Origin of the sequence: Ruegeria lacuscaerulensis, from assembly GCF_013034745.1 — a bacterium.
GTDB classification, from domain to species: domain Bacteria; phylum Pseudomonadota; class Alphaproteobacteria; order Rhodobacterales; family Rhodobacteraceae; genus Ruegeria; species Ruegeria lacuscaerulensis_B.
The window spans coordinates 57,672-113,985 of record NZ_WQGP01000001.1 but is presented as its reverse complement, the minus strand read 5'-3'; the positions used below and the strand labels follow the sequence as shown (position 1 = coordinate 113,985).

General features: G+C 58.7%; 58 protein-coding genes (1 of these 58 running past the window's edge). 29 read left to right on the top strand and 29 right to left on the bottom strand.

Annotated features, from left to right (window positions below; all coding sequences use genetic code 11):
• Positions 1-148: 148 nt before the first annotated feature.
• Positions 149-3,493, top strand: a complete 3,345-nt coding sequence (gene carB / locus GOV79_RS00525; RefSeq protein ID WP_170788190.1) for a carbamoyl-phosphate synthase large subunit — start codon at positions 149-151, stop codon at positions 3,491-3,493.
• A gap of 60 nt (positions 3,494-3,553) precedes the next feature.
• Here the strand turns inward: carB and GOV79_RS00520 are convergent, their stop codons facing one another.
• The 3 genes from GOV79_RS00520 to GOV79_RS00510 are packed head-to-tail and all read right to left on the bottom strand — an operon-like array spanning position 3,554 to position 8,119.
• Positions 3,554-6,604 (bottom strand): efflux RND transporter permease subunit, encoded by a 3,051-nt coding sequence (locus GOV79_RS00520; RefSeq protein WP_170788189.1) that lies wholly within the window; start codon positions 6,602-6,604, stop codon positions 3,554-3,556.
• Between the two features lie 13 nt (positions 6,605-6,617).
• Entirely contained in the window at positions 6,618-7,655 is a 1,038-nt protein-coding gene (locus tag GOV79_RS00515; RefSeq protein WP_170783852.1) for an efflux RND transporter periplasmic adaptor subunit, read from the bottom strand.
• Positions 7,652-8,119 carry a MarR family winged helix-turn-helix transcriptional regulator gene (locus tag GOV79_RS00510; protein WP_170788188.1) on the bottom strand — a complete coding sequence of 156 codons (468 nt, stop codon included), beginning with the start codon at positions 8,117-8,119 and terminating at the stop codon, positions 7,652-7,654. The genes GOV79_RS00515 and GOV79_RS00510 overlap by 4 nt, the downstream gene beginning before the upstream one ends.
• Before the next feature lie 169 nt (positions 8,120-8,288).
• Between GOV79_RS00510 and GOV79_RS00505 the strand changes: the two genes are divergently transcribed.
• Both GOV79_RS00505 and GOV79_RS00500 read left to right on the top strand, forming a co-directional pair.
• Positions 8,289-9,413: a beta-ketoacyl-ACP synthase III gene (locus GOV79_RS00505; RefSeq protein WP_170788187.1), complete on the top strand. Its 1,125-nt coding sequence runs from the start codon at positions 8,289-8,291 to the stop codon at positions 9,411-9,413.
• 241 nt (positions 9,414-9,654) lie between these two features.
• The gene (locus GOV79_RS00500) at positions 9,655-10,185 is read left to right on the top strand and encodes an immunity protein Imm33 domain-containing protein (protein ID WP_269150115.1); all 531 of its coding nucleotides are present in this window, start codon (positions 9,655-9,657) and stop codon (positions 10,183-10,185) included.
• A gap of 70 nt (positions 10,186-10,255) precedes the next feature.
• Here GOV79_RS00500 and GOV79_RS00495 read toward each other — a convergent pair whose 3' ends face one another.
• Positions 10,256-10,717 carry a hypothetical protein gene (locus GOV79_RS00495; protein WP_170769047.1) on the bottom strand — a complete coding sequence of 154 codons (462 nt, stop codon included), beginning with the start codon at positions 10,715-10,717 and terminating at the stop codon, positions 10,256-10,258.
• Positions 10,718-11,074: 357 nt separating this feature from the next.
• On the opposite strand from GOV79_RS00495, the gene GOV79_RS00490 reads away from it, so the two are divergent.
• Complete coding sequence (locus tag GOV79_RS00490) at positions 11,075-11,653, top strand: thymidine kinase (RefSeq protein ID WP_170783844.1); 579 nt, start codon at positions 11,075-11,077, stop codon at positions 11,651-11,653.
• On the opposite strand, the gene GOV79_RS00485 is transcribed toward GOV79_RS00490, so the two are convergent.
• The 5 genes from GOV79_RS00485 to GOV79_RS00465 form a co-directional block, all read right to left on the bottom strand.
• Entirely contained in the window at positions 11,650-12,600 is a 951-nt protein-coding gene (locus tag GOV79_RS00485) for a 2-hydroxyacid dehydrogenase (protein WP_170788185.1), read from the bottom strand. The genes GOV79_RS00490 and GOV79_RS00485 overlap by 4 nt on opposite strands.
• On the bottom strand, positions 12,600-12,938 hold the full coding sequence (locus GOV79_RS00480; protein ID WP_170769045.1) for a tRNA-binding protein: 339 nt from the start codon (positions 12,936-12,938) through the stop codon (positions 12,600-12,602). The genes GOV79_RS00485 and GOV79_RS00480 overlap by 1 nt, the downstream gene beginning before the upstream one ends.
• Complete coding sequence (gene proC, locus GOV79_RS00475) at positions 12,931-13,746, bottom strand: pyrroline-5-carboxylate reductase (RefSeq protein ID WP_170788184.1); 816 nt, start codon at positions 13,744-13,746, stop codon at positions 12,931-12,933. Before proC ends, GOV79_RS00480 begins: the two co-directional genes overlap by 8 nt.
• Positions 13,747-13,783: 37 nt before the next feature.
• Positions 13,784-14,284, bottom strand: coding sequence for a type III secretion system chaperone family protein (locus tag GOV79_RS00470; protein ID WP_170352361.1), 501 nt, complete (start codon positions 14,282-14,284; stop codon positions 13,784-13,786).
• A gap of 311 nt (positions 14,285-14,595) precedes the next feature.
• Entirely contained in the window at positions 14,596-14,844 is a 249-nt protein-coding gene (locus GOV79_RS00465) for an accessory factor UbiK family protein (RefSeq protein ID WP_170352360.1), read from the bottom strand.
• 97 nt (positions 14,845-14,941) lie between these two features.
• Here GOV79_RS00465 and lgt point away from each other — a divergent pair, with 97 nt between their 5' ends.
• The 5 genes from lgt to GOV79_RS00445 all read left to right on the top strand — a co-directional run bounded on the left by lgt (position 14,942) and on the right by GOV79_RS00445 (position 19,162).
• A complete protein-coding gene (gene lgt, locus GOV79_RS00460) occupies positions 14,942-15,829 on the top strand; it encodes a prolipoprotein diacylglyceryl transferase (RefSeq protein ID WP_170788183.1) in 888 nt (295 codons plus the stop codon).
• On the top strand, positions 15,826-16,893 hold the full coding sequence (locus tag GOV79_RS00455) for a class I SAM-dependent methyltransferase (RefSeq protein ID WP_170788182.1): 1,068 nt from the start codon (positions 15,826-15,828) through the stop codon (positions 16,891-16,893). Before lgt ends, GOV79_RS00455 begins: the two co-directional genes overlap by 4 nt.
• Positions 16,890-17,654, top strand: a complete 765-nt coding sequence (gene pgeF / locus GOV79_RS00450) for a peptidoglycan editing factor PgeF (RefSeq protein ID WP_170788181.1) — start codon at positions 16,890-16,892, stop codon at positions 17,652-17,654. Before GOV79_RS00455 ends, pgeF begins: the two co-directional genes overlap by 4 nt.
• 263 nt (positions 17,655-17,917) lie before the next feature.
• Positions 17,918-18,046 carry a hypothetical protein gene (locus GOV79_RS22470; protein WP_269149749.1) on the top strand — a complete coding sequence of 43 codons (129 nt, stop codon included), beginning with the start codon at positions 17,918-17,920 and terminating at the stop codon, positions 18,044-18,046.
• Between the two features lie 333 nt (positions 18,047-18,379).
• Positions 18,380-19,162 (top strand): Hint domain-containing protein, encoded by a 783-nt coding sequence (locus GOV79_RS00445; RefSeq protein WP_170783829.1) that lies wholly within the window; start codon positions 18,380-18,382, stop codon positions 19,160-19,162.
• Between the two features lie 116 nt (positions 19,163-19,278).
• Here GOV79_RS00445 and GOV79_RS00440 read toward each other — a convergent pair whose 3' ends face one another.
• The gene (locus tag GOV79_RS00440) at positions 19,279-19,779 is read right to left on the bottom strand and encodes an Lrp/AsnC family transcriptional regulator (protein WP_170783827.1); all 501 of its coding nucleotides are present in this window, start codon (positions 19,777-19,779) and stop codon (positions 19,279-19,281) included.
• Positions 19,780-19,993: 214 nt separating this feature from the next.
• Here GOV79_RS00440 and trxB point away from each other — a divergent pair, with 214 nt between their 5' ends.
• The 4 genes from trxB (at position 19,994) to GOV79_RS00420 (ending at position 25,055) form a co-directional block, all read left to right on the top strand.
• Positions 19,994-20,935: a thioredoxin-disulfide reductase gene (trxB, locus tag GOV79_RS00435; protein ID WP_170788180.1), complete on the top strand. Its 942-nt coding sequence runs from the start codon at positions 19,994-19,996 to the stop codon at positions 20,933-20,935.
• Positions 20,936-20,939: 4 nt separating this feature from the next.
• Positions 20,940-21,389 (top strand): RES family NAD+ phosphorylase, encoded by a 450-nt coding sequence (locus GOV79_RS00430; RefSeq protein ID WP_170788179.1) that lies wholly within the window; start codon positions 20,940-20,942, stop codon positions 21,387-21,389.
• Between the two features lie 58 nt (positions 21,390-21,447).
• Complete coding sequence (locus GOV79_RS00425) at positions 21,448-23,118, top strand: adenylate/guanylate cyclase domain-containing protein (RefSeq protein ID WP_170788178.1); 1,671 nt, start codon at positions 21,448-21,450, stop codon at positions 23,116-23,118.
• Between the two features lie 218 nt (positions 23,119-23,336).
• On the top strand, positions 23,337-25,055 hold the full coding sequence (locus GOV79_RS00420) for a bifunctional sulfate adenylyltransferase/adenylylsulfate kinase (protein WP_170788177.1): 1,719 nt from the start codon (positions 23,337-23,339) through the stop codon (positions 25,053-25,055).
• Positions 25,056-25,107: 52 nt separating this feature from the next.
• On the opposite strand, the gene GOV79_RS00415 is transcribed toward GOV79_RS00420, so the two are convergent.
• The 4 genes from GOV79_RS00415 to GOV79_RS00400 all read right to left on the bottom strand — a co-directional run bounded on the left by GOV79_RS00415 (position 25,108) and on the right by GOV79_RS00400 (position 27,578).
• Positions 25,108-25,968, bottom strand: a complete 861-nt coding sequence (locus tag GOV79_RS00415) for a glycosyltransferase family 10 fucosyltransferase (RefSeq protein ID WP_170788176.1) — start codon at positions 25,966-25,968, stop codon at positions 25,108-25,110.
• Positions 25,968-26,852: a PhzF family phenazine biosynthesis protein gene (locus GOV79_RS00410; protein WP_170788175.1), complete on the bottom strand. Its 885-nt coding sequence runs from the start codon at positions 26,850-26,852 to the stop codon at positions 25,968-25,970. Before GOV79_RS00410 ends, GOV79_RS00415 begins: the two co-directional genes overlap by 1 nt.
• An 82-nt stretch (positions 26,853-26,934) precedes the next feature.
• Positions 26,935-27,159, bottom strand: coding sequence for a DUF1150 family protein (locus tag GOV79_RS00405; protein ID WP_170769032.1), 225 nt, complete (start codon positions 27,157-27,159; stop codon positions 26,935-26,937).
• Between the two features lie 5 nt (positions 27,160-27,164).
• Positions 27,165-27,578: an Hsp20 family protein gene (locus tag GOV79_RS00400; RefSeq protein WP_170769031.1), complete on the bottom strand. Its 414-nt coding sequence runs from the start codon at positions 27,576-27,578 to the stop codon at positions 27,165-27,167.
• A gap of 163 nt (positions 27,579-27,741) precedes the next feature.
• Between GOV79_RS00400 and GOV79_RS00395 the strand changes: the two genes are divergently transcribed.
• The 4 genes from GOV79_RS00395 (at position 27,742) to GOV79_RS00380 (ending at position 30,341) form a co-directional block, all read left to right on the top strand.
• Positions 27,742-27,966, top strand: coding sequence for a YdcH family protein (locus GOV79_RS00395; protein ID WP_170736696.1), 225 nt, complete (start codon positions 27,742-27,744; stop codon positions 27,964-27,966).
• 66 nt (positions 27,967-28,032) lie between these two features.
• Positions 28,033-28,518 (top strand): 5-(carboxyamino)imidazole ribonucleotide mutase, encoded by a 486-nt coding sequence (purE, locus tag GOV79_RS00390; protein WP_170788174.1) that lies wholly within the window; start codon positions 28,033-28,035, stop codon positions 28,516-28,518.
• Positions 28,515-29,270 carry an NAD(P)-binding domain-containing protein gene (locus GOV79_RS00385; protein ID WP_170788173.1) on the top strand — a complete coding sequence of 252 codons (756 nt, stop codon included), beginning with the start codon at positions 28,515-28,517 and terminating at the stop codon, positions 29,268-29,270. Before purE ends, GOV79_RS00385 begins: the two co-directional genes overlap by 4 nt.
• A 3-nt stretch (positions 29,271-29,273) precedes the next feature.
• Complete coding sequence (locus tag GOV79_RS00380) at positions 29,274-30,341, top strand: 5-(carboxyamino)imidazole ribonucleotide synthase (protein ID WP_170788172.1); 1,068 nt, start codon at positions 29,274-29,276, stop codon at positions 30,339-30,341.
• 62 nt (positions 30,342-30,403) lie between these two features.
• Here GOV79_RS00380 and GOV79_RS00375 read toward each other — a convergent pair whose 3' ends face one another.
• From GOV79_RS00375 to GOV79_RS00350, 6 genes are all read right to left on the bottom strand, one after another.
• Positions 30,404-31,555 (bottom strand): alpha-D-ribose 1-methylphosphonate 5-triphosphate diphosphatase, encoded by a 1,152-nt coding sequence (locus GOV79_RS00375; RefSeq protein ID WP_170769027.1) that lies wholly within the window; start codon positions 31,553-31,555, stop codon positions 30,404-30,406.
• Positions 31,552-32,325: an alpha/beta fold hydrolase gene (locus GOV79_RS00370; RefSeq protein WP_170769026.1), complete on the bottom strand. Its 774-nt coding sequence runs from the start codon at positions 32,323-32,325 to the stop codon at positions 31,552-31,554. Before GOV79_RS00370 ends, GOV79_RS00375 begins: the two co-directional genes overlap by 4 nt.
• A gap of 38 nt (positions 32,326-32,363) precedes the next feature.
• Positions 32,364-33,206, bottom strand: coding sequence for a DMT family transporter (locus GOV79_RS00365; RefSeq protein WP_170788171.1), 843 nt, complete (start codon positions 33,204-33,206; stop codon positions 32,364-32,366).
• Positions 33,207-33,384: 178 nt separating this feature from the next.
• The gene (groL, locus tag GOV79_RS00360) at positions 33,385-35,025 is read right to left on the bottom strand and encodes a chaperonin GroEL (protein ID WP_170440794.1); all 1,641 of its coding nucleotides are present in this window, start codon (positions 35,023-35,025) and stop codon (positions 33,385-33,387) included.
• Positions 35,026-35,080: 55 nt separating this feature from the next.
• The gene (gene groES, locus GOV79_RS00355; protein WP_170352338.1) at positions 35,081-35,368 is read right to left on the bottom strand and encodes a co-chaperone GroES; all 288 of its coding nucleotides are present in this window, start codon (positions 35,366-35,368) and stop codon (positions 35,081-35,083) included.
• A 152-nt stretch (positions 35,369-35,520) separates the two neighbouring features.
• Entirely contained in the window at positions 35,521-36,195 is a 675-nt protein-coding gene (locus tag GOV79_RS00350) for a DUF2161 domain-containing phosphodiesterase (protein WP_170788170.1), read from the bottom strand.
• Between the two features lie 139 nt (positions 36,196-36,334).
• Here GOV79_RS00350 and GOV79_RS00345 point away from each other — a divergent pair, with 139 nt between their 5' ends.
• The 8 genes from GOV79_RS00345 to GOV79_RS00310 all read left to right on the top strand — a co-directional run bounded on the left by GOV79_RS00345 (position 36,335) and on the right by GOV79_RS00310 (position 43,552).
• On the top strand, positions 36,335-37,315 hold the full coding sequence (locus tag GOV79_RS00345; protein WP_170788169.1) for a TraB/GumN family protein: 981 nt from the start codon (positions 36,335-36,337) through the stop codon (positions 37,313-37,315).
• A gap of 99 nt (positions 37,316-37,414) precedes the next feature.
• Complete coding sequence (locus tag GOV79_RS00340) at positions 37,415-38,335, top strand: manganese-dependent inorganic pyrophosphatase (RefSeq protein ID WP_170788168.1); 921 nt, start codon at positions 37,415-37,417, stop codon at positions 38,333-38,335.
• 130 nt (positions 38,336-38,465) lie between these two features.
• A complete protein-coding gene (locus GOV79_RS00335) occupies positions 38,466-39,542 on the top strand; it encodes a DUF389 domain-containing protein (protein ID WP_170788167.1) in 1,077 nt (358 codons plus the stop codon).
• Between the two features lie 106 nt (positions 39,543-39,648).
• A complete protein-coding gene (locus GOV79_RS00330; RefSeq protein WP_170788166.1) occupies positions 39,649-40,524 on the top strand; it encodes a TIGR01459 family HAD-type hydrolase in 876 nt (291 codons plus the stop codon).
• Positions 40,525-40,624: 100 nt separating this feature from the next.
• Positions 40,625-41,068: a MaoC family dehydratase gene (locus tag GOV79_RS00325; protein WP_170352332.1), complete on the top strand. Its 444-nt coding sequence runs from the start codon at positions 40,625-40,627 to the stop codon at positions 41,066-41,068.
• Between the two features lie 47 nt (positions 41,069-41,115).
• Positions 41,116-42,048: a bifunctional riboflavin kinase/FAD synthetase gene (locus GOV79_RS00320; protein ID WP_170788165.1), complete on the top strand. Its 933-nt coding sequence runs from the start codon at positions 41,116-41,118 to the stop codon at positions 42,046-42,048.
• Entirely contained in the window at positions 42,045-42,518 is a 474-nt protein-coding gene (locus GOV79_RS00315) for a YcgN family cysteine cluster protein (protein WP_170788164.1), read from the top strand. The genes GOV79_RS00320 and GOV79_RS00315 overlap by 4 nt, the downstream gene beginning before the upstream one ends.
• Positions 42,518-43,552 carry a threonine aldolase family protein gene (locus tag GOV79_RS00310; protein WP_170788163.1) on the top strand — a complete coding sequence of 345 codons (1,035 nt, stop codon included), beginning with the start codon at positions 42,518-42,520 and terminating at the stop codon, positions 43,550-43,552. The genes GOV79_RS00315 and GOV79_RS00310 overlap by 1 nt, the downstream gene beginning before the upstream one ends.
• Before the next feature lie 40 nt (positions 43,553-43,592).
• Here GOV79_RS00310 and GOV79_RS00305 read toward each other — a convergent pair whose 3' ends face one another.
• Positions 43,593-44,405, bottom strand: a complete 813-nt coding sequence (locus GOV79_RS00305; RefSeq protein WP_331252225.1) for an alpha/beta fold hydrolase — start codon at positions 44,403-44,405, stop codon at positions 43,593-43,595.
• Positions 44,406-44,413: 8 nt separating this feature from the next.
• Entirely contained in the window at positions 44,414-45,016 is a 603-nt protein-coding gene (locus GOV79_RS00300) for a 2-hydroxychromene-2-carboxylate isomerase (protein WP_170788161.1), read from the bottom strand.
• A gap of 108 nt (positions 45,017-45,124) precedes the next feature.
• Here GOV79_RS00300 and GOV79_RS00295 point away from each other — a divergent pair, with 108 nt between their 5' ends.
• A complete protein-coding gene (locus GOV79_RS00295; protein ID WP_170753405.1) occupies positions 45,125-46,144 on the top strand; it encodes a ribose-phosphate pyrophosphokinase in 1,020 nt (339 codons plus the stop codon).
• Positions 46,145-46,204: 60 nt separating this feature from the next.
• Complete coding sequence (gene rpiB, locus GOV79_RS00290; RefSeq protein WP_170769000.1) at positions 46,205-46,645, top strand: ribose 5-phosphate isomerase B; 441 nt, start codon at positions 46,205-46,207, stop codon at positions 46,643-46,645.
• Between the two features lie 12 nt (positions 46,646-46,657).
• On the opposite strand, the gene GOV79_RS00285 is transcribed toward rpiB, so the two are convergent.
• The 7 genes from GOV79_RS00285 to GOV79_RS00255 all read right to left on the bottom strand — a co-directional run bounded on the left by GOV79_RS00285 (position 46,658) and on the right by GOV79_RS00255 (position 53,030).
• The gene (locus GOV79_RS00285) at positions 46,658-47,008 is read right to left on the bottom strand and encodes an H-type lectin domain-containing protein (RefSeq protein ID WP_170788160.1); all 351 of its coding nucleotides are present in this window, start codon (positions 47,006-47,008) and stop codon (positions 46,658-46,660) included.
• 117 nt (positions 47,009-47,125) lie between these two features.
• A complete protein-coding gene (locus GOV79_RS00280; protein WP_170768998.1) occupies positions 47,126-47,536 on the bottom strand; it encodes a F0F1 ATP synthase subunit epsilon in 411 nt (136 codons plus the stop codon).
• A gap of 12 nt (positions 47,537-47,548) precedes the next feature.
• Positions 47,549-48,973 (bottom strand): F0F1 ATP synthase subunit beta, encoded by a 1,425-nt coding sequence (atpD, locus tag GOV79_RS00275; protein ID WP_170783779.1) that lies wholly within the window; start codon positions 48,971-48,973, stop codon positions 47,549-47,551.
• Between the two features lie 20 nt (positions 48,974-48,993).
• Complete coding sequence (locus tag GOV79_RS00270; RefSeq protein WP_170788159.1) at positions 48,994-49,872, bottom strand: F0F1 ATP synthase subunit gamma; 879 nt, start codon at positions 49,870-49,872, stop codon at positions 48,994-48,996.
• Between the two features lie 12 nt (positions 49,873-49,884).
• Entirely contained in the window at positions 49,885-51,423 is a 1,539-nt protein-coding gene (gene atpA, locus GOV79_RS00265) for a F0F1 ATP synthase subunit alpha (RefSeq protein WP_170788158.1), read from the bottom strand.
• The gene (locus GOV79_RS00260; RefSeq protein ID WP_170352320.1) at positions 51,424-51,984 is read right to left on the bottom strand and encodes a F0F1 ATP synthase subunit delta; all 561 of its coding nucleotides are present in this window, start codon (positions 51,982-51,984) and stop codon (positions 51,424-51,426) included.
• Positions 51,985-52,295: 311 nt separating this feature from the next.
• Positions 52,296-53,030, bottom strand: coding sequence for a class I SAM-dependent methyltransferase (locus GOV79_RS00255; RefSeq protein ID WP_170768995.1), 735 nt, complete (start codon positions 53,028-53,030; stop codon positions 52,296-52,298).
• A gap of 62 nt (positions 53,031-53,092) precedes the next feature.
• On the opposite strand from GOV79_RS00255, the gene gloB reads away from it, so the two are divergent.
• Positions 53,093-53,860 (top strand): hydroxyacylglutathione hydrolase, encoded by a 768-nt coding sequence (gene gloB, locus GOV79_RS00250; RefSeq protein ID WP_170768994.1) that lies wholly within the window; start codon positions 53,093-53,095, stop codon positions 53,858-53,860.
• A gap of 175 nt (positions 53,861-54,035) precedes the next feature.
• Positions 54,036-56,314, top strand: the 5' portion of a protein-coding gene (gene clpA, locus GOV79_RS00245; RefSeq protein ID WP_170783775.1) for an ATP-dependent Clp protease ATP-binding subunit ClpA. It continues 46 nt past the right edge of the window; only the first 2,279 of its 2,325 coding nucleotides appear in the window; the start codon lies at positions 54,036-54,038; its stop codon lies beyond the right edge, outside the window.

Genomic DNA, 56,314 nt, shown 5'->3' with positions numbered 1-56,314 from the left:
GAATACGGTGCCGAGGGAAAGAGGGGAAAGCGGCAATTTCACCCCTGTTTCCGATACCCCTTGAACCTTTTCGCGCTGTCCCTATAACGCAGGACAATTTGGGCGCTTGGGGGTGCCCTGACTCGCGAACAATTGAAGGAACGTGGCCATGCCGAGAAGAACCGACATCAAGTCGATCATGATCATCGGGGCGGGGCCCATTGTCATCGGTCAGGCATGCGAGTTCGACTATTCCGGCGCTCAGGCATGTAAAGCGCTGCGCGAAGAAGGCTACCGGGTCATTCTGGTGAACTCGAACCCTGCCACGATCATGACCGACCCCGGTCTGGCCGACGCTACCTATATCGAGCCGATCACCCCCGAAGTTGTTGCCAAGATCATCGAGAAAGAGCGCCCCGACGCCCTGCTTCCTACCATGGGCGGACAGACCGGGCTGAACACTTCGCTGGCGCTGGAAGAGATGGGCGTGCTGGACAAGTTCGGCGTCGAGATGATCGGTGCCAAGCGTGACGCCATCGAGATGGCCGAAGACCGCGCACTGTTCCGCGAGGCGATGGACAGGCTGGGCATCGAAAACCCCAAAGCCGAGATTGTAACCGCCCCCAAGGACGCGGACGGCAAAAAAGATCTGGACGCGGGCGTAGCGCTGGCGCTTGAGACACTGGAGACCGTCGGTCTGCCCGCCATCATCCGCCCCGCCTTTACATTGGGCGGCACCGGCGGCGGCGTGGCCTATAACCGCGAGGATTACATTCATATCTGCCGCACAGGCATGGATGCGTCCCCCGTGGGTCAGATCCTGATCGACGAAAGCCTGCTGGGCTGGAAAGAATATGAGATGGAGGTGGTGCGCGACACCGCCGACAATGCCATCATCGTCTGTTCCATCGAAAACGTCGATCCCATGGGCGTGCACACGGGCGACTCGATCACCGTGGCCCCGGCCCTGACGCTGACCGACAAAGAATACCAGATCATGCGCAACCACTCGATTGCCGTGCTGCGCGAGATCGGGGTCGAGACCGGCGGATCGAACGTGCAATGGGCGATCAACCCCGTCGATGGCCGCATGGTCGTGATCGAGATGAACCCGCGCGTGTCGCGCTCGTCTGCGCTGGCGTCCAAGGCGACCGGCTTCCCGATTGCGAAAATCGCCGCGAAACTGGCCGTGGGCTACACGCTGGACGAGCTGGACAACGACATCACCAAGGTCACGCCTGCGTCCTTCGAACCGACCATTGACTATGTGGTCACCAAGATCCCGAAATTCGCCTTCGAGAAATTCCCCGGCTCGGAACCCTACCTGACCACCGCGATGAAGTCGGTGGGTGAGGCCATGTCCATCGGCCGCACGATCCACGAATCGATGCAAAAGGCTCTAGCATCGATGGAATCGGGCCTGACCGGCTTTGATGAGATCGAAATCACCGGCCTGAATGTGGGTCTGTGGGATGAGGCCGACGACAAGGCCGCCGTGATCAAGGCCATCAGCCAGCAGACGCCGGATCGCCTGCGCACAATCGCGCAGGCCATGCGCCATGGTCTGACCGACGACGAGATTTTCGGCGTCACCAAGTTCGACCCGTGGTTCCTGGCCCGCATCCGCGAGATCATCGAAGCCGAGCGTCAGGTGCGCAAAGATGGCCTGCCCGTTACCGAGGACGGTATTCGCAAGCTGAAAATGCTGGGCTTCACCGATGCCCGTCTGGGCAGCCTGACCGGCCGAGATGAGAGCAATGTCCGCCGTGCCCGTCTCAACTTAGGCGTCACCGCCGTGTTTAAGCGTATCGACACCTGCGCCGCCGAGTTCGAAGCGCAGACACCCTACATGTACTCGACCTACGAAGCCCCGATGATGGGTGAGGTCGAGTGTGAGGCGCGCCCGAGCGACCGTAAAAAGGTTGTCATCCTCGGCGGTGGCCCCAACCGGATCGGTCAGGGGATCGAGTTCGACTATTGCTGCTGCCACGCTTGTTTCGCGCTGACCGAACAGGGCTATGAGACCATTATGGTCAACTGCAACCCCGAGACCGTCAGCACCGACTATGACACCTCGGACCGCCTGTACTTTGAGCCGCTGACCTTCGAACACGTCATGGAGATCCTGACGAAAGAGCAGGAAAACGGCACGCTGCACGGTGTGATCGTTCAGTTCGGCGGTCAGACCCCGCTGAAACTAGCCAACGCGCTTGAGGCAGAAGGCATTCCGATCCTCGGCACCACGCCCGACGCCATCGACCTTGCCGAAGACCGCGAACGCTTCCAGGCGCTGGTCAACGAACTAGGCCTGAAACAGCCCAAGAACGGCATCGCCTCGACCGACGAACAGGCGCTTGAGATTGCAGACGAGATCGGCTTCCCGCTGGTCATCCGCCCCTCATACGTTCTGGGCGGGCGCGCCATGGAAATCGTGCGCGATATGGATCAGCTGCGGCGCTATATCAACGAGGCCGTCGTCGTCTCGGGCGACAGCCCCGTTCTTCTGGACAGCTATCTGGCGGGCGCGGTTGAGTTGGACGTGGACGCGCTGTGCGACGGCACCGATGTGCACGTGGCAGGTATCATGCAGCATATCGAAGAGGCCGGCGTGCATTCGGGCGACTCGGCCTGTTCTCTGCCGCCCTACTCGCTGTCCAAGGAGATCCTCGATCAGATCAAGGATCAGGCGTTCAAATTGGCTAAGGCTCTGAACGTGGTCGGTCTGATGAATGTTCAGTTCGCGATCAAAGACGATGAGATCTACCTGATCGAAGTGAACCCGCGCGCCTCACGCACCGTTCCCTTCGTCGCCAAGGCGACCGACAGCGCGATTGCGTCCATCGCAGCGCGTATCATGGCTGGTGAGAAGCTCTCAACCTTCCCGATGCGCCCCGCGTACAAGGAAGGTCAGGACACCAAGATTGCCGACCAGATGACGTTGGCCGACCCGGACATGCCGTGGTTCTCGGTGAAAGAGGCCGTGCTGCCCTTCGCCCGCTTCCCCGGCGTTGATACCATTCTGGGCCCCGAAATGCGCTCGACCGGCGAGGTCATGGGCTGGGACCGCGACTTCCCGCGCGCCTTCCTCAAGGCGCAGATGGGCGCTGGTATGGTGCTGCCGTCCGAGGGCCGCGCATTTATCTCGATCAAGGATGCCGACAAGACACCCGCAATGCTTGAGGCGGCGCAGGTGCTGACCGAACAGGGTTTCTCACTGGTTGCAACGCGCGGCACGCAAGCCTGGCTGGCAGAGCAAGGCGTCGACTGCGACGTGGTAAACAAGGTCTATGAAGGCCGACCCGACGTGGCCGATATGCTCAAGGACGGTCAGGTGCAGCTGCTAATGAACACCACCGAAGGCGCGCAGGCGGTCGAAGACAGCAAGTCCATCCGCTCCATCGCGCTGTATGACAAGATCCCCTATTTCACCACTGCGGCCGCCAGCCATGCCGCAGCTTTGGCGATTAAGGCGCAGGCCGAGGGCGATGTCGAGGTCAAATCCCTGCAGGGTTAACCCCACCGCCCGGTTACAGAAAAAAGCAAAGCCCCCGGTCTCTGACCGGGGGTTTTTCATTTAAACAACAGGTTGCGGCGCTGATTTGCGCCGGTATTCCGGCAGGAAGAACACCATGTAGAACACGGGCGCGGCCACCATGGTCAGGATCGTGGCAAAGGCCAACCCCCCCATGATCGTCACCGCCATCGATTTGAAGAACGCATCCGTCAACAGCGGTGCCATCCCCAGAATGGTCGTAATCGCCGCCAGCATCACCGGGCGCAAACGCGAGACCGAGGCTTCGACGATCGACTCGTGCAGTCCCTTACCGGTTGCGCGAACCAGGTCGATCTCTTCCACCAGAACGATGCCGTTTTTTATCAGCATCCCCGACAAGCTCAGCAGCCCAAGCAGCGCCGTAAAGGTAAATGGTAACCCGGTGCCCAGCAACCCGATGACTACCCCATTTACCGACATCGGCACCAGCAGCCAGATGATGATCGGCTGCCGGATCGCGTTGAAGATCAGCACCGAGATCAAGACCATGATCAGCAGGCTCAAGGGCAGTTGCCGTCCAAGGCTTTCATTGGCCTCACCGGCATTTTCAAATTCACCACCCCATTCCATCCGGTATCCGGCGGGCAAATCCATGTCTTCGATGGCCGCCCGGACTTCGGAATGGACCTGAGCCGCCGTGAACCCTGCCGGGATATCTGCACCAACAGTGATGGTCAGGACCCGATCCCGCCGATGTACCAGCGTGTTCAAGGCCTTGTATTCGAACCCGTCCACCATCTGCTCGATCGGAACAAAGCGTTCGGACTGATCGGAATACACCACCTGATCCACGATCGAGTAATCGCCATTCGCAGCGCGGCGCAGGATGATTGGGATCAGGCGATCGCGTTCACGAAACACCCCGCCGGTGATGCCATCGGTTGAAAACTGCAACGTGGCTGCGATGTCTTCGCGGCTGACACCTGCAGTTTGGGCGCGCTCGGTCGCGTAGATCGGTTGAACCGCCAGCTCTTTTTCACGCCAGTTGTGATGCACGTGCAGGGCATTATCGGACGCGGCGCGCATCCGCAGGACCGCCTCCTCTGCCAGTTGCCGTAAAACTACCGGATCGCTGCCCGAGAACCGCGCCTGGATCGGATCGCCGCCACCCGGACCAAAGATCAAACGGCGGGTGCGAAACTCACCCTCAGGGAACTGGGCCGAGCCGAATTCTTCCAGATCCGCGCGCAGTTGCGGGATGTCTTCTAGGGTTTCGGTTCGGATGATCAGGTGACCATAGCTGGGGTTCGGCTTTTCGGCCGAATAGGTCAGCAAAAACCGGGTCGCGCCCTGTCCGACAAAAGTTGCGACCGACACGACTTCATCCCTGTTGGTCAGCCATTCCTCAAACACGGCCATATCATCAGCGGTGCGGGAAATTGGAGTACCTTGCGGCAATTTATAATGCACAAGGAACAGTGGCGTGTTCGAATCCGGAAAGAATTGCTGCTTGACCAGACCGAACCCGGCGAAACAGGCCACCGTCACCCCCACCAAGGCGGCGATCACCAGCCAGCGGAACCGCAAAGCCCAGCGCAGGACGGTCCCGTAGATACGGAACATCAGTCCGCCATAAGCATCCACCGCGCCTTCTTTACCCTGTTTGAAGAAATAGTGCCCCAGCATGGGCGTCACCGTCAGTGCCAGAATCCAACTCAGCAGCAATGAGATCGCGATGACCGCAAACAGCGAGAACAGGAACTCACCCGATGCGTCCGGGCTGAGACCGATACCAGCAAACGCCATGATACCGATGATCGTCGCACCCAACAGCGGGATTTGTGTTTTGGACGCAGCCTCATCCGCCGCATCGCGCGCGTTTTTGCCGCGCAGCATGGCGATCTGCATCCCCTCGGCCACGACGATGGCATTGTCGACCAGCATCCCCATGGCGATGATCAACGCGCCTAGCGAAATCCGCTCCATCTCGATCGAGAAGATGGCCATGAACAGCAGCGTTCCCACCACGGTCAGCAGCAGGGTCGAGCCCACCACAATCGCGGCGCGCCAACCCATGAAGATGGCCAGAACCGTCACTACAATCGCCACCGACAAAGCCAGGTTCACCAGAAAATCGTTCGAGGCCTGCTCGACCACAACATGTTGCTGATAGATCGGCAGGATTTCGACACCATAGGGAATCTGCCCGTCCAGTTCGGCAAATTTCTCATCGGCGCGCTTGCCGACCTCGACAATGTTCTCGGTCGACAGGCCCGCGATGCCCAGCGTGAACGCCTCGGCGCCGTTAAAGCGGATGATGACCTCGGGGTCGGTTTGGCGCCCGCGATAGACATTGGACATATCAAACAGGTTGATCACCTGCCCTTGCGAGCCAACCGACAGCCCTGCGATGGCCGAAACCGTATCGGACCCTTCGGCAGTCAGGACCGTGGTACGGTCATTGTCTGACCGCAGCGAACCCGATGCATTCACCGAATCCGCATTGACGATGGCATCGTTGATCGCCTGCAACGGCACATTCTGATTGACCGAGATGGCTAGGTCGGGCTCCACGAAAATAGCTTCTTCCGGCAGGCCCATCACCTCGACATCCGCTACGCCCTCGACGGTCAGCAATTCGCGCCTCAGAAAGGTCGACAACTCGTGCTTTTCAGCATCCGAGAATCCATCCGCGGTGACCGCATAGAACAGCCCGAACACGTCACCAAACCCGTCATTCACCAGCGGCTGGCTGACACCTGACGGCAACGCGCGAGCCGCATCGCGGATCTTAGCGCGCAGCTTGGTCCAGATTTCGGGCAATTCGGTTCCGTCATAGGTAGACTTCACCTCAACTTCGATCAGCGAGAACCCCGGTTGGTTGACCGAAGTAATGGTTTTGACCTCTCCCATCTGCTGGATCGCCGATTCCAGAGGTTCCGAGACCTCAAGCGCCACTTGTTCGGCAGTGGCACCGGGATATTGCGTGGCGATGACCGCGTTCTTGATCGTAAAGGCCGGGTCTTCCAGCCGACCCAGCGACAGGAACCCCCAGATGCCGCCAAACAGAGCGATCAGAATGATCAGCCACGTATAGATCGGCCGATCAATGGATGCGCGCGCGATGTTCATGACCCTGCCCTCTTTAATTCGCAAAACCGGCAAAACGGCGCACGGTCTGCCCGTCGGTCAATGCTCCACCGCCTGCGACCACGACCTCATCGCCATTGTTAAGCCCGCTCAGAACGCGCACATCCCCACTTTCCGTGGGTTCGATCGTCACCGGTACTCGCGTGATCGTGCCTTCATCGGCCCCTGTCGGCGTGAAAACGAAAATGCCAAGCGTTCCTTCGGCATCCGCCACAATCGCGGTCGCCGGGACCACGATGCCTGTGCGTTGATCCTGTACCTGCACGTTCACCGTCACTGAAGACCCCGGCAGAATCTGCAGCCCTTCCGGCGGGGTCAGGCCGAACTGAATGCGGAAGGTTTGACCAACGCTCGAAGATTCAGCATCAAACTCGCGGATTTGCAGCGGGAACACCTCATCGCTGACAGGGAATTTGGCGGTGATGGTGATGTCATCCTGCTGGCCCGAGCGTTGAAACAGAATTTCGGGCACATCCACTTCGATCCGCAGCTCGGACATGTCGTGGATACGAACGATGGGGGTTCCGGCCGATACGGTTGTAAAGGATTCCACCGCGCGGCTTGAGACCAGCGCGTCAAAGGGCGCGGTCAGCGTCGCCTGTTCCAGATCATAAAGCGCATCGCGCACAGCGATATCGGCTAGTTGTGCCGCTGTTTCGGCGTCATCCACAGCAACCTGACTGGCCGCCGTACCGCGCAAACGGGACAAGCGTGCCAGCGTTCGATCGGCTTGTTCTTTTTGCAACACAGCCCGGTCATAGCGGCGCTGGAACGGCTCACGGTCTAGCTCGGCAATCAACTCGTCCTTGGGGATCACGAACCCCTCGGTCACGGGCATGTCCATGATCTGCCCAGCCACCTGAAACGCCAGATCGACCGTTTGGCGCGCAGCCACACGACCAAAGAACTGACGCGAAAACCCCGGTGTAGTTTCCTGCACAACCATCAGCTTGACTGGTTTGGCCGTCTCTTGCGCCGTGGCAGAGGTGGCCAGCAGGGCAAGGGCAATGCCCAAAACAGAGATCAATTTCATTTCTTCAACCCCTCGGGTATTCCCGTTTTCAATATGTTTTCCCGGATTTTCCGGGCCAGACGCGCAAATTCTGCCGTCTCATCAGCATCCAACCCCGACGCGCGGTGAAACAAAGCACCCGCTTCGGCCACCAGGGCCTGACGCATTTCAAGCCCCTTGTCGGTCAGCACCAACAACCAGGCGCGGCGATCTTCAGGGTCGCGTTGCCGCGATAGATACCCCGATGCTTCCAACGCGTCCGCCGTAGAGGTGATCGTGGAGGGCACCGTCAGCATATCCGTCGCCAGAACCCCCATGCGCTTGGGCTGGTCTAACTTGATCAACATGTGGCATTCCTGATGGGTCAGCTCGATTTCCAACGAGTTAAAGCTTTCTTCAAGCTTCCAGTACAAGGCATACACGCCCATCATGGCCTGCATTTCAGGACTGAGCCGTTTTACCAGCGCACTGTCATCGAATGTCATGGACCGAATCCCTTAGAGACCTCGCGACCGCATATACTTCAAAAAATGAACTATTCAAGAATTGAAGCGCATTTGGGCCCCAACTTTGGCATTCCCTTGGGTCAATCTCTCTTGAACTGACCGGGTATTGGCGGCATTTTGAGCAAATCCGAAAAACGCAGGTTCACATATGCACACGCCAGCAATCACAGGCACCGGTGTATTCACGCCAGAGAACATCATCACCAACGCAGAACTCGTCACCGCCTTCAACGCCTATGCCGACAAGGTCAATGCCGAGCATGCCGACGCGATTGCCGCAGGTGACATGGAACCGCTGCAACATTCCTCGGAAGAATTCATCGTCAAGGCCTCGGGCATCCACAACCGCTATGTGATGGACAAGACCGGCGTACTTGACCCCGACGTGATGCACCCGTTGCTGCGTCAGCGCAGTGACGATGAACCCGGCATCATGACCGAGATGGCCGTGGATGCTTGCAAAAAGGCAATGGCGCAAGCCGGGCGCGCACCCGAGGACGTGGATCTGGTAATCTGCGCCGCCTCGAACCACGAACGTGCCTATCCGGCGATTGCGATCGAAATTCAGCAGGCGCTGGGGATCAAGGGCTTTGGCTTTGATATGAATGTCGCCTGTTCCTCGGCCACGTTTGGCATTCAGGCGGCGGCGGATATGATCCGATCGGGATCGGTGAAATCCGCGCTGGTGGTGAACCCCGAGATCTGCTCTGGCCATCTGGAGTGGCGCGACCGCGATTGCCATTTCATTTTCGGAGACGTCGCCACCGCCACCCTGATCGAACGCGTCGAGGACGCAACCGGCCCCTATTTCGAAATCCTCTCCACCCGCTGCGCCACCGAATTTTCCAACAATATCCGCAACAATAATGGTTACTTGCGCCGCTCGCGCCCTGATGGCGTGGTCGATCGGCGTGACATGCAGTTCATGCAGAACGGCCGAAAAGTCTTCAAGGAAGTGCTACCGATGGTCAGCAAGCACATCGCCGACCATATGGACTCCGAAGGGCTGAGCAGTTCGGACCTGAAACGCCTGTGGTTGCATCAAGCCAACAAGACGATGAACGATTTCATCGGCAAAAAGGTTTTGGGCCGCGAGCCAGAACCGGGCGAACAACCCAACATCCTGCAAGACTATGCCAACACGTCTTCGGCCGGATCGATCATCGCGTTCTCCAAATACTCGGACGATTTCGCAGATGGAGAAATCGGTCTGATCTGCTCCTTCGGGGCGGGGTATTCCGTGGGTTCGGTGATCGTGAAGCGGTGCGGTTAAACATCATCTGTAACAGGCGACTTTCACAGCAGGGTATTCTTGCCTCCAACCCGCAGCTTGACCACTTTAGCGTTAAAAACAAACAAGAAGATGAACTGTAAAGCAGATCAAGGTTGCATTTGTGACAAGCCCTAGTTTTCGCCTTCACGACCCGCGCCCAACGCAAAAAGAAAACCCATACACGTTCCATTTACCAAGCGAAGAAGAGCTTGCTGAAGTCGGTATTGGAACAATCGTATAGCTGATTTTCAGCGCTGTTCCTGAATCCGAACAATACGATGCGGAGAGAATGTGGGTTATCGTAGAACGCCGCGACGGCTCAAATTTGCTAGGTAGGCTCGACAACACCCCAGAAGACATACCCGCATTGACACTCGGCGATCTGGTCGAGTTCAAAATCCACCACATAGTTGGAATAGATTGGGATGACCCGGAATTGCAAATGCGTTTTTCAAACGACTTCAACAAGTGGTTTGGCCGCTGTTTTGTTGATGATGCAGTTTTGGAACGGCGCGCCCGCGTGGGATATGTTTATCGTGAAGATTCCGAACATGACGAAGAAGACAAGTATCCCGATACCGGCTGGCGCATCCGCGCGGATGTAGAACAACTGTCGCAAGAAGAATACGATGACACGCCATGCAGCTATGTCGCTATTGGTGCGGTGTTAAACCGTGATGACAGTTTTGTTCATCTCCTGTCAGAACCCGTTGGAAGCCGTTTTTTGAGAACGCAGGGCGATAGCTACGAACGCTGTCAGGAAGAGGAATAGCTCAAGTGCAGGCATAGCCGTTCGTAGAACGCGCCGCTCAAGTTTTTTTGCTCGAAGATATGAGAAGCGCTCAGCTCACGCTTTCCTCTTCCAGATGCAGCTTCATCTCGATCAAAACCTGCTGCAACTGGCTGGTCTCTTTCAACAAACGCTTGGCTTCGTTCACTGTGATGATGCCGTCTTCGATGGCAGCCTGGTATTCGGTCATCAGCATGGCAAAGCGCTGGCTTAGCGCGATAACGTCTGCATTCACCCCTCCGGTTCGGGGCGCGTCCGAGTTGCGACCGTCATAGGACAGCGTGATGTTCTTTAGGTCCGCCAAAGCCGAGGTCACATGCGGAAAGTTGGACACGGCCTCAAGCCGGGCAACCGCGTCCACCGGCATGAACCGGTCGGCGTGCTCGGCATTGTCGGAATAATACCGGCCCAGGGTCGCCTTGGATTTCCCGGTAATCTCGCAGGCGGATTCGATGCCCACGTCTTTGACCAATGCCTCGGTATGCTTTTTCAGGTAGGCCCCGATATCTGCCATGTTTCAACCTTTGCTGCCTGGCTTCACCACCACATCTGCCAGTGTGGGGGAAACGGTGCGGAAATTTCCCATACTCGAGTCATAATTGAAATGGCATAAATTGACTATCCCTCAGAATTGAAGGGATTTTGTGAGTGAGTGGCGGCGTTTCCAGCCGGTTATGAGTATCCGCGGGGCGTTTTTCTGGTCCCGCAATGGTTAGGCCGTATGACGGCCGACGGCGTCGCTGTTGTTGAAGCGGGGGTATCCATCCCCAATGAGCTTGCGCTCGACCCTTGCAACGACAACGGCGACGACGCTTTCTTGGTTTATATTGGTCCCTTGCCCGCGCCGTTCAGGCGTTTTAGACCCGGGCGTATGGCAAAGCTATACTTCAATTATTCGACCATGAACGCGGGCAAATCGACCGTGTTACTGCAAGCCTCGCACAACTACCGTGAGCGCGGCATGGATACCTATCTGATGACGGCCCGGCTGGATGGACGTGCAGGGGTGGGCAAGATCGCCTCGCGCATCGGGATTGCGGCGGATGCCGAAACATTCGGGGCGCAGGACGATGTTTTTGCCATGATCAACGCGCGCCTGAAACAGGGCAAGGTGGCCTGCGTGTTCATTGATGAGGCGCAGTTTCTTACCGAGGATCAGGTCTGGCAACTGGCGCGTGCCGTGGATGATCTGAAAATACCGGTTCTGGCCTACGGGTTGCGCGTGGACTTTCAGGGGCGTCTGTTTCCGGGCTCTGCGGCGCTGCTGGCGCTGGCCGATGAAATGCGCGAGGTGCGCACGATCTGCGAATGCGGCCGCAAGGCTACGATGGTCATTCGGCAGGACGAGAACGGCAACACCATTACCGAAGGCGCACAGGTTCAGATCGGCGGGAACGAGACCTATGTCTCGCTCTGCCGCAAGCATTGGCGCGAGGCGATGGGCGACTAAACCGGGTTCGGCAGCGCGCGCCCCGTGACAAAGGCGGCGACATTATCCAGCGCCATATTGCCCATATCCGTGCGCACTTCCTCGGTCGCGGTACCCAGATGCGGGAACATGGTCACGTTGTCCATGTCGATCAGAGCTTGTGGGACCTTGGGCTCGAATTCATAGACATCCAGCCCAGCCCCGGCGATCTGCCCCGCCTGAAGGGCTGCGATCAGGGCAGCTTCATCCACGACCTCTCCGCGCGCGATGTTGACCAGCAGGGCGTTGGGGTTCATCGCCTCCAGCACCTGCGCATTGATCAGATGCCGGGTTTCGGCGCCACCGGGAACCGCCAGCACCAGGAAATCGACCGAAGCCGCCAAAGCAGACAGATCGGGAATGAACTCTGCCGCAAAATCCAGATCCTTCGCGCTTCGCGATTGATAGGCCACCTGCATCGAGAACCCATAGTGGCAACGCCGCGCGATGGCCTGACCGATGCGACCCATGCCCACGATACCAACCCGTTTGCCGGTGACGTGGTGGCCCAACATCTGGGTCGGATGCCAGCCTTCCCAAGCACCGGCGCGAACCAGGCGCTCACCCTCGCCCGCGCGACGGGCCGTGGACAACAACAGCGCCATGGCGATATCGGCGGTCGCATCAGTGACTGCGCCGGGGGTGTTGGTGACGGCGATTCCGGCAGCTTGCGCGGCGCTTACGTCGATATGGTTATACCCAACGCCGAAATTGGCCAGCAGCTTGCAACGCGGGTCAGGCACTTGCGCAAAGATATCCGCCGAGAACTGATCCCCCAGCGTCGGAACGACAATGTCGAACGTGTTCAGCGCGTTGATCATTTCTTCCTCAGACATCGGCGCAGTCTCGGGCCGGAATTCAACGTCGAATTCAGCCCTTGCGCGCGCTTCGACCGCTGGCGTCATCGGCCGGGCAATAAATACCTTCATCAGTGCATCCTTCCGCCGATGGGAACGTTGCCATCCGGTCCGATCAGAACGATCTCACCGTTTTCGTCGGGCAGGCCCAGCACCAGGACTTCGGACATGAACTTGCCGATCTGGCGCGGCGGGAAATTCACCACAGCCATCACCTGCTTGCCGACCAGAGTGGCCGGGTCGTAATGCGCGGTGATCTGGGCCGAGGTCTTGCGCTCGCCGATCTCATCGCCGAAGTCGATCCACATCTTGATCGCGGGTTTGCGGGCCTCGGGATACGGCTCAGCGCGGATCACTTCACCTACGCGGATATCGACCTTGAGAAAATCGTCGAAGGTAATCTCACTCACGGGACAGCTCCTTGGATCGGTCGGTGGCGGCTTTGACGGCACGGTGCAGCAGATCGGGGAAACCCTGTTCTTCGTGCATAAGCACCTCTAGCGCGGCCTGCGTGGTGCCATTGGGCGAGGTCACGTTGACCCGCAGCTGCGCGGGGTCTTCGTCGGCGGCCATCGCTAGCGCGCCTGCCCCTGCAACAGTAGATTTGGCCAGCTTCATTGCCAGTTCATGCGGCAAGCCCTGCGCCTGCCCCGCGGCGGCCAGCGTTTCGATCAGGTGGAACACATAGGCCGGGCCCGATCCGCTGAGACCAGTCACTGCGTCCATCTGCGTCTCTTCCGCCAACCGGACAGTTTCACCAATCGCGGACAGCAGGTTTTCGGCCAGGGTCACATCGGCCTCGGAGGCCTGTGCGTTGCCGATCAAAGCCGTGATGCCCTGCCGAATGGCCGCAGGCGTATTTGGCATCGCCCGAACGATCGGCGTGCCCGCGCCCAACACGGATTCGAATGTGGAAATCGACGTCCCCGCAGCGACCGAGACGAACAGGCTTCCGCCCCCGCCCAGCGCTTTGATCGCGGGCAATGCTTCGCCCATCATCTGCGGTTTGACGGCCACAAGCACCACGGCGGGCGCTTCGGGCAATGCTGTGTTTATATTGACGCCTTGTGCTTTCAGCCAGTCCGAGGGGTACGGATCAACGACCCAGACCGAAGAGGCAGGAAGGCCGTGTTCCAGCCAGCCCGCCAGCATGGCCGATCCCATCTTACCGCATCCCAGAAGCACAAGCCCCTGATCCGCGACACGCGACATATCCATGATTGCCCCTCCCCATTATCTGGCTTGGGGCAAAGCTTTACGCGCGGCCGTAAGCCTCTGCAATGGCGACTTGCATCGCATCTTCGGGATCACGATTGCCCCATGTGACCAGTTGGATCGCCGGGTAATACCGCTCGGCACTCAGAACCGCTGCGGTGATCATCGTGTCAATCTGTTCAGGGCTGGCCGTCTGACCACCCGCCAGAACCAGACCATAGCGATAGACCATCAGCTTCTGGTTGGCCCAATAAGTAAACGCCCCGGCCCAGCACTGATCATTCATCTTGTTCAGAAGCTCATACAGCTCGCTTTCCCGCTCGGATGGCGGGTCCATTTCGAACGAGCACACCATGCGCAGGGTTTCGTCATAGTTCGACCAGGCCAGAGTGATGGAATAGGTGCGCCACTGTCCTTCGACAGCCATGGCGATCTGATCGTCGCCGATACGATCAAAATCCCAGTCGTGATGTTCGGCCAGGTGTTCAACAATATCAATCGGATGAAGGTCTTCTTCGAGAAACTGCTCGGATAGGGCCATAATGCCACCTCACTTATCTCTAGCAATTTGGGGCTGGCAGCGCCCCAGCGCTAGTTGCCTGCTCTACAAGCCGGGCTTCCCCCATGTGCCTGTACTAAATATGGTGCGCCGCGCGCACCCGTCTGGCAACCCTATTTCTTGGGGATAACAGCAATAAGTTGTGGACGAATGGTCACGGCGATCAAAATATTGGCGCCGGGTACAGCTTTGTCTTGATTAAATTCCGCAAGGCGGCATGATGCACAACACCGCACAAACCGACTAAGGATTGCGCGGTGCTTTTCCTGTTTTCGATGAATTTGCAGCGGACGTTACTTGTCCAGCTTTGCCTCAAGCGCGGCGATACGCTGTTCCAGGGCTGCGTTTTCCTCGCGCGCCTTTTGCGCCATGGCGCGGACGGCATCGAATTCTTCGCGGGTGACAAAATCGCGGTCGGCCAGCCAGCGATCGATCATCGACTTCATCGCGTTCTCGGCCTCTTCCCGTGCACCTTGCGCCACGCCCATGGCGTTGGTCATCAGTTGGGATACATCGTCGAGGATCTTGTTGCGGGTCTGCATAGTTTTTCTCCGAAATCGCGGTTGTTCTCTATATGGGTAAACTTTGCGTCAGGCTCAAGGTTGACTTGCCCTGCAAAGCACGGGCAATGAGACGCACATGCAGGCTGTTCTGAATTTCCCCGATCTGTCGCCCGAACTGTTCTCGATCTCACTCTTCGGGATGGAGTTCGCGCTGCGTTGGTACGCGCTGGCCTATATCGCGGGCATCCTGATCGCGTGGAGGCTGGGGGCAGCGGCGCTGAAACGCCCCGCGCTTTGGGCGGATAACACGCCGCCGATGAAACCCCAGCAGCTTGAGGATCTGATCACCTGGATCATCCTTGGGGTGATTCTTGGTGGTCGACTTGGGTTCGTGCTATTTTACCAGCCCGCCTATTACCTTGCGAACCCGGAGGACATTTTGAAAATCTGGCAAGGCGGCATGGCCTTTCACGGCGGTCTGCTGGGCGTGATTGTCGCCTCTTACATCTATGCCCGCCGCCACCAGATAACGGTTCTGCCGCTGGCTGATCTCATTGCCCACACTGTTCCGCCCGGGCTGCTGCTGGGACGGTTGGCCAACTTCATCAACGCCGAGCTTTGGGGCCGCCCCAGCGAGGTGCCATGGGCGATAATCTTCCCCGGCCCTGCCGCGCAAGACTGCCCTGGCGTGCTGGTGGGCATGTGCGCACGCCACCCCTCGCAGCTTTATGAGGCCGCGCTGGAGGGGTTGCTGCTGGGGGCCATGCTGCTGTGGCTGGTCTACCGCAAGGGCGCGCTGCGCAAACCCGGACTGGTTATGGGCGTGTTTCTGGCCGGGTATGGCGCGTCTCGCTTTATCGTTGAGTTCTTTCGGCAGCCGGACGCACAGTTTATCTCGGTCGGGAACCCTCTGGGTCTTGCGTGGCATATTGGCGGGTATGGCCTGACCATGGGGCAGCTCTTGTCGCTGCCCATGATTGCGCTTGGCCTGTGGTTCGCCCTGCGGGCGCGACACGCGCGATGAGCCTAACCGACCATCTGCTGGAGCGCATCGCGCAGGACGGTCCGATGACCGTGGCCGACTACATGACCGAATGCCTGCTGCACCCGACCTATGGCTATTATACCACCCGCGATCCTTTCGGCGCGCAGGGCGATTTCGTGACCGCGCCCGAGATCAGTCAGATGTTCGGTGAGTTAATCGGCCTAAGTCTGGCGCAAAGCTGGATGGATCAGGGCCACCCCGATCACTTCGTTCTGGCCGAGCTTGGGCCGGGACGCGGAACACTGATGGTGGACATCCTCCGGGCCACACGCGGGGTCCGTGGCTTCCATGACGCGGCTGAGATCGTGCTGTTCGAAGCCTCACCGACCCTGCGCGACATTCAGGCAGAAACGTTAAACGAATTTGCACCGCGCTGGGTCACAACGGTTGCCGACCTGCCCGACGCGCCCTTGTTTCTGGTCGCCAACGAGTTTTTTGACGCCCTGCCCATCCGACAGTTCCTGCGCGATGGCCCTGCGTGGCGCGAGCGCCTGATCGGGGCCGAGGGCGAATCGCTGACCTTCGGGTTGGGGACCCAGGCGGATCAGGTTGCGCTGACGGACCGATTGCAAGACACGAAAGATGGCGATCTGGTTGAGCTTTGCGCGGCGGCAATCCCCATCCTGACCGTCATCGCGGGTCGAATCGCAAGCCACGGCGGTGCCGGTCTGATCGTGGATTATGGCGACTGGCATTCACTGGGCAACACGTTTCAGGCCCTGCGCGGGCATGAGCGTGTGGATCCGCTAGATACACCCGGTCAGGCCGATCTGACCGCCCATGTAGATTTCGAACCACTCGCATTGGCAGCGCGTGCCGCGGGTTGCGCCCATTCCCGTCTGACTCCTCAGGGCGTGTTTCTGGAACGGCTGGGCATTACCGCCCGTGCACAAGCTTTGGCCAAACCGCTCGGCGGGGCGAAGCTTGAAATGCTGGTGGCTGCACATCGCAGGTTGACGCATCCCGATGAAATGGGAAACCTGTTCAAATTACTGGGTCTCTACCCCTCCTACGCGGCACCTCCACCGGGATTGGAACCATGACACTGGAAATACTGACCTCGGACATGTTGTCAGGCGTGCGCCACGGTTTCTTCAGCCGCCGGGGTGGTGCCTCCTCGGGGATTTTTACCGGACTTAATTGCGGCTACGGGTCCTCGGATCAAACCGAGGTCGTGTCGATCAACCGGGGCCGCGTGGCCGACGCGATGGAGGTCGACCCCGGCGCGCTGGTCGGCGTGCATCAGGTGCATTCGCCGACCGTGGTGACCGTTGATGGCCCGCAAACCGGCGACCGGCCAAAAGCGGATGCGATTGTGACGGCGACACCGGGTCTGGCGCTTTCGATTCTGACCGCAGACTGTCAGCCGGTTCTGTTTGCGGATGCTCAAGCCAATGTGATCGGTGCCGCCCATGCCGGGTGGCGCGGGGCCTTGGACGGTGTGCTTGAGGCAACACTGGACGCGATGGAGGCGCTTGGCGCGGACCGCGCGAATACAGTCGCTGTCATCGGGCCGACGATCTCGCAGCGGGCCTATGAGGTCGGTCCGGATTTTCTGGACAGTTTTGTCGCCGAATCACCCGATAACCTGCGTTTCTTTGCCAATGGAGAAGGCGACCGACTGCAATTCGACCTGCCCGCTTTTGGCCTGCACCGTCTGCGACAGGCGGGAATCGGCCAAGCGGAATGGACGCGCCATTGCACCTATTCGGACCCGGACCGGTTTTATTCCTACCGCCGGGCCACCCACGCCAAAGAAGCAGATTATGGCCGCCTGATTTCTGCAATCAAATTATTAACCTAGACCGAATTGTGGCGATATCGCCACCTTTTCGCCACATTCTTTGTGTCTACCTGAGTCGGAAGAAACCAAGTTTTATTGTCCGGTCTCAGGTGCTTATCTGCCGATGCTCCAGCAGTGCAGGACAGCATAAAGAAAGAGGAGCTGCCATCCTTCATTTTGTCCTGAATTGATCCCGGATCAGCCTTATCGCTGCCGCAATATGGCGTCAGATTAGGTCCAAAGGGAATTGAGGCCACGACCTCGACAAGAGCAGGACTACAGGAATGAAGGGAAAATCTCGCTTTCTAAGCGCCGTCATCGCGGCGAGCAGAGAGAAAGGTCTGGACATGCCGTGGAAGGGCGTTTCCAGCCACTCGATCAGGGTTGCCCGCCGCTTGGCGGCACGGCGTTGATCGCGATGTTCAGGGTACCAAGCTGCCGGTTCCCTGGGCCAAGACCGGCGTCAGAGGGGTGCTCCGGCCTGACGCGTACCCTGCCGCAGGTATTTTACGCGGCGCGGGTGAGGGGCATGTGTGCGCAGGCAATTTCCGCCCGCGTTGTTGTGAGTTTGTCTGGGGGGTCAAGATGTTGACCAAAGGGATACGCGATACTGCTGCGATGCGACGTCAGTGCGACGATCGCCCCAAGGTCGCCCTTTCATTCAAAACAAAGAAGAAAACTGGTCAGACGGGCATGGACGGAGGGGTCAACCTGTCTGAGCGGACTTTAGAAGGGACGGAATAACAATGCCTATTCCACATTCGCTCTCGCGGGCGGCCAGAAATGCGGTTGATACGTCAGCGATGCTGCGCGACGCGTCACGTGCACCGAACAAACCCAAGGCGCAGCTGCGGCGCTATGAGGTCAGTGCGCTTCTGCCCAATGGTGACATTGCGCAAACCCGCCATATCGCACCAGCCCTGCCGATGTTCGAGGATGCCTTTTGCGCCTTTACCCGCGGATCTCTGGTCGACACTGAAACCGGGCCGGTCGCCATCGAAGACCTACTGCCCGGAGACACTGTTTTGACACAGGATGGCACCTCACAAATCGTGTTGTGGAAAGGCTCGGTCACGCTGGTACCGGGGCGCGAAGATTCGCGTGGCCGCACCCGTCCGCTGACCCGCATCATGGCCGACACATTCGGCATGCAAAAACCTCTTTCAGGCGTGATCGCGGGGCCATCAGCCCGGATCGTGGGCACTCCGGCGCATCTTCGGCATCTACACGGGAATGAGACGATCCTGACCCCGGTTCACGAATTCCAGGACGGAATGAACGTGATCGAGACATTGCCGCCGACGCCAGTTGAACTGTTTCACATCTGCCTGAAACGTCACGCGGTTATCAAAGTCGATGGGTTGCAGTTTGAAACCTATCATCCCGGCGTGAACGCGGTGCGCATGATCAGCCACTCCTTGCGGTCGATCTTTCTGAACCTGTTCGCGCATGCCGACTCGCTGAACGATTTCGGACCGCTGCTGATGCCGCGCGCTGGCGATGGTGAGGTCGACGCGATCACAGCTTGAAAATTACCAGATACTGCAAAGTGGGGGCTTTATGCAGATTCTATTAGGTTGGGTATTGTTTTTGTACGTGACGGCCATCTTACCAAGGTGTTGTGCCGCACATAAACGGACGCGCTTTACGCCGTCCGGTTCATTCGTTCTTCCAGCACGTCAAAAGGCACGCCGGGCTCGTCCTTAGCGCCACGAATGACCAGTGATGTTTTAACACTGGCCACGTTCGGCGTCGTCAGCAGCTCTCCGGTCAGGAACTGTTGAAAACTGCTGAGGTCGGGGGCGACGCATTTCAGGATGAAATCCACCTCACCGTTCAGCATGTGACACTCCCGGACCAAGGGCCATTCGCGGCAGCGTTCCTCAAAGGCGGTCAGTTCCGTTTCGGCCTGACTTTCCAGACCGACACTGGCAAAGACCTGAACCTCGAACCCCAATTCGCGCGCGTTTACCTCGGCATGGTACCCGCGAATAAAACCCGATTCCTCAAGCGTGCGAACCCGACGCAGGCAAGGAGGGGCTGATATCCCGACACGTTTCGCCAATTCGACATTGGTCATGCGACCGTCTGCCTGCAATTCCGCCAAAATCTTGCGGTCAATCTCATCCAGCCGGGTCGTGACCATAAAATGCTCCTGAATTTTTTTCAGTTGTTATATCAGCACCCACTTGATGCGCAATAATATTTCGCCTCTGCGCAACATTCTTTGTTTCATTGCCATTCCATAGCCGCAAGGCCGATACCCATCAGGAAGGGGCTTTAAGCGCCGCCACTGGGTCGCTATATCCAATCGCCAAGGGGCCAAGCGCCCAAGTCAGGCATATCGAGTTGGGGGTACCATGGCCGAAACGAAACACACCAAGGTTCTGATCATCGGGTCGGGACCTGCCGGATACACGGCGGGCGTCTATGCCAGCCGCGCGATGCTGAACCCGATTCTGGTTCAGGGCATCGAGCCCGGCGGTCAGCTGACCACCACGACCGAAGTCGAAAACTACCCCGGCTTTACCGAGGTGCAGGGCCCCGATCTGATGATCAAGATGCAGGAACATGCTGCAGCTATGGGGTGTGAGATCATCGGCGACATCATCAGCGATCTGGATGTCAGCAAACGCCCCTTCACCGCCACGGGCGACAGCGGCACGACCTATACGGCCGACGCCGTTATTCTGGCGACCGGCGCGCGCGCCAAATGGCTGGGCCTGCCGTCCGAGGACAAGTTCAAGGGCTTTGGCGTCTCGGCCTGCGCCACCTGCGACGGGTTCTTCTATCGCGGGCAAGAGATCGTGGTCATCGGCGGTGGCAACACCGCCGTGGAAGAGGCGCTGTTTCTGACCAACTTCGCCAGCAAGGTCACTCTGATCCACCGCCGCGACGAGTTGCGGGCCGAGAAAATCCTGCAGGACCGGCTGTCCAAAAACGAAAGGATCGAACCGCTTTGGTTTCATGAACTGGACGAGGTCGTCGGCACGGATGCCCCGCTGGGCGTCGAAGGTGTACGTGTCAAGAACGTCAAAACCGGCGAGATCACCGAGATTCCGTGTAAGGGTGTCTTTGTTGCCATCGGTCATGCCCCAGCCAATGAGCTGGTCAAGGACACGCTGGAAACCCATATGGGCGGCTATGTCGTAACCAAGCCGGGCTCGACCGAAACCTCGATCCCCGGTGTTTTCGCCGCCGGGGACCTGACCGACCACATCTATCGTCAGGCTGTCACCAGCGCCGGTATGGGCTGTATGGCCGCGCTGGACGCCGAACGCTTCCTTGCAGAGCAGGAATAACACGGTGTTGGAATTCTCCGGCCCGGTCTGGAGAATTCTGTTTTTGTCCCAATGCGACGCCCCTCTGGCCCCTGCAAAGGCGCCCGAGGGGCGTTTTCATTTTGCAGGGCAGGCAGCGCTTTATGCGTCACTCAGCGCCGATGGGGCTGCGGTCGCGATCCGGCGCTATGTCGGCAAGGATGATCCCCCGCGCGTTTTGCAACAGGCCCGGATCACCAAAGCACGCCTTGTCGACCTGCGCGGACAACGCACAGCCTCGGTCGTGTGGCAGGAGATGGACCGTCCCTCGCCCACCTGGCAGTTCTCGGAAGCGGCCCGCGCGCAAGAGGCGGACGGGCTGATCTACAGCTCTCGGTCCCGGCCAGACCTCAGCCATCTCGTGCTGTTCAAAATTTCGGCTGACGTGATCCATGTCGATGCGCCTGCGACCGCTTGGGTTCCGCCTTATTCTTGACCCGTCGCCTCCCCCGTACCAGACTCGGCTTCAGACAAAGCGCGTGCAGGTGATTTGATTGAGTAGCGTTCTATGGCAAGGCGGGTGGGCAACCCGGCTGAGGATCGGCAGCGGCCTGGTCCTGTTTGCCTTCGCCTTTTTTCACTTCATCAACATCGGGTTGGGGTTGTTTCATACCGATTACCTACACGGGATGCAGGATGGCCGCCACGCGGTGACGCGCCATGACATCGGCAGTGCGTTTCTGTATTTGGCGTTGTTTGTGCACACAGGCTTGGCGCTGTATTCGATCAGCCAGCGCAGGACGCTCAGAATGCCGGTCAGCACGGCGCTGCAGGTGGTTCTGGGCCTGCTGATCCCGCTGCAGCTGATCACTCATATCGTCTATACGCGCTACGCGCACGAGGTCTATGACGTCAATGACGAGATGGGCTATATCATCATCCTGATGTGGAACAGCAGCGCGATCTGGCTGCAAAGCGCATTGCTGCTGATTGTCTGGATTCACAGCTGCATTGGCCTTCACATGTGGCTGCGCCTGACCGATTGGTGGTCAAAAACTGCGCCCTACCTGATCGGGTTGGCGGTGTTTGTCCCGTCGTTCGCGCTAGCCGGATTGCTGACCGAGGGACGGCGCCTCTGGTTGGATTTCGCCGATCCGTTTCTGCGTGACCAGTATATCGACCACTATAACTGGCCGTCTCAACAGGACTTTCAGGCACTGTTCAGCATCAAGAGCAATGCTGTCACGGCTTTCTGGATCGCGCTGGGGGCCTCATTAACTGTTTTCGCAGTGCGCAAATTGCTGCGGCGCAGGCACTCGGTTCGGGTGAAATACGTGGAAGGCCCCGAAGTCGTCGCCGAAAAAGGCATGACATTGCTGGAGATTTCGCAAGCCAATGGCATCCCGCACACTGCATTGTGCGGGGGTAAAGGACGCTGCACAACCTGTCGGGTGATTGTCGAGGATGGGGCAGACGCCCTCCCCTCGCCTAGCGAGGTCGAGGCGCGCAGCCTTGCAGCCGTGGGTGCTCCAAGAAAAGCGCGCCTGGCCTGTCAGATTCGACCAACAGAACCGTTGACCGCGTTTCGCATGTTCCGCCCCGACGGCGGTCGGCAACGCGCACATTCCAGCCAGGGACAAGAGCGCAAACTGGCCGTTCTTTTTCTGGACATGCGTGGTTTTACCTCTCGGACGACGGGTCAGTTGCCCTATGACATCGTATTCCTGCTGAACCGGTTCTTTGACGCCATCGTGCCCGCCATCACCGCCGAGCGCGGGGTGGTCGATAAATACATGGGGGATGGTCTGCTGGCGGTGTTTGAAACACCCGATACAGAAAGTTCGGCCCGCGCAGGGTTGCAGGCAGCCATAAATGTCAGTCGCGCCCTCGTTCAATTCAATCAGCGGCTAGAAGCGGAAGGCAGCCCACGTATCCGCATCGGAATGGGTCTGCATCTGGGAGATCTGGTTTTGGGTGAAATTGGCGCAGCAGGCACCGCAACGCGCACGATCATCGGCGATGCTGTTAACGTTGCCAGCAGGCTAGAAGGGCAAACCAAGGACCTTGGGGTCGAGCTGCTGGTGTCGTCCGAATTGCTTCAGGCCGCCGGATTCGGCGGAGATCAAAGCGGCTTGAAGTCGTTTGATTTGCGCGGGGTCACGCGACCGATTCCCGCCTTGCCTGTGACCAGCGCTACCGATCTTGCAGCCACCGCCGCAGAATAGAACATACGTACTGAATTCACCTGCGAACCGTAAATCGTCGGGAATTTCGTCCTCAAAACTTCTACCGGTCAAAAAATCCTTCCAAACGCAGTAAAAACTGCGCATATCGTCCTTAATTACCTGAATGTATATGGACTTCGCCCCACAGTCGGGGCAAACGCCCCGCAAAGACACTGAACCACCGGTAAAAAAAACCGAACTTCGACAAGAGTATTCCCATGACGATGTTGAGCAATCTGGCTCCGATCCCTGAACTTTATGTTTCCTACGAGTCGGCGCAGAAACTGAAAGTAGAAGCTGCCGACCTGACCAGCTGGGACCTGAGCCCGCGCCAGATCTGCGACCTGGAACTGCTGATGAACGGCGGGTTCAACCCGCTCAAAGGTTTCCTGTCCGAGGCCGATTACGACAATGTGGTCGAGAATATGCGTCTGGCTGATGGCACGCTGTGGCCGATGCCGATCACTCTGGATGTCAGCGAAGACTTTGCCGAAAGCATCGAACTGGGTCAGGACATCGCCCTGCGCGACCAGGAAGGTGTCATTCTGGGCACCATGACTGTGACCGACCGCTGGACCCCGGACAAAGCGCGCGAGGCCGGAAAGGTGTTCGGCGCGGATGACGATGCGCACCCTGCGGTGAACTATCTGCACAATGTGGCGGGCAAGGTCTATCTGGGCGGCCCTGTCACCGGCATCCAGCAGCCTGTCCACTATGATTTCCGCGCCCGGCGTGACACTCCGAACGAGTTGCGCGCGTTCTTCCGCAAGCTGGGCTGGCGTCGCATCGTTGCATTCCAAACCCGCAACCCGCTGCACCGCGCCCACCAGGAACTGACCTTCCGCGCCGCCAAAGAGGCGCAGGCCAACCTGCTGATCCACCCGGTTGTCGGCATGACCAAGCCCGGCGACGTCGACCACTTTACCCGCGTGCGCTGCTATGAGGCGGTTCTGGACAAGTATCCAGCCTCGACCACCTCAATGTCGCTGCTGAACCTCGCAATGCGTATGGCTGGCCCGCGCGAAGCGGTCTGGCATGGCCTGATCCGTGCCAACCACGGTTGTACCCACTTCATCGTGGGTCGCGACCATGCGGGCCCCGGCAAGAACTCGGCCGGAGAAGATTTCTATGGCCCCTATGACGCGCAAGACCTGTTCCGCCAGCATCAGGATGAAATCGGCGTTGAGATGGTTGATTTCAAACACATGGTCTATGTGCAGGAACGCGCCCAATACGAACCGAATGACGAGATTCTGGACAAGGATGACGTCACCATCCTGAACATCTCGGGTACCGAACTGCGCCGCCGTCTGGCGGAAGGTCTGGAAATCCCCGAATGGTTCAGCTTCCCCGAGGTTGTGGCCGAATTGCGCAAAACCAAACCGCCGCGCAGCCAGCAAGGTTTTACCGTGTTCTTCACTGGCTTCTCGGGCTCGGGCAAATCCACCATCGCCAACGCGCTTATGGTCAAGCTGATGGAGATGGGCGGCCGTCCTGTGACCCTTCTGGACGGTGACATCGTGCGTAAAAACCTGTCGTCAGAGCTGGGATTCTCGAAGGAACACCGCGACCTGAACATCCGTCGTATCGGGTACGTTGCGTCCGAGATCACCAAGAACGGTGGCATCGCCATCTGTGCGCCCATTGCGCCCTATGCCACCACCCGCCGCGCCGTGCGCGAAGAGGTCGAGCAATTCGGTGCCTTCTGCGAGGTCCACGTCGCCACCAGTATCGAGGAATGCGAGCGCCGCGACCGCAAGGGCCTGTACAAGCTCGCGCGCGAAGGCAAGATCAAGGAATTCACCGGTATCTCGGACCCTTATGATGTGCCGCAGAACCCTGAACTGAGCGTCGAGACCGAGAATGTCGATGTCGACAACTGCGCCCATCAGGTGCTGCTAAAACTGGAGAGCATGGGCCTGATCGCCGCGTCCTAAGCTGCATCCAAACAGTCAAAGGCCCTCGCACCGCGGGGGCCTTTTTTCATGCTCAAAGCGCGGCGCGGATGGCCGCAACGGCGCGGGATTCGAAATCTCCGAACTCGGCCGCTTTGGGCTGGATCGCCTGAAGATGTGGCAGGCGCGCAGCGTAGTCCTCGGGCGAGGCGGCTTGAATGGCACCATGAATATCGGCCTCGGATTCGCACAGGATCATGCCCGATGTGTCGAAGAAATCCCCGATATTCGGGCAGCCCCAATAGATCGGAACGGTGGCGCAGAGGATTGCATCGGTCAGTTTTTCCGAGAAATAATTCCGCTCCCGCACATTCTCGATCACCACGGAATAGCGATAAGGTGCCAACCCGTCGGATTTCTGCTCAAACGGCATATAACCACGGCCCATGATATCGACATCCGCGCCCGTTTCACGCACCCAGTCGATCACCGAATGGCGCAGCTGGTGACCTTCCAGATCGCGCTTGGCCGAGGCGATCAGCGAACAGGATTTGGTCTTTTCGACGGACAACGCCTGCCACTTCGGCACCATGGTGACGCCATAGGGCAGAAAAACCGCATTCGGGATGCCTTGCAACAGGACGTCATGGAAGGTCAGCACACGAAAGAACCGACGCCATGTCCAGCGCAGCATCCGGTCGTGTTTTGCGTGGATGGCCGAGGGTTCCCCCATCATCAGCGAAATCTGCGCGCGGGTACCCCGGCGCAACCGCAGATGCACAGTGGAATTGGGATACATGATCAGGTGATCGGTAGATTCAAGATCTCTGACGGTTTTACCGATCAGGCGATCCGGGCAACCCTCGGGCCAGATCAGATCGCTGAGGGGAACCGCGGCCAGTTTCGGCCCCAACCGGTGCCCATAGGGCAGAATGGCAATCGCGGGCTCGGACATCAGACCCCCTCGGGCAGGTCGACCTGCCCACGCATCAGCACATGGCCGCGTCCGGCGACCTTGATACCGGTCATTGCCTCTGGTGGGCCAACGCGCGTGACGGTGGCCTGACCCGGACGGCCCATGTAATGGCCCTGTTCGGCGATGAAGCTGTCCTTGTCCATCAGCTGGTATTTCCACAGATAAGCCGCCATCGCACCGGTGGCAGAACCTGTGAACGGATCCTCGGGTGGGCTGGGTGGGGCCAGCAGCAGGCGCGAGAACGTGTCACCCGCCCCGGTCGCGCCTTGCAGCGTCACAAGAAATGGCTCGGCCATGTCCGATCCGGAAAAACCTGCTTTGGCCGCAACCTCTCGCAATGGACCTTCCACCAGTTTTGCGGCGCGCAACGCCGCGTGATCGCGCAGAACCGTGATGCAGAACGGCAGACCGGTAGACACGAATTGCGGCGGGGAAATGATGGCATCGGTCGGCAGGCCGATCGTTTCTGCCACCAGTTCAACTGGGACCTGCGCGCCGAGTTGGGGCGCGATCTGCGTCATCTCGATCTCATCACCATTCAGGCGGATATCGACGATCCCGGCACCGGTCTCAAGCGTCAGGGCATCGCCCTGAAACAGACCACGCGACCGCATGGCCGCGACGGTGGCAATGGTGGGATGTCCGGCAAAGGGAATTTCACGGCTGGCCAGGAAATACCGAACCCGGATGTCGGCCACGTCAGAGGGGCCGGTAAAGGTGCATTCGACCAAAGACGTCTCTTGCACATAGGCCATGCAGGTTGCGTCCGACAGATGGGCTGCGTTATGCACCACAGCACATCCATTGCCGCCAAACGCCCGGTCGGTAAAAGCATCCACCCAGTCAAAATCGAACCAGCTCATTCCCGCGCATCCCATGCCATTGCACGGCATATCTGGCCCGGCGAGCGGCGGATGTCACGGGGAAAACGCCTCAGGGGCCGTGTCAGTGCACGGCCACCGGCGAAAAGTCATGCTCGCGCGCGAGGTTGAACGCCAGCTTGCGGTCAGCGACCAGAGCCAGGCGTTGGCCATCGGAATCATGTACCGCATAGAGCGTATCCAGATCACCCGCCTGTTCACGCACCTCGCGCGGCAGGTCGGTAATCTCGACCTTCTTCACATAGACGATACGGTCGCCATTAGCGTCTATTTGTACCGGTGTATTCATTGCTCTTACCCCTTTCTTATGTTGATCGTTTGCACCACGGTTTCCGGCACGGCGCGGGTCAGATCCACATGCAGCAGACCGTTTTCCATGATCGCCTCGCCCACCTCGACTCCGTCGGCCAGCACGAACATTCGCTGGAACTGACGTGCCGCGATGCCGCGATGCAGGAAGATGCGCCCCTCGCTGTCGTCGCGTTGACGGCCCCGGATCACCAGTTGGCGATCCTCGATGGTGATCGACAGATCTTGCTCGGCAAATCCGGCTACGGCCAGCGTGATGCGGTAGGAATAGTCCGAGGTTTGTTCGATATTGTAGGGCGGATACCCCTCATTTCCGGCCTTTGCAGACCGTTCCAGAAGGCGTTCCAGTTGCTCGAACCCCAAAAGATGCGGGTATGAGCCCAAGGTAAGTTTAGACACGTATTTCGTCCTTTATTGCCAAAGCGACGTGTTGTGCGGCCCCGTTCCGGCAACCGCGTACAATAGAATATGGGAATGTACCTGGATGTCCACAAGGTCTGGCAGGATAAACCCTGACACACTATCTTGTGTGACAAGCACCACAATAATCACTGAGTCGCTCATGAACGCGCCCACCGATCTTTCGATGAAAACCGATGACGTTTTGCGGGTCGAGCTGGAGGTTTTTCGCCGCCAGCACCGCGATCTGGACGAAGCGATCGAGGCGCTGCAATCCACCGGAACGGCCGATCAACTGACCGTCAAGCGCTTGAAAAAGCAGAAACTGCGGCTCAAGGACATTATTCGTCTGATCGAAGACCGTCTGACCCCTGACATCATCGCCTGACGCATTGCCACGAATGCGGATTTGGCTATAGTGCGCGCTCTTTCATCAGGCAGGGGCGTAAAGCGGATGAGCGATGTGAAAGTGGGGATCATCATGGGCAGCCAATCGGACTGGCCCACGATGAAAGAGGCCGCCGATATTCTGGACGAGTTGGGCATTGCCTATGAAAAGCGTATCGTGTCCGCCCACCGTACCCCTGACCGTCTATGGGACTATGGCAAGACCGCAGTGTCGCGTGGCCTGCATGTGATCATCGCAGGAGCCGGAGGGGCGGCGCACCTACCGGGTATGATGGCCTCAAAAACCCGCGTGCCAGTGATTGGCGTGCCGATACAGACGCGCGCCTTGTCGGGTGTCGATTCCCTCTATTCCATCGTTCAGATGCCCAAGGGGTTTCCTGTGGCGACCATGGCGATTGGCGCCGCCGGTGGGGCCAATGCAGGCCTGATGGCAGCTGGCATTCTGGCTTTGCAGGATGACGCTCTGGCGCAGCGGCTGGATGCGTGGCGCGCAGCGCTGTCGGCCTCGATCCCGGAAGAGCCACAAGGATGAGCCGTGTCGGGTTCATCGGCACCGGCCACATCGCAGCGCCAATTGCCCGGCTGCTGGCCCGTAAAGGGCATGAGATTTATGTGACCGAGCGTAACGCCACCGTGTCGGCAGCACTGAAGGTCGACATCAACGCAACGGTCGGCGATCCGCAATCGGTGATCGACCAGTCCGAGATCGTGTTCCTGTGTCTGCGTCCGCATGTTGCAACGGATGTGCTGGCCCCCCTGTCCTTTCGGGCCGACCATCGGATCGTTTCGGTGATGGCGGCAGTGTCCGAGGCGGATCTCAGGTCGCTCTGCGCCCCTGCGGGGGATTTCGTGCAGACGATCCCTCTGGGCTTTTTGGAACAGGGCGGTTGCCCCTTGGCGGCTTATGGGAACGATGATCTGTTGGCGGGTCTGATGGGCCCTGAAAACCCGGTTGTGAAAGTAGCCAATGAGGCCTCGCTTAATGCTCATTTTGCTATCTGCGCGATGGTTCCGGGTGTTCTGGATCTGCTGACCACCGGCGTGGATTGGCTAACCGAACAGACCGGCGATGCGGATGGTGCGGAATTCTACACGACCCAATTGATGGCTGGTTTCCTGGCCAGCATGGAAAAGGGTCAGGCTGGTCGGCTTGCCGCCGAACGCGATGCGCTGGCAACCGACGGAACACTGAGCTTGCAAATGACGCGAACCCTGCAAGCGGGCAAGGCCCATGCGGCCCTGCGCGACGCCCTGACTGCAATCGGCAAACGGCTGGAGACCTGAAGAATGACGGACATGCTTGCACCCGGAGCCACGATTGGCATCCTTGGCGGTGGACAACTGGGCCGGATGCTGTCCGTTGCCGCAGCGCGACTGGGCTTTGTGACGCATATATTCGAGCCTGGCGCGAACCCGCCCGCTGGTCAGGTCGCAGACCGCGTGACCACAGCCGCCTATGACGATGCCGACGCCCTGCGCGCCTTTGCCGAGTCGGTCGATATTATCACCTATGAGTTCGAGAACATCCCGACCGAGGCTCTGGACCTGCTGGAGGCACACCGCCCCATTCGCCCGGGCCGCGAGGCGTTGCGAGTCAGTCAGGATCGGCTGACCGAGAAGAACTTTCTGCAAGGGCTGGGCCTACAAACCGCGCCTTTTGCCGATATCACCGATCTGGGCAGCCTGAAATCCGCGATTGAGGAAATCGGCACGCCCGCGATCCTGAAAACCCGCCGCTTTGGTTATGATGGCAAGGGGCAAGCCCGGTTGCGCGCGCCCGAAGATGCCGAGGCTGCTCTGGCCGATATGGCGGGTGCACCAGCGATCCTTGAAGGGTTTGTAGAGTTTAGCCACGAAGTCTCGATCATCGCCGCACGCGGGCTGGATGGTCAGGTCGCCTGTTTCGATCCCGGCGAGAATGTCCACCGCGATGGTATCTTGCATACTACGACTGTCCCGGCCCGACTGCCTCCGGCGCAGCGCACCGATGCGGTGCTGTTGGCAGCCAATATCCTGAACGCGCTGGACTATGTGGGCGTCATGGGGGTCGAGCTGTTCGTGACCGCGCGCGGATTGATCGTGAATGAGATTGCGCCGCGGGTGCATAACTCGGGCCACTGGACGCAGAACGGTTGTGCTGTGGATCAGTTCGAACAGCATATCCGCGCGGTCGCCGGGTGGCCCTTGGGCGACGGTCAGCGCCATAGTGATGTGGTGATGGAGAACCTGATCGGCGATGACATGGATCGGGTGCTTGATTTGGCGAGAGAGCGCGATGTAGCCTTGCATCTTTACGGTAAGGCCGAGGTCAAGGCAGGCCGCAAGATGGGGCATTTCAACCGCATTTCGCGCTAGGAAATCGCGCTGGTGCGCGATGCCTCCGGCGGGGATATTTTTAGCCAGATGAAGTTTGCGGATCAGACAAGGAACCGGGCCGCGATATCCCCGGCCATATAGCTGAAGCGCCCCTCTGCCATGGTCGCGGCAACGCGGTGGGTTTGTTTGTCTAAAATGGTCAGATCCGCGCGTTTTCCGGGGGCCAGCGTACCCCGGTCATTCAGACCCAGAACGCGCGCAGGGCCCGAGGACACAAGCGCCCAAGCCTCGGCAAAATCCAACAAACCAGACTTAGCCAGCATCAGTGCGGCGCGGCGGGGGCTTGGGTAATGATAGTCAGAGGCCAACGCATCACAGAGCCCCATCGTGATCAGGTCCAACGCGCTGACATTGCCTTTATGCGAGCCCCCGCGCACCACATTGGGCGAGCCGAGAATGATATGGTCCCCTGCGGCGCGAGCGGTTTCGGCAGCTTCGAGCGTTTCGGGGAATTCCGATATCTTCGCCCCACGCGCGCGCCAATCTGCGCGGGTTTGGGCAGTGGCATCGTCATGGCTGCCCATGCGCACGTTTTGCTTTTCCAACACCGTGCACAAGCTATCCAATGCCATTGGAACCTCTGATCCCCGCGCGTGCATGGACAGCAGCATTTCGAAATGCATTTCAGGGTTACGCCCAGCCTTCAACGCCTGCCCGGTCAGGCGCGGTGGTTTGCGCCCTTCGGCAAGGCGATCATGCGGCAGATGGTCGTTGAACACGACATAGGGCACCTGCCACGCCGCAATTCGCTCCGGCAAATCAACATAGTCGTCCAGCATATGCGTCTCGAACCGTAGCTGGGGCAACAGATCGGTCACAACGCTGTCTCTGACGGACGCAATTGCATCAAAGACCTGCCCTGCAAATTCGGGACCGCGCACGCCGCCCTCCCAACTGTAAAACTGCGCCAGCACGGCGGTGGTAATGCCATTGGCCGCCAGTTCGGCCTCGACCGCCAGAATACCCTCATCCATCTGTTTCATCGCCCCACGGCGCGGCGCGATGTGACGTTCGAACCCATCCCCGTGCAGGTCGATAATGCCGGGTAAAACGAGAAATCCGTTTAGGTCAACGGCGCGGCCAGCGCGATCGGGTTGAATGACTCCTTTTGCAAGCGACAAATTAGCTAAGGCCAGACCGTCCCCTGGCAACAGAACCTCGGCGCCGGTGAACGTCAGGGCCAGATCGCTCATTCCGAGGGTTCCGATTCTGGTTCTGAGCAATCCCAACCGAGGCAGATCTCATCTATGATGGCTTGCACGCCATCCAGCCATGTAATCTGAGGGTCAAACTGGCCGAATTCGATGAAATGCAGTGCTTGCGCCATCACGCGAGGATTGTTCATCATAAAAGTATGGGTCACGGGCAGAACGATATGGTCCTTCATGCCCTCGACCTTGGTCGTCTCGACCGAGACCTTACCGTCATCTTTGCCCTCGATCAGCGATGAAAAAAGCGGGTTCAGCGAATTTTCACCGGCGATCACCCCAAGTTCGAAGTCCACCGGCGGCAACTTGCGCGGGATACCTTCGGGACCTGTGCCCAACGCCAGCCCGGCAGGGCCGTTCAGGATACCAAAGACCTCGTAGGCGCTTAACTCATCCACCAGTTGGCTACCCTGATTGGGCGGGCCAAGCATGACCACGCGGCCCAGGTTTTCGGGCATGTTGTCCTGCAACCAGAAACGCAACAGGATACCCCCCATGGAATGCGCCACCACGTTGACGGTATCGTCACCACAAGCCGCAAAGGCATCTGGCAGGGTCTGAGCCGCCAATTCGGCAATCGGCAGATCGGTCGAGGGATATCCGGGCCGCACAACAGTGTAGCCATGCGCCTGAAAGAGTTGCTCCATCACCGTAAAGGACGCCTCGGTCCGGGCAAGCCCGTGCAGCAACACCACACATTTCGCATGGGCCGCGGCGGGCAACAAAAACAGAATAATGGCCAACACATATCTCATAGCGGCCAGATAAGGGCAAAGCGGGCGCGATGAAACCCCTAGCGCCGCGACAGGCGCAGAACAGCCAACGCAATGCCACCCAGAACCAGCGCGGCACCAAGGATCAGACGTAGGCTGGCGGTTTCACCCAACAAGGCAACGCCCCCCACAATGGCAATGATCGGCACGCTCAACTGCACAACGGCGGCGGTCGTCGGGGCCAGCTGCGGCAGAACCCTATACCACAGGGCATAGCCCATCCCAGATGTCACACCGCCAGACAAAGCGGCCAGTACATACCCGGTGGCTGTCATGTTCCACTCTCCTCCAACCAGCAACAACGCTAGCCCTGTGATAGGCAGAGCAACGACGAAATTGGCGGCTGTTCCGGCCAGCGCATCTGGTTCGGACCGGCCAACCAGCGAATAGATTGCCCATCCGACCCCTGCCGCAATCATCAATGCCGCTCCCACCGGGTTCACCTGAATCTCTCCGCTCGGCCACAGAACCCATGCCAGACCAGCCAAAGCGATACCAGCTCCTGCGATCTGCCGTGCGCTAGGCGCCGACCCCGTGACGGATGTCACGGCAAACATGGTGATCTGAACCACTGCGAACAGAATCAAAGCCCCTAACCCCGCATCCAAGGTCAGATAGGCAATAGAAAACCCGATCAAATACAGGGATAAGGATCCGGCCCCCGCAATGCGACGCCTGTTCCGCAAAGGCAACTGCCCCCCTCGGAATGAAACCAGCGCTGCCAACACCACTGCCCCGGCCAACACACGCACGATGGCAAACCCGGCAGGGTCGCTCGCGCCGCTATCAATGGCCAAACGGTTGAGGATCGAATTCGCCGCAAAGGCGCACATAGTCAGGGCAGTCAGCAAAAACAGTCGCATTCCCACCGCATAGCGTGTTCGGACGCATTTGCACACTCACATTCCCGGCGACAAACCGTGCCCGCTCTTCTTCTGTTCAAAAATACCTCCGCCGGAGGCATGTCCGCGCAGCGGCCATTCCAAACGAAACGGGGCCGCCCGAAGGCGACCCCGTTCCTAAGTGCTTAGCTTAAGCAGCTTACATCATGCCGCCCATGCCGCCCATGTCGGGCATGCCGCCTGCAGCGGGTGCGTCTTTCTGGGGCTTATCGGCAACCATTGCTTCGGTAGTGACCAGCAGGCCGGCAACCGATGCTGCATCTTCCAGTGCAGTACGGACAACTTTGGCCGGGTCAATCACGCCGAACGAGAACATGTCGCCATATTCTTCGGTCTGCGCGTTGAAGCCGAACGCGGCGTCGCCGCTTTCGCGGACTTTGCCAGCAACAACTGCACCGTCAACGCCTGCGTTTTCAGCGATCTGGCGCAGCGGCGCTTCGATTGCCTTACGAACGATGTTGATGCCTGCGTTCTGGTCAGCGTTTGCACCTTCCAGAGCTTCCAGTGCTTTACCGGCCTGAACCAGAGCAACACCGCCGCCCACGACAACGCCTTCCTGCACAGCAGCGCGGGTCGCGTTCAGAGCATCGTCCACACGGTCCTTACGCTCTTTCACTTCAACTTCGGTCATGCCGCCGACGCGGATAACAGCAACACCGCCTGCCAGTTTGGCAACGCGCTCTTGCAGCTTCTCACGGTCGTAGTCCGACGAGGTTTCTTCGATCTGAGTGCGGATCTGAGCAACACGCGCTTCGATCTCGGCTTTTTCGCCTGCACCGTCGACGATGGTGGTTTCGTCTTTGGTGATTTCGATCTTCTTGGCGGTGCCCAGCATGTCCATGGTGACGGACTCGAGCTTCATGCCCAGATCTTCGCTGATGACCTGACCGCCAGTCAGGATCGCGATGTCTTGCAGCATGGCTTTGCGGCGATCGCCGAAACCCGGTGCTTTGACAGCAGCAATTTTCAGGCCGCCGCGCAGTTTGTTGACAACCAGAGTTGCCAGCGCTTCGCCTTCAACGTCTTCGGCAATGATCAGCAGCGGCTTCTGCGATTGGATCACCTGCTCCAGCAGCGGAACCATCGGCTGCAGCGAGGACAGTTTCTTTTCGTGCAGTAGGATCATGCAGTCGTCGAGCTCTGCGATCATCTTGTCTGCGTTGGTGACGAAGTAAGGCGACAGGTAGCCGCGGTCGAACTGCATACCTTCGACAACATCGGTCTCGGTTTCCAGACCTTTGTTTTCTTCGACGGTGATAACGCCTTCGTTGCCAACTTTCTGCATCGCGTCTGCGATCTGCTGGCCGATTTCGGCTTCGCCGTTGGCCGAGATGGTGCCAACCTGAGCAACTTCTGCCGAGTCTTTGACTTCACGCGAGGCCGACTTGATGCCTTCGACAACCTTGGCAGTTGCCAGGTCGATGCCGCGCTTCAAGTCCATCGGGTTCAGGCCAGCAGCGACCTGCTTCAGACCTTCGCGAACGATTGCTTGAGCCAGAACAGTTGCAGTGGTGGTGCCGTCACCGGCTTCGTCATTGGTGCGGCTGGCGACTTCTTTCACCATCTGCGCGCCCATATTTTCGAACTTGTCTTCCAGTTCGATTTCCTTGGCAACCGAAACACCGTCTTTGGTGATGCGCGGTGCGCCGAAGGATTTGTCCAGAACCACGTTACGGCCTTTGGGGCCCAGGGTCACTTTAACAGCATCGGCCAGGATGTTTACGCCTGCCAGCATGCGGTTACGGGCATCGGTGTCGAACTTGACGTCCTTTGCAGCCATGTCGTTTCTCCTTGAGAAATAAGTTGTAAATGAAGATCAGAGTGAAGCGCGCGGCTTACTCGATGATCCCCATGATGTCGCTTTCTTTCATCATCAGCAGCTCTTCGCCGTCGACCTGAACCTCGGTGCCCGACCATTTGCCGAACAGGATCTTGTCGCCAGCTTTCACAGCCATTGCGATCAGCTCGCCGCTGTCCTTGCGTGCGCCTTCGCCGGTTGCGACGACTTCGCCTTCGCTGGGCTTTTCTTTTGCGCTGTCAGGAATGATCAGGCCGCCTGCGGTTTTTTCTTCGCTTTCGGTACGGCGAACCAGCACGCGGTCATGAAGCGGTTTCAATGCCATCTTTGCAGCTCCTTGGGCTCAAAGTTGTTAATCCTCCCCTCGCCGGATGGCGGGGCGTTAGCACTCATGCTTGTCGAGTGATAACGACGCATAGCTAGGGGGTGCAATTCCCCGAGTCAACAAGCTGTGAAGGATTTTTTGGACCTCTGCCCCTATTCGGGGTGATCCCAACTGTAGGCCCAGTGTTTCAGACCGTCCTGCCCTGCGTCTGACAAGGCATAAACGCCCTTTTCAACTTTGTCGAACCACCCGTAGTGATTGGTACGCATCAGCCTTGTCGCCTCGGTCACGCCCGTCGCCTTGGCTACGTCAGATCCCTTTGTCGCCCCACACTCGGCCAAATGCGCCGCACATTTCAGCGCATCCTGTCGATAGGCAGTAACAATCCCATGACGCGTGGCCCCGCCCACATTGGGGTCGCCCTCCAAGCGGTCAAACTCGCGCAGCAGCCGCCCCTTTCGCGTCTTGCTCATACGGGGAGCATAGGGTCCCGGATCGCATTGCACTTCAACCGCGCCATCAGCGCGTACGGTAATCAAACCCAGCCCCAGACGTCGGCACAAGGCCAGATTGTCCTTCAGAGCCCGCCGAGCGCTGCGACCTTTGGGTTTGAGCACCCCGATATAAACCTGATCCGTCACCTTCAGCCGCGCGATCGCCTGATGAAACAAGGCCAGCGAGAACCGCAACTTCAACTCGACAATCACCGGATCTTCCCCAGCGCGCACGGCGACTATATCGGCAGCACCCACCTCACCCTTGACGGTGTAACCTTGACGCTCCAACAACGCTTTGATGGGGGGGTAAAGATCCTGCTCGCGCTCCATACGGCCATGCTAGGGGATTTGCTGTGGAATGCCAGACACAGATCGGACCGGCGGCGCTTTGCGCTGCTTGATCCCATGCCTTGCGCAATGCAAGGTCGCGGCACATATAAAAAAGTCCGAGGTTTGAAGGGTGGCTCCAATGCGTTTTCTGTTCGTCTTCGTTTGTCTATTTCTACCGCTGAGCGCTTATGCGGCCTGCGAGGGGCGCGACCTGCGCCCGGAATTATCGGCCGAAATGCAGGATCAGATTCAACAGGCGCTCGTTGATTTCCCCTACCCCGAAGGCAATCACTGGATCGCCACCAAGGACGGTGCAACCCTGCATCTGATTGGCACGGTTCACACCAATGACGCCCGCATGGACGCGGTGGTCGAGCGGCTAGAGCCAACGCTCAGCCAGGCGGATTCGTTTTTTTTCGAAGTGACCAAGGCCGAGATGGACGCCTTTCAGCAAGGTTTAGCTAAAGATCTGAGCCCGGTTCTGATCACCTCGGGCCCGACGCTGATTGACATGATCCCCGCCGAGCAGTGGGAGACCCTGTCACAAGGTCTAGCCGATCGCGGCATCCCAAGCTGGATGGGGGCCAAAATGCGCCCCTGGTTTCTCAGCATGACTTTGGGCGTGCCGCCCTGCATGGTGCACGAACCGAACGCCAGTTACGGAATGGATGCCCGTCTAACCGATTTGGCGGCCGAATACGACATCCCTCAGTTCTCGCTTGAGACAACGGCGGAATTGATGGCGATGTTCAACGAATTCCCGATGGAGCAGCAGGTGCAATCCCTCGTCCGAATGGCAGACGCCTTCGAAAGCAGCGAAGACCAGCTGGCCACGATGCTGAACGCCTATCTCGAAGAGAAACACGGCGAAATCCTACAATTCGCGCGGTTGCAGGGGCTTGAGACCTCGGGCCTGACGGAAGAGATTTTCGACGAGGAATGGGACGGGTTCGAAGAACAGCTTCTGATCGGGCGCAACAATAACTGGATGGCGCATATTCTGGACATTCAGGACCAGACTGCCGTGATCGCGGTCGGCGCTGGACACCTTGGTGGAGAACATGGCCTTCTGAACCTGTTGGAACAGGCTGGCTACACTCTGGAGCGCGGGCCGTTCTAAGCCGGTTTTACCTATCGTCGCAGTGCAACCGAGACCGGGTGACAAGCGCGCCTGACCACCCTATAAGGCGCGCAAATTTACCATCCTCAGGACGCTGACATGACAACCCTCGTATTTGGACATAAATCCCCCGACACCGATTCCACCGGCTCCCCGATCCTGTGGTCGTGGTATCTGAACGAAGTCAAAGGTGAACAGGCTGAACCCGTACTGCTGGGTGAACCCAACACCGAGGCCGCCTTTATGCTGCAGCGCTGGGACCTGCCCAAGCCGCGTATTATCGCCGACGTGGACGCGGACGTGCCAGTTGTAATCGTTGACACCAACAACCCCGCCGAACTGCCCGCCAACGTCAACAGCGCAGACATCCGCGCCATCATCGACCACCACAAGCTGGTCGGCGGACTGGAAACCAAAGGCCCAATCGACATCACCGTGCGCCCACTGGCCTGCACCGCGACGATCATGGTTGACCTGATGGGCGACGACGCTGCCAAAATGCCTGACGCCGTCAAAGGCGCGGCCTTGACCTGCATCCTGTCGGACACGCTGGAATTCCGCTCGCCCACCACCACCGCCCATGACCGTGCAGTGGCTGAAAAACTGGCGGCTGAACTGGGTCTGGACGTTTCGGCCTATGCGGCTGACATGTTTGCCGCTAAGTCGGACGTATCCTCGTTCTCGGACGCCGAACTAATCCGCATGGACAGCAAGGAATACGAAGTCGACGGCACCAAATTCCGCGTTTCAGTTCTGGAAACCACCGCTCCGGGCGTCGTTCTGGACCGCAAAGACAGCCTGGCAGCGTCGATGGTGGATGTTGCCAAGGAAGACGGCGTTGATCAGGTATTGCTGTTTGTCGTCGACATCCTCAACGAAGAAGCCACCCTGCTTGTGCCCAATGACCTTGTGAAAGGCGTGGCCGAGAAGAGCTTTGGTGCGTCAGTAGACGGTGACGCCGTGGTTCTGCCCGGAATCATGAGCCGGAAAAAGCAGATCATCCCCAACCTCAAAGTGTGATCTTCGTTGCACCACAAACAAAAGGCGCCTGTATCGGGGCGCCTTTTTTCGTTAAGACACAAGATTTTGCATAGAGCGTATCCGTTGATAGTCTGGTGCGGATAGTCTTGCTTGGGTCTTGGTCGCAGGAATGAGTAAACGAAAATTCAGCACCACCAGGGACATCCTTCGGTTCGAAGGGCATGACCGAGCGGCGTATTGGCGCAGATTTGCGATGCTTTTGACACTGTCGGTTGTGATCGCGACCATGGGGATGCTTCGCGATTCAGGCGCAGTGGTGATTGCCGCCATGTTGGTCGCACCGTTGATGACACCGATATTGGGCATAGCTGCCTCGATGGTCATGGGGTGGCTGGGACGTGCGTTCAAGCTTGCCCTGATTGTAAGCGGGGCGGCAGTTATCTGCGTCTTTCTGGCCTGGTTTCTTGTCTATATCGCCGATGTTCCCCGCGGAATTCTGATCCCTGATCAGGTTCTGGCGCGTACCGATCCCGGGACTGAAGATCTGATCGTTGCCTTGGCGGCTGGCGTCGCCGGAGCGTATGTGCAGATAAATCGATCAGAAGTTAGCCTGCTGCCAGGTGCTGCGATCGGTGTGTCTTTGGTGCCCCCGTTATCCGCCTCGGGGGTATTGATGTATTTTGAAGAAGCGGCTGAAGCTTATGAGGCCGGCTTGCTGTTCGCAACAAACCTTGGGGCGATCATCCTATCGGCTTGCGCGGTTTACATCGTGTACGCTGCTCGTTCGGTGGTTTTCAGCAAGGGGCGTCGCAAGCTGAACTTTACTGCCAGCGTCGTTGTGACCTTGGCGTTCTTGACCTTCGTTGTCATTCAATTGGGCAAGTCGACATATAACCGCTATCTGGAAACCCGGACCGAAGCGCAATTGGCACAGACAATTCGCGATTGGGCTGATCCAGTCTCGGTCGAGATTGTTCGCGTCGACGTCAACGCTCAACGCAAGCAAGCCGATATCTGGCTGATCGTTGACCTGCCAATTGAAGCCGCGTTCAAGGTGTCTTCAATCGCAGGCCTCCTGCCGGAAAGCCTGCGCGAGAAACCCCTGGTCGACGTACTGCGCAACGAGTTGGGGCCGGGTTATCTGGTTGTCGTTCGCTTTCAGAACAGGATCGGCGCCCAGATCATTCTAGGTACTGAAAACGTTCAACTGGCACCGGATGTCGAGGAAATCAGTGAAGACAACTGAACGTATACGGCTATTGATTCAGAAAAGTTGCAGCTGGGATGGTCAAAAGACCGAAGCTTTGACATAGCTGGCACAACTTCGACTCCAGAGCCCCGGGGGCAGCTCAATGACTCAGATTATTCACAAACTTGATGAAATCTCCGATCGCTACAAAGCGCTGTTTGTCGACCTCTGGGGCTGTGTGCATAACGGCATAACCGCCTATCCCGAAGCCGTGGCAGCGCTTCAAGGTTATCGCGCCAAAGGGGGCATTGTTGTTCTGGTCACCAACTCGCCCAAGCCCCGTGCAGGGGTGGCTGAGCAACTGGAACAATTCAACGTTCCCAACGACGCCTATGATACGATCGCCACAAGCGGAGACTCGGCGCGCTCAGCTATGTTTCGAGGCGCTGTAGGCGAAAAAGTTTACTTCATGGGAGAATGGGCGCGCGATGCTGGCTTTTTCGAGCCGCTGAAGATTTTGCACCACCCAATTCAGATCGAGCGTGTGCCACTGGATCAGGCCGAAGGGATTGTCTGCTGTGGACCATTCGATCCGATGGCCGACCCTGGCGTCAACCGCGCGGATTTCCTTTACGCCAAGCAGAAGGGCATGAAACTTCTCTGCGCCAATCCAGATATCGTGGTCGACCGGGGCGAGGTTCGGGAATGGTGCGCGGGCGCTCTGGCCAAGCTTTACACCGAGATGGGGGGCGAGAGCCTTTACTTCGGCAAGCCGCATCCGCCGATCTATGATTTGGCGCGGCGGCGGCTGCAGGAGTTGGGTCACGATATCCCCGATGGCGACATTCTGGTAATCGGCGACGGACCGCATACCGACATTCTGGGCGGTATGGGTGAGGGGATTGATTCTCTGTTCATCTCGGGCGGCTTGGCGGCGGCGGAAACTAAAACGTCGCACCATCCGCATCACGAATCCCTAACTGGTTATATCGCAAGGGAAAACATCAACCCCACCTTCACAATCGGCCGCTTGCGCTAGTCAGAAAAGACTTGATTTTCTGCAGCTGCGAAGTAATAAAGTTACCCAACTTGGGTGACTTTGGTTTTTTTGTTGCCCATTGAAATCGAGTGAGGGTGACATGTTGGACAATCTTCCGCGCGGCACGATCTGTATTGAAGACATCGAAATGGGCATGACCCGCCACCTGCGCAAAGTGGTGACGGACGAAGATATCGAAATGTTCGCGCAGGTCTCAACCGACCGCAACCCGGTGCATCTTGATGACGATTATGCCCGCGACACGATCTTTGAGGGGCGCATTGCCCACGGGATGCTGACGGCGGGGCTGATCTCGGCTGTGATAGGGGAGCAACTGCCGGGCCACGGCACAGTTTATATGGGGCAGTCGCTGAAATTCCTGGCCCCGGTCCGCCCCGGTGACATGGTCTATGCCGAGGTAAAGGTGATCGACATCGACTTTGCCAAGCGCCGGGTCAAGCTGGATTGCCACTGTGCGGTAGACGGCAAAAAGGTGTTGATGGGCGAGGCTATGGTGCTGGCGCCATCGCGCAAGTTCGACTGACGTCTCAGACCCTTGAACCTGCCTCGCAGTCCCGCTAGGCAGGCGCTATGCGCATTATCCGGGATTTCCAGTTTGTTGAGCCGCAGGACCGTGGTGCCAGTGTCGCCATCGGTAATTTTGACGGCGTGCATATCGGCCACCGCTCTGTGATCGAACTGGCCCGCAACGCCGCGCCAGACGCGCCACTGGGTGTGATGACGTTCGAGCCACATCCGCGGGAGTATTTTGCACCCGACAGCCCCCCTTTTCGCCTGATGCGCGGCAATGCCCGTGCGCACCGTTTGCAGAAGCTGGGAGTTCAGAAGCTCTATGAATTACCCTTTAACGCGGCGCTGGCCGGGCTGACGCCCGAAGAATTCGCACGCAATGTGATCTGTGACGGGCTGGGGCTGTCGCATGTGGTGGTCGGGGCCGACTTCTGTTTTGGCAAAGGCCGCAGCGGCACCGCCGATGATCTGGTGCGGTTTGGGGCCCAGATGGGTTTCGGTGCCACCATCGCCCCCTTGATGGAGCGGTCGGAAAACGTCGTGTCTTCGACCGCGATCCGTACTGCGCTGTCGGAAGGTCGCCCCCGGGATGCCGCCGCGATGCTGGGCCACTGGCACCGGATCGAGGGCGAGGTGATTGGCGGCGAACAGCGCGGGCGCGAGTTGGGCTATCCCACCGCGAATATGTCGATCGAGGGACTGCACCCGCCGAAATTCGGCGTCTATGCGGTGCTGGTTGATGTGCTGGATGGCCCGCATCAAGGCAGCTATCACGGCGCGGCCTCGGTGGGCACGCGCCCCATGTTTAACGGCGAAGTCCCCAATATCGAGACGTTCCTGTTCGATTTCTCGGGTGATCTTTATGGCGCGACGCTCTCGGTTGGTCTGGTCGAATACCTGCGCCCCGAGATGACGTTTGACGGGTTGGACGGGCTGATCACCCAGATGGATGCCGATTGCGAAAAGGCCCGTGCGCTACTGGCGGCGCTATGACCACCGACCCGATTGACCGCAACGGCCTGTCCGCCCGCTTCTGGGAACGCAAACCGTTGACCAAGATGAACCAGCGCGAGTGGGAGGCGCTGTGCGACGGCTGCGGTAAGTGCTGTCTGAACAAGCTGGAAGACGAAGACACTGGCGAGGTTGCCCTGACCTGCGTCGCCTGCCGGCTGCTTGACGATGAGACCTGCCGTTGCACCCAATACGACATCCGCCACCAATTCGTGCCGGAATGCATCGTGATGACGCCCGAAAATATCGATGAACACGCCTATTGGCTGCCCCAGACCTGCGCCTATCGGCTGCTGTGGGAGGGCAAACCCCTTTACGACTGGCACCCTTTGATATCTGGTACGCCCGACAGCGTACACGCCGCCGGGGTCTCGGTTCAGGGGCGCACGGTGTCGGAGTTCGAAACCCCCATGGAAGAGTGGGAAGACTATATCATCGAGGAGCCCAACTGATGTATTTCGCTTCTGACAATTCCGGGCCGGTTCACCCGCAAGTGATGGCCGCGTTGAGCGCCGCGAATGAGGGCTATCAGATGGCCTACGGGGCCGACACGCTGATGAACGAGGTGCGCGACCGTATCCGTGGTATCTTTGAAGCGCCGGGGGCAGCTGTCTATCTGGTTGCGACCGGGACGGCAGCGAATTCTTTGGCTCTGTCGACGCTGGCGAACCCGTGGGACACCGTGTTTTGTTCCCCCGTTGCGCATATTCATGAGGACGAGTGCAACGCCCCGGAATTCTACAGCGGCGCCAAGCTGACGCTGGTGCCCGGTGGTGACAAGATGACGGCAGACGCATTGCGCAGCACCATTCTGGCCGAAGAAACTCGCGGTGTGCATGGGCCGCAACGCGGGCCAGTCTCGATCACGCAGGTGACCGAGCGAGGTTCGGTTTATTCGCTGGAAGAGTTGCAGGCGCTGTGCGGTGTTGCCAAGGAATACGGCCTGCCGGTGCATCTGGACGGTGCGCGGTTCACCAATGCGCTGGTCGCGCTGAACTGTTCCCCCGCCGAGATGACGTGGAAGTCGGGGGTTGATGCGGTCAGCTTTGGCGGCACAAAGAACGGGCTGATGGGGGTCGAGGCGGTGGTCTTTTTCGATGAGGCCAAAGCCTGGGAATTCGAGCTGCGCCGCAAGCGCGGCGCGCATCTGTTTTCGAAACACCGTTATTTGTCGGCTCAGATGGCCGCGTATCTGCAGGATGATCTGTGGTTGAGGATGGCGCGGCAGGCCAATGACAACTGCGCACGTCTGGCGGATGGGCTGCGGGCCAAGGGGGCCTCATTCTTGCATGAACCGCAGGCGAACATGATCTTCGCAGAATTCTCGCGCGCCCAGCACAAACAGCTGCACGAGGCCGGAGCGGTCTATCATCTGTGGGGGGCCGAATTGGAAGGTGCGGATGATGCAGAGCCGCTGGCCTGTCGGCTGGTGTGTGACTGGTCACTGCCGTCCGAAGAGATCGACCGGTTTTTGGGTTTGATCTGAAGCTGGTTGGGGGCTCTGCCCCCAAACCCCCGAGGTATTTTCAAACAGAAGAAGACTGTAGGCTTTGCCAAAATGATGTGATCTGCGCAGCGGTTTCTCTGGGGTGCGAGATCGGCAGCATGTGGCCTGCGCTTTCTACAGTAACCTTGGACGCATTGGGCAGGCGTCTTTGCAATCCCCGGGCAATCGCAGGCATGACCGGATGAGAGTTGCCGCCCGCCATGAGCAATACAGGTGCTTTGGCCCCGAGCAGCGCTTCTGGTTTCAGGAGGCCTTTTGTGTCCTGGAACAGAGACTGCTCCACATCTGGAACAACCCGGATCCCCCGGATCATCGCCGCGCGCGTTTTCTCGGGCATGTCCGGCCAACGCGGGCTGTCATCTGTGCTCCACATACGGTTGAACAGACGGGCTGCCAACGGCATGTCTCCGGCTTTCAACGCCTCCACATATGGCTGGGCTGCCATGTCATGCTGAGCCAACAAATCAGGTGCGTCCTGGGCGGCAACGGCGAAAAACACGGGCTCGATCAAGACAACACTGCGCACCAGATTTGGGTGTTCTACAGCAAGCCGTAGGGCGATCATTGCGCCAAAGGAATGCCCGATCAGATCCATCGGCTGGGTTAGTTGAGCAGCAGACAGCGCCGTAGTCAGGTCGAAGAAATCTGACTGCCCGTCCCAATCAGGGCTCATGCCATGTGACAGCATATCGGGTGCAACGAATGTAGCCTGTGTGCCGATACAAGACGCAAGACCAGCCCACGCCCCTGAATGCGCAATCGTGCAATGCAAGGCGAGCACACTGCGCTCGCCTTTCCCTAGATTGCGGACATAGATGGAGGAAGAGGCCACCCCGTCCTTCACCCTTTCATCTCGGACAGGTGGCGGTCCAGATCTTCGAGCCGATCCTGACCCCAGAACCGTTGTCCATCCTCGGCAATATAGAACGGCGCGCCAAAGGCACCGCTGTCCACGGCCTGTTCCAGATTGGCGGCATAGGTTTCGGCACCGTCCAGCAACCCGCTATCCGCGAGGTTCGGGTCGAACCCGGCTGCCGACAGGCAATCGCGGATCACGTCATCCTGCGCGATGTCCTTTTCCTCGGCCCAGCAGGCGCGCAGGAAGGAATGGACCAGCTTGCCCACATCGCCTGAGCCATCCTTGGCCGCCGCGATCACGGCATAGGACGATGGCGCCATGTTCGTCGGCCAATGAGCGGGTTGAATGTTGAATTCCATCCCCAGATTTTTGGCCTGACGCTGCAATTCCTGTGCTCGGTATTCGGTGCGCGAAATATGCCGGTCCTTGGGTGGGGTGCCTCCGGTCCGGCCAAACAGGGCCATGATATCCAGTGGTTTGTAGTTAATTGTCGCGCCATGTTTCGCGGCCACCTCTTCCAACCGGGTTCCGGCCAAGTAGGTGAAGGGCGAAATTGTCGCAAAATAGTAGTCAATGGTGGCCATGTTCACTTTCTCCGCTGCGTTATCTTTGCGAGACGGTAAGGCCATGCTAAGCGGTGTCAACATCACGAATCTGTCACATTAGCCTTTGCTGCCCGGGGACCTCAGCCGATGCCGACACTCAACGAACCCAAGCTGATCGCTGGGAACGCCAATCTTCCGCTTGCCCAGACCATTGCACGCCGCATGAGTCTGTATCGCGGCGTTGACCAGGGGTTGGTTGACGCGCGGGTCGAACGTTTTAACGACGGCGAGATTTTCGTCGAAGTGTTCGAGAATGTACGCGGCGAGGATATGTTCATCGTCCAGCCGACTTCGAACCCGGCAAACGATAACCTGATGGAACTGCTGATCATCGCCGACGCGCTGCGCCGCTCATCCGCGCAGCGGATCACTGCCGTGATCCCTTATTTCGGCTATGCCCGTCAGGACCGTCGCACCAAGGCGCGCACGCCGATTTCCGCCAAGCTGGTTGCCAACATGCTGACCGGCGCCGGGATCGAGCGGGTTCTGACCATGGACCTGCACGCCGCGCAGATTCAGGGGTTCTTTGATATCCCGGTGGACAACCTTTATGCCTCGCCGATCTTTGCGCTGGATGTGAAAAACCAGTTCAAGGACCAGATGGATGAGATCATGGTGGTCTCACCCGATGTCGGCGGTGTAGCCCGTGCGCGTGAATTGGCCAAGCGGATCGAAGCGCCGCTGTCGATCGTGGACAAGCGCCGCGAAAAGGCCGGCGAAGTGGCCGAGATGACTGTCATCGGCGACGTCAAAGACAAGATCTGCCTGATCGTGGACGACATGTGCGACACAGCGGGTACACTCTGCAAGGCCGCGCAAGTGCTGCTGGATAACGGCGCGAAAGAGGTGCATTCCTATATCACCCACGGTGTCATGAGCGGCCCGGCGGTTGAGCGTGTGACAAACTCGGTGATGAAATCTCTGGTTCTGACCGACACAATCCAACCCACCAAAGAAGTCGCCAAAGCCAAAAATATCCGCATTGTTCCGACAGCGCCCATCTTTACGCAGGCGATCCTGAACATTTGGAACGGCACCTCGGTCTCGTCGCTGTTCGAGGACAAGACCCTGACCCCGATCTACGAATCCATGTACCACATGGACTGATCTGAACGGGCGGCCTTGCAGCCGCCCTTTTTCGTGACCCCTCTAAGGCAGGAGCTTTCCGTGACAGCCCCCAAACGCATCGTTCTTTCCAGCGACCACGCCGCCATCGAGCTGCGCCAAGCGGTTGCCAAACATATCGCGGACCAAGGATGGGAGGTCATGGATATCGGCCCTCAAACACCTGAGAGCACGCATTATCCGATCCACGGCAAAGCCGCCGCTGACGCCGTTGCCTCGGGTGATTGCGCACTGGGTATCATCCTTTGCGGCACGGGACAGGGCATCATGATGGCGGCGAACAAGGTCCCCGGCATTCGCTGCGGTGTGTGTTCCGACGCGTTCTCAGCCCGGATGATCCGCCAGCATAACGACGCCAACATGCTGTCCATCGGTGCACGCGTCGTAGGTGAAGGTCAGGCGCTGGATATCGTGGATGCTTTCCTTGGAGCCGATTTCGAAGGCGGCCGTCACGCAACACGGGTGGACATGATCGAATCCTGAAACGTCGGATGGCTAGGAGATGTCCCAGTCATCCTCATGCGCCACCTCTCCGATCGCTGTCCAGGACATCCTGATCCGCGCGATGCGGGTGTCTGACCAAGTGCGGAAAACGGCGCTGAAGCCTTCGGCTGAGATATCCTCGGCCTTGACCTCGGCGCGCAGGGCGGTGGTTGTGTCCACATCCCATAGGGATATGCCAACCTGAACCGCTGGCGTGGTCCTGAACGGCTGGCTGAACGTAACAGCCGCGCGCCGTTCTCGGGTTCCGTTGCCTGTCCACATGTCCCCGCCATTGGAAAATTCGGAAAACAGTACAGTCTCGCCTTGGTCGATACCAATCGGGTGGGTGCGAAATGTCTTCATCTTTATCGTCTATAACCATTTACACTGAAAACTTAATCTGAGACTTCAAGCAAATCACGACAAAAAAACGGCCCCGCATTGCGAGGCCGTTTCGAATGATCCATTTGCAACAAGCCGTTACAGGCTCATATGCGTCCCAAGCGCTTCCATGTCGGCAAGCAGTTTGGCTGCATCGTCAACGATGGACTGATCGTCCCCGGCCTTTGCGGCCTCGTGCGAGGCGCGGGCTTCAGCGATCAGGTCATCCAGATGCGACCGGGTCACTTCGGCAACCGGTATGGCTTTTTCAGCCAGAACCGACAGGCCGTCGCCGTTGATCTGGGCAAACCCGCCAGTGACCAGGTATTCGCTGGCTCCGGCAGGTGCCTCAACCTTCAGCAGACCGGGGCGTAGCGTGGTGATGGTGGGGGCATGATCGGGCATTGCCGTCATGTCCCCGTCCGCGCCGGGTAGCTGGACCGCGGTGGCCTCAAGCGAAGCAAGGCTCCGCTCTGGGCTGACGAGGTCGAATTGCATCGTGTTTGCCATCAGGGATACTCCTTAGGCGGCTTCTGCGGCCATCTTTTCCGCTTTGGCGATCACTTCGTCGATGCCACCAACCATCAGGAAGGCCGCTTCGGGCAGGTGATCATATTCGCCAGCCACAACGGCTTTGAACGACGAGATGGTGACATCCAGAGGAACCTGAACGCCCGGCGAACCGGTGAAAACCTCGGCCACGTCGAACGGCTGCGACAGGAAGCGCTCGATCTTACGGGCACGGGCAACGGTCAGTTTGTCTTCTTCCGACAGTTCGTCCATACCGAGGATGGCGATGATGTCCTGAAGCGACTTATAGCGCTGGAGGATCTGCTGAACGTCGGTTGCAACCGCGTAGTGCTCTTCACCAACGATGGCCGGGTCCAGCAGACGCGACGACGAGTCGAGCGGGTCAACAGCCGGGTAGATACCCTTTTCCGAGATCGCACGGTTAAGAACGGTGGTCGCATCCAAGTGAGCGAACGAAGTTGCCGGCGCGGGGTCGGTCAAGTCGTCCGCGGGAACGTAGATGGCCTGCACCGAGGTGATCGAGCCCGACTTGGTCGAGGTGATGCGTTCCTGCAGGGCGCCCATGTCGGTGGCCAGCGTCGGCTGGTAGCCCACGGCGGACGGAATACGACCCAACAGAGCCGAAACCTCGGAACCCGCCTGCGTGAAGCGGAAGATGTTGTCGACGAAGAACAGAACGTCGGTACCGGACTGGTCGCGGAACTGCTCGGCCAGGGTCAGACCGGTCAAAGCAACACGCGCACGCGCACCCGGAGGTTCGTTCATCTGACCGTAAACCAGCGCAACCTGCGATTCCGACAGATTGTCGGGCTTGATGACGTTGGATTCGATCATTTCGTGGTACAGGTCGTTCCCTTCACGGGTCCGTTCACCAACACCCGCGAATACCGAGAAGCCCGAGTGCACTTTTGCGATGTTGTTGATCAGTTCCATGATCAGAACGGTTTTACCAACGCCCGCGCCACCGAAGAGGCCAATTTTACCGCCTTTGGCGTAAGGAGCCAGGAGGTCAACAACCTTGATGCCGGTCACAAGGATTTCCGACTCGGTCGACTGTTCCGCGAACTCAGGTGCGGGCTGGTGGATTGCGCGGGTTTCCGACGCAACAACGTCGCCTTTTTCGTCGATCGGCTCGCCGACCACGTTCAGGATGCGGCCAAGGGTGGCGTTGCCAACCGGAACCGAGATCGGTGCGCCGGTGTCGGTCACAACTTCGCCACGGACCAGACCTTCGGTCGCATCCATCGCGATGGTACGGACGGTGTTTTCACCCAGGTGCTGAGCAACTTCCAACACCAGGCGTTTGCCGTTATTGGTGGTTTCCAGCGCGTTCAGAATTTCAGGCAGTGCGTCATCGAACTGCACGTCGACGACGGCCCCGATGATCTGTGTGACTTTGCCTTTTGCATTCGCCATGTTTCGTCTCCGGTATGTCTCTACAGCGCTTCGGCGCCGGAAATAATTTCAATCAGCTCGTTGGTGATCACGGCCTGACGCGAGCGGTTGAACTGGATCGTCAGCTTGTCGATCATCTCACCCGCGTTGCGCGTCGCGTTGTCCATCGCGGACATCCGTGCCCCCTGTTCAGACGCTCCGTTTTCGAGCAGAGCCGAGAAGATCGCGGTTGCAACCCCCTTGGGCAGCAGGTCGGCCAGGATAGCCTCTTCGCTGGGCTCATAGTCGAAAATGGCACCGCTGTCGTCACCTGCCGCGTCGTCCTCGAACGAGGCGGGGATGATTTGCTGTGCCGTCGGGATCTGGGTCACAACGTTGACGAACTTCGAGTAGAAGATCGTGGCAACATCGAACTCAGCCCCATCAAAGCGTGACAGTACGTCCTTGGCGATGTCTTGCGCGTTGGTGTAGCCAATGCGCTTGACCTCGCTAAGGTCGACATGTCCAACGAACAGATCGCCCAAATCGCGCTTGAGCGCGTCGCGGCCTTTCTTGCCAACGGTCAGAACCTTGACCGTCTTGCCTTTGCCGCGCAGCTCTTCCGCCTTTTGGCGGGCCAGCTTGGCGATGTTCGAGTTGAAGCCGCCACACAGGCCGCGTTCAGCTGTCATCACAACCAGCAGATGGACATCATCGCTGCCCGTACCACGGAGCAGCTTGGGGGCGCTGTCGCTGCCCCCGACCGAAGCCGCCAGCCCCGCCATCACGGCATTGAACCGCTCGGCATAAGGGCGTGAGGCTTCAGCAGATTCCTGGGCGCGGCGCAGTTTTGCAGCCGCGACCATCTGCATGGCCTTGGTGATCTTGCGGGTCGACTTGACCGACTCGATCCTGTTTTTAAGGTCCTTCAGACTAGGCATCGGAACCCCCTATCAAGCGAAGGTCGCGGCGTATTCGTCGATCGCTGCCTTGAGTTTGTCTGCTGCGTCACCTTTGATCTTCGGATCTTCGTCGGTGATCCACTTCAGCAGGTCAGCATGCTTGCCGCGCAGGTGCGACAGCAGACCGGCCTCGTAGCGGCCAACATCAGATACGTCGATCTTGTCGAGGTAGCCGTTGGTGCCTGCAAAGATAACGCAGACGATTTCCGCGTTTGTCAGCGGCGAGTACTGCGGTTGTTTCATCAGCTCGGTCAGGCGCGCACCACGGTTCAGCAGCTGCTGAGTTGCGGCATCAAGGTCGGAACCGAACTGCGCAAACGCAGCCATTTCGCGGTACTGAGCCAGCTCCAGTTTCACCGGACCGGCAACCGATTTCATCGCGTCAGTCTGAGCCGAGGAGCCCACGCGCGAAACCGACAGACCGGTGTTCACAGCAGGGCGGATACCCTGATAGAACAGTTCGGTTTCCAGAAAGATCTGACCGTCGGTGATCGAGATCACGTTGGTCGGAATAAACGCCGAAACGTCACCACCTTGCGTTTCGATAACCGGCAGAGCGGTCAGCGAGCCTGCACCAAAGTCTTCGTTCAGCTTCGCCGAACGCTCCAGCAGACGCGAGTGGAGGTAGAAAACGTCGCCAGGATAGGCTTCACGTCCGGGCGGACGACGCAGCAGCAGGGACATCTGACGATAGGACACAGCCTGTTTCGACAGGTCATCATAGATAATCAGCGCGTGGCGGCCGTTGTCGCGGAAGTATTCGGCCATCGCAGTCGCCGAGTAAGGCGCCAGGAACTGCATCGGCGCCGGGTCGGACGCGGTTGCGGCCACAACGATCGAGTATTCAATCGCGCCGGATTCTTCCAGTTTCTTCACCAGCTGTGCAACGGTCGAACGCTTCTGACCAACCGCCACGTAGATGCAGTACAGTTTCTTCGACTCGTCGTCGCCTGCTGCGTCGTTGTAGACTTTCTGGTTCAGGATGGTGTCCAGAGCAACGGCGGTTTTACCGGTCTGACGGTCGCCAATGATCAGCTCACGCTGGCCACGGCCGATCGGGATCATCGCGTCAACCGATTTCAGGCCAGTTGCCATCGGCTCGTGCACCGATTTACGCGGGATGATGCCGGGGGCTTTGACGTCAGCAACGCCACGCTTGGAGGCATTGATCGGGCCTTTGCCGTCCAGCGGGTTGCCCAGACCGTCAACAACGCGGCCCAGCAGTTCGTCACCGATCGGAACGTCCACGATCGAGTTGGTGCGCTTGACTGTGTCACCTTCTTTGATGTCACGGTCAGACCCGAAGATAACGACACCGACGTTGTCGCTTTCCAGGTTCAGGGCCATGCCCATGATGCCACCGGGGAATTCGACCATCTCACCGGCTTGCACATTGTCCAGGCCGTATACACGGGCAATCCCGTCACCGACGCTCAGCACGCGGCCGATCTCGGCCACTTCGGCTTCCTGACCAAAATTCTTGATCTGGTCCTTCAGGATTGCAGAAATCTCTGCAGCTTGGATTCCCATTTATCCGACCTCTTTCATTGCATTCTGTAGGGAGTTCAGCTTCGAACGGATCGAACTATCGATCATCTTCGAGCCCACTTTAACGACAAGACCGCCGATGAGGCTTTCATCCACGGTCGCATTGATTGTCACGGTCTTGCCCACACGCTCGGACAGCGTCTTGGACAGTTTTTCCATCTGTGTCTTGGTCAGCGCTTTGGCCGAGGCAACATCGGCAGTCACTTCGCCACGCTCTTCGGCCAGCATGTCGCGCAGAACCTGCACCAGCTGCGGTACGACAAACAGGCGGCGTTTTTGTGCCATCAGGCCCAGCGTGTTGCGCAGGATGGCGTTCAGGCCCATTTTGTCGGCGATTGCGGTAATGGCGCCTTCCTGTTCGGCGCGCGAAACCAGAGGCGAAGCGATCAGGTTACGCAGTTCGGCGCTGTCGCCCAATGCTGCTGCCAGATCGTTAATTCCGGTCTCCAGACCTGCGAGGTCTTTATTCTCTTTCGCGATCTCGAAGATCGCGGTGGCATAGCGCTCGGCGATGCCTGTGGAAATCGAAGCTGGTTCGGACACGTCCACCCTTCCGATATTTGAGGCCCCGATTTCGGGTAGCGGCCGCTACCTTGGGGCGTGAGGAAACCCCGTCCTTTTAGGGCGGGGATCAAAATCACCGGGGATGTAGCAGAGCCGAACCCAGCTAGCAACATATTATCACGGGGGTGACTTTATCCACAAAGTGTTTGATTTCAAATGGTTACACAGGGTGCGACCCTTTTGTCCGGCTGCAAGGGGCGAAAAATGTTACGAAAGTGTAGGTTTTTGCGATTCCTGAGGCGTTTTTGCCGCGTTTTCCCGCTTTGACGTGGCGTAAAAGCAAGCAAGAGCTAGGCGGGCTTCAACAGACCGTCTAGTGCCTTGATCGGACGACGGACAGGATCCTTGGTGACGCTGCCGCTTGGGGGTCGAATATGCTTTGTTGCTTCGACCATCAGAACACCTCCAGCCATGACGGTGGGTATCCGCTGGCCCGTCTTTTCAATCAGATTGCCCGACTTGAGCCAGAACCGCCGGAACGAGGGAGGCAAATACAATGCTGAGCAATGGCTTTCCGGTTCAAAATGATGCGCCCGGAGCTGGTTTTCTAGCTGCGATGCTGAATACGGACGTCCAAAGCCAAACGGCGTCCGATCCGTCCGTGACCACAATCCCGCGCGGTTGGGCACAATAAAGAACGCGCGCCCACCAGGGCCCAGAACCCGCCAGCATTCATTTAACAGTTCGCTTGGCCGCTGCGAGGTCTCAAGCCCGTGCATCACCACCAGCTTGTCCACGTGCCCGGTCTCTATCGGCCACATCGTCTCTTCCGTCAGGACCGAGACATTGGGCATCCCCGCGGGCCACGGCATAACGCCTTGCGGCCCAGGCATCAGCCCAATCACCCGCCGGGCATCTGCCAGGTAAGGGCGCAGCAAGGGTACGGCAAAGCCAAACCCGGCGACTGTCTGGCCTTTGGCTTCGGGCCATTGTTCGATCAACCGGCCCCGGATCGCCGCCTGCGCCGCACGCCCCAATGTGCTGCGGTAGTAGAAATTCCTCAGATCCTGCACATCAAGATGCATTGCGGACACCCGGTCAATCGGCTTAGCTTCGGCGCAGTCTAGCAACGAAAGGGCAAAAGGCCATGCCTCTTGAAATCGTCACCATTCCATGTCTCAGCGATAACTACGCTTTTCTGGCGCATGACGCCGCAAGCGGCAACACCGCTTTGATCGACGCGCCCGAAGCAGGACCCATTCTGGCCGAGCTGGACCGGCGCGGCTGGACGCTCAGCCACGTGTTGTTGACTCATCACCACTATGACCATGTGGACGGCTTGCCGGCCATTCTGGAAAAGCACACCGCCAAAGTGATCGGGGCCGCTGCCGACGCGCACCGCTTGCCACCATTGGATCAACAAGTCAGCGATGGCGATACGTTTGAACTGGGCGGAGAGCAAGTTCAGGTGTTGGATGTCTCAGGCCATACGGTCGGACATATCGCGTTTTACATGCCCCAAAGTGCTGCCGTTTTTACCGCAGACAGCCTGATGGCCCTCGGCTGCGGGCGTCTGTTCGAAGGCACAGCGCCTCAAATGTGGGCCTCCCTGTCGAAATTGGCCGCCCTGCCCGACGATACTATAGTGTGTTCAGGTCACGAATATACACAATCGAACGCCAAGTTTGCCCTGACGGTCGATCCGGACAATGCTGCGCTGCAAGACCGCGCTGCCGATATCGACCGCGCGCGGGCAGCGAATGAACCAACGGTGCCCTCGACATTGGCTTTGGAAAACGCGACAAATCCTTTCCTGCGCGCCGCAGATCCGGCGATTCAAGCGCATCTGGGCATGGCGGGCGCGGATCCGGCGGCTGTATTTGCGGAAATCCGGGCTAGAAAAGACCGCTTTTGATGCCTATTTCCCCAACTTCACAGCCACGGTCACAATAAATGTGACTGTCAAGTGAAAGAAAACCCTTGAAGCCGGGCCATGATCAACCAAACTCTAATAGTATGAGGACATGGTTGGGATGGGGATCCGGCCGAAAGCCCGCGCCCCTTCCGACCCAAGACAGAGGAGCACCCGCGTGCCTTCATTCTCGAGCACTTTAGAACAAGCCATTCACGCGGCCCTTGCGGCAGCGAACGAACGGCGACACGAATTCGCCACGCTGGAGCATCTGCTTCTGGCGCTGCTGGAAGAACCGGATGCGATCCGTGTCATGAAAGCCTGCAGCGTTGATCTTGAGGACTTGCGTAGTACTCTGGTCGAATTCATTGACGAAGATTTATCCAACCTCGTCACCGACATTGACGGGTCAGAAGCCGTGCCAACAGCCGCCTTCCAGCGCGTGATCCAACGCGCCGCGATCCACGTGCAAAGCTCTGGCCGGACTGAGGTGACGGGCGCCAATGTTCTGGTCGCCATCTTCGCCGAACGCGAAAGCAATGCGGCCTATTTCCTGCAAGAACAGGATATGACACGCTATGACGCGGTGAATTTCATCGCTCACGGCGTCGCTAAAGACCCTGCCTACGGCGAAAACCGCTCAGTTTCGGGCGCGGATCAGGTTGAAGAGGAACCGCAGTCTGGCACGGGCGAAGGCGAACAAAAAGAAAGCGCTCTTGGAAAGTACTGTGTCGATCTGAACACCAAATCCCGCGCGGGTGACGTTGATCCGCTGATTGGGCGCTCGGACGAGGTTGAACGCTGTATCCAGGTGCTTTGCCGCCGCCGCAAAAACAATCCGTTGCTGGTTGGCGATCCGGGCGTGGGCAAAACGGCTATTGCCGAAGGACTTGCGCACAAAATCGTCGCGGGCGAAGCCCCCGATGTGCTGTCCGAGACAACGATTTATTCGCTGGATATGGGCGCGCTGCTGGCCGGTACGCGCTATCGCGGTGATTTCGAGGAACGGCTGAAGGCGGTTGTGACCGAGTTGGAAGAGCATCCCGATGCGGTGCTGTTCATTGACGAAATTCACACGGTCATCGGCGCAGGCGCCACATCGGGAGGCGCGATGGATGCGTCGAACTTGCTGAAACCTGCACTGCAGGGTGGCAAGCTGCGCACCATGGGTTCGACCACATACAAGGAGTTCCGTCAGCACTTCGAAAAAGACCGCGCGCTCAGCCGCAGGTTCCAGAAAATTGATGTGAATGAGCCTTCGGTGGAAGACAGCGTGAAAATCCTGCGCGGCCTCAAACCTTATTTCGAAGAACATCACGCGATCAAATATACTGCGGACGCGATCAAAACGGCGGTGGAACTGTCGGCACGCTATATCAATGACCGCAAGCTGCCTGACAAGGCCATCGACGTGATTGACGAAGCCGGTGCAGCTCAGCATCTGGTCGCGGAAAGCAAGCGCCGAAAAACCATTGGCGTGAAAGAGATCGAGGCCGTGGTTGCCAAGATCGCCCGCATCCCGCCCAAGAACGTCACCAAGGACGATGCCGAGGTTCTGAAAGACCTTGAGACCTCGCTAAAACGGGTGGTTTTCGGTCAGGACGACGCCATTGTCGCGCTTTCCAGCGCGATCAAACTGGCGCGGGCTGGCCTGCGTGAGCCTGAAAAGCCCATCGGCAATTACCTGTTCGCAGGTCCGACCGGTGTGGGCAAAACCGAAGTGGCGAAACAGCTGGCCGATACGCTGGGTGTTGAACTGCTGCGCTTTGACATGTCGGAATACATGGAGAAGCACGCGGTCTCTCGCCTGATCGGTGCGCCTCCGGGTTATGTTGGGTTCGATCAGGGTGGTCTGTTGACCGACGGCGTTGACCAGCATCCGCATTGCGTGCTGCTGCTGGACGAGATCGAGAAGGCGCACCCGGATGTGTTTAACATCCTGTTGCAGGTGATGGACCATGGTGAGCTGACCGATCACAACGGTCGCACGGTGAATTTCCGCAACGTGGTGCTGATCATGACTTCGAACGCGGGTGCACAGGAACAGGCCAAGGCCGCGATCGGCTTTGGCCGTGATCGCCGCGAAGGTGAAGATACGGCTGCGATTGAGCGGACCTTTACGCCGGAATTCCGCAACCGTCTGGACGCGGTGATTTCCTTCGCACCGCTGCCGAAAGAGGTCATCCTGCAAGTGGTCGAGAAATTCGTCCTGCAACTGGAAGCACAGTTGATGGACCGCAATGTGACCTTTGACCTGACACCTAAGGCCGCCGAATGGCTGGCGGACAAAGGGTATGACGACAAGATGGGCGCACGCCCTCTGGGCCGGGTGATCCAGGAACACATCAAGAAGCCTCTGGCTGAAGAGCTATTGTTCGGTAAGTTGGCCAAGGGTGGTGTGGTTCGCGTTTCGGTTAAGAAAGGCGATCTGAACCTGGAAATTCTGGGCCCCGATCA

Bases quoted from the DNA above. Each gene is read 5' to 3' on its own strand.
- GOV79_RS00410 (WP_170788175.1), bottom strand. From the start codon at position 26,852: ATGAGCTGGTTCGATTTTGACTGGGTGGATGCTTTTACCGACCGGGCG.
- GOV79_RS00350 (WP_170788170.1), bottom strand. From the start codon at position 36,195: ATGGAGCGCGAGCAGGATCTTTACCCCCCCATCAAAGCGTTGTTGGAG.
- gloB (WP_170768994.1), top strand. From the start codon at position 53,093: ATGCCTCTTGAAATCGTCACCATTCCATGTCTCAGCGATAACTACGCT.
- GOV79_RS00270 (WP_170788159.1), bottom strand. From the start codon at position 49,872: ATGCCTAGTCTGAAGGACCTTAAAAACAGGATCGAGTCGGTCAAGTCG.
- groL (WP_170440794.1), bottom strand. From the start codon at position 35,025: ATGGCTGCAAAGGACGTCAAGTTCGACACCGATGCCCGTAACCGCATG.
- GOV79_RS00520 (WP_170788189.1), bottom strand. From the start codon at position 6,604: ATGAACATCGCGCGCGCATCCATTGATCGGCCGATCTATACGTGGCTG.
- GOV79_RS00440 (WP_170783827.1), bottom strand. From the start codon at position 19,779: ATGGTCACGACCCGGCTGGATGAGATTGACCGCAAGATTTTGGCGGAA.
- purE (WP_170788174.1), top strand. From the start codon at position 28,033: ATGAGCGATGTGAAAGTGGGGATCATCATGGGCAGCCAATCGGACTGG.
- groES (WP_170352338.1), bottom strand. From the start codon at position 35,368: ATGGCATTGAAACCGCTTCATGACCGCGTGCTGGTTCGCCGTACCGAA.
- GOV79_RS00455 (WP_170788182.1), top strand. From the start codon at position 15,826: ATGAGCCTAACCGACCATCTGCTGGAGCGCATCGCGCAGGACGGTCCG.
- GOV79_RS00375 (WP_170769027.1), bottom strand. From the start codon at position 31,555: ATGAGCGATCTGGCCCTGACGTTCACCGGCGCCGAGGTTCTGTTGCCA.
- pgeF (WP_170788181.1), top strand. From the start codon at position 16,890: ATGACACTGGAAATACTGACCTCGGACATGTTGTCAGGCGTGCGCCAC.
- atpD (WP_170783779.1), bottom strand. From the start codon at position 48,973: ATGGCGAATGCAAAAGGCAAAGTCACACAGATCATCGGGGCCGTCGTC.
- GOV79_RS00495 (WP_170769047.1), bottom strand. From the start codon at position 10,717: ATGGCAGATATCGGGGCCTACCTGAAAAAGCATACCGAGGCATTGGTC.
- GOV79_RS00385 (WP_170788173.1), top strand. From the start codon at position 28,515: ATGAGCCGTGTCGGGTTCATCGGCACCGGCCACATCGCAGCGCCAATT.
- GOV79_RS00510 (WP_170788188.1), bottom strand. From the start codon at position 8,119: ATGACATTCGATGACAGTGCGCTGGTAAAACGGCTCAGTCCTGAAATG.
- GOV79_RS00395 (WP_170736696.1), top strand. From the start codon at position 27,742: ATGAACGCGCCCACCGATCTTTCGATGAAAACCGATGACGTTTTGCGG.
- GOV79_RS22470 (WP_269149749.1), top strand. From the start codon at position 17,918: ATGAAGGGAAAATCTCGCTTTCTAAGCGCCGTCATCGCGGCGAGCAGA.
- GOV79_RS00365 (WP_170788171.1), bottom strand. From the start codon at position 33,206: ATGCGACTGTTTTTGCTGACTGCCCTGACTATGTGCGCCTTTGCGGCG.
- proC (WP_170788184.1), bottom strand. From the start codon at position 13,746: ATGGATATGTCGCGTGTCGCGGATCAGGGGCTTGTGCTTCTGGGATGC.
- GOV79_RS00415 (WP_170788176.1), bottom strand. From the start codon at position 25,968: ATGTCCGAGCCCGCGATTGCCATTCTGCCCTATGGGCACCGGTTGGGG.
- GOV79_RS00300 (WP_170788161.1), bottom strand. From the start codon at position 45,016: ATGGCCACCATTGACTACTATTTTGCGACAATTTCGCCCTTCACCTAC.
- GOV79_RS00310 (WP_170788163.1), top strand. From the start codon at position 42,518: ATGTATTTCGCTTCTGACAATTCCGGGCCGGTTCACCCGCAAGTGATG.
- GOV79_RS00280 (WP_170768998.1), bottom strand. From the start codon at position 47,536: ATGGCAAACACGATGCAATTCGACCTCGTCAGCCCAGAGCGGAGCCTT.
- GOV79_RS00465 (WP_170352360.1), bottom strand. From the start codon at position 14,844: ATGCAGACCCGCAACAAGATCCTCGACGATGTATCCCAACTGATGACC.
- GOV79_RS00255 (WP_170768995.1), bottom strand. From the start codon at position 53,030: ATGCATCTTGATGTGCAGGATCTGAGGAATTTCTACTACCGCAGCACA.
- GOV79_RS00320 (WP_170788165.1), top strand. From the start codon at position 41,116: ATGCGCATTATCCGGGATTTCCAGTTTGTTGAGCCGCAGGACCGTGGT.
- GOV79_RS00505 (WP_170788187.1), top strand. From the start codon at position 8,289: ATGCACACGCCAGCAATCACAGGCACCGGTGTATTCACGCCAGAGAAC.
- GOV79_RS00315 (WP_170788164.1), top strand. From the start codon at position 42,045: ATGACCACCGACCCGATTGACCGCAACGGCCTGTCCGCCCGCTTCTGG.
- GOV79_RS00335 (WP_170788167.1), top strand. From the start codon at position 38,466: ATGAGTAAACGAAAATTCAGCACCACCAGGGACATCCTTCGGTTCGAA.
- GOV79_RS00295 (WP_170753405.1), top strand. From the start codon at position 45,125: ATGCCGACACTCAACGAACCCAAGCTGATCGCTGGGAACGCCAATCTT.
- GOV79_RS00340 (WP_170788168.1), top strand. From the start codon at position 37,415: ATGACAACCCTCGTATTTGGACATAAATCCCCCGACACCGATTCCACC.
- GOV79_RS00370 (WP_170769026.1), bottom strand. From the start codon at position 32,325: ATGAGATATGTGTTGGCCATTATTCTGTTTTTGTTGCCCGCCGCGGCC.
- GOV79_RS00325 (WP_170352332.1), top strand. From the start codon at position 40,625: ATGTTGGACAATCTTCCGCGCGGCACGATCTGTATTGAAGACATCGAA.
- GOV79_RS00405 (WP_170769032.1), bottom strand. From the start codon at position 27,159: ATGAATACACCGGTACAAATAGACGCTAATGGCGACCGTATCGTCTAT.
- GOV79_RS00470 (WP_170352361.1), bottom strand. From the start codon at position 14,284: ATGGCCCTATCCGAGCAGTTTCTCGAAGAAGACCTTCATCCGATTGAT.
- GOV79_RS00485 (WP_170788185.1), bottom strand. From the start codon at position 12,600: ATGAAGGTATTTATTGCCCGGCCGATGACGCCAGCGGTCGAAGCGCGC.
- trxB (WP_170788180.1), top strand. From the start codon at position 19,994: ATGGCCGAAACGAAACACACCAAGGTTCTGATCATCGGGTCGGGACCT.
- lgt (WP_170788183.1), top strand. From the start codon at position 14,942: ATGCAGGCTGTTCTGAATTTCCCCGATCTGTCGCCCGAACTGTTCTCG.
- GOV79_RS00285 (WP_170788160.1), bottom strand. From the start codon at position 47,008: ATGAAGACATTTCGCACCCACCCGATTGGTATCGACCAAGGCGAGACT.
- GOV79_RS00445 (WP_170783829.1), top strand. From the start codon at position 18,380: ATGCCTATTCCACATTCGCTCTCGCGGGCGGCCAGAAATGCGGTTGAT.
- GOV79_RS00515 (WP_170783852.1), bottom strand. From the start codon at position 7,655: ATGAAATTGATCTCTGTTTTGGGCATTGCCCTTGCCCTGCTGGCCACC.
- GOV79_RS00420 (WP_170788177.1), top strand. From the start codon at position 23,337: ATGACGATGTTGAGCAATCTGGCTCCGATCCCTGAACTTTATGTTTCC.
- GOV79_RS00330 (WP_170788166.1), top strand. From the start codon at position 39,649: ATGACTCAGATTATTCACAAACTTGATGAAATCTCCGATCGCTACAAA.
- carB (WP_170788190.1), top strand. From the start codon at position 149: ATGCCGAGAAGAACCGACATCAAGTCGATCATGATCATCGGGGCGGGG.
- GOV79_RS00380 (WP_170788172.1), top strand. From the start codon at position 29,274: ATGACGGACATGCTTGCACCCGGAGCCACGATTGGCATCCTTGGCGGT.
- GOV79_RS00345 (WP_170788169.1), top strand. From the start codon at position 36,335: ATGCGTTTTCTGTTCGTCTTCGTTTGTCTATTTCTACCGCTGAGCGCT.
- atpA (WP_170788158.1), bottom strand. From the start codon at position 51,423: ATGGGAATCCAAGCTGCAGAGATTTCTGCAATCCTGAAGGACCAGATC.
- GOV79_RS00490 (WP_170783844.1), top strand. From the start codon at position 11,075: ATGGCAAAGCTATACTTCAATTATTCGACCATGAACGCGGGCAAATCG.